46 protein-coding genes and 1 pseudogene (1 of these 47 only partly in view) are annotated in these 57,671 nt (G+C 60.7%); 20 read left to right on the top strand and 27 right to left on the bottom strand.

Annotated features, from left to right (window positions below; genetic code table 11):
* Positions 1 to 2,316: the 3' portion of a TonB-dependent siderophore receptor gene (locus tag ACU680_RS09385; protein WP_448179283.1), read on the top strand. The gene continues 114 nt to the left of window position 1, outside the view; 2,316 of the gene's 2,430 nt are visible here — the last part of the coding sequence; its start codon lies beyond the left edge, outside the window; the stop codon is at positions 2,314 to 2,316.
* A 143-nt stretch (positions 2,317 to 2,459) separates the two neighbouring features.
* Here ACU680_RS09385 and ACU680_RS09380 read toward each other — a convergent pair whose 3' ends face one another.
* The gene (locus tag ACU680_RS09380) at positions 2,460 to 3,335 is read right to left on the bottom strand and encodes a helix-turn-helix domain-containing protein (protein ID WP_448179282.1); all 876 of its coding nucleotides are present in this window, start codon (positions 3,333 to 3,335) and stop codon (positions 2,460 to 2,462) included.
* Positions 3,336 to 3,588: 253 nt separating this feature from the next.
* Here ACU680_RS09380 and ACU680_RS09375 point away from each other — a divergent pair, with 253 nt between their 5' ends.
* The gene (locus ACU680_RS09375) at positions 3,589 to 4,491 is read left to right on the top strand and encodes a DMT family transporter (RefSeq protein ID WP_448179281.1); all 903 of its coding nucleotides are present in this window, start codon (positions 3,589 to 3,591) and stop codon (positions 4,489 to 4,491) included.
* Between the two features lie 19 nt (positions 4,492 to 4,510).
* Here the strand turns inward: ACU680_RS09375 and ACU680_RS09370 are convergent, their stop codons facing one another.
* From ACU680_RS09370 to ACU680_RS09355, 4 genes are all read right to left on the bottom strand, one after another.
* On the bottom strand, positions 4,511 to 5,020 hold the full coding sequence (locus ACU680_RS09370) for a DUF2165 family protein (RefSeq protein WP_448179280.1): 510 nt from the start codon (positions 5,018 to 5,020) through the stop codon (positions 4,511 to 4,513).
* Between the two features lie 148 nt (positions 5,021 to 5,168).
* Entirely contained in the window at positions 5,169 to 6,143 is a 975-nt protein-coding gene (locus tag ACU680_RS09365) for a 2-hydroxyacid dehydrogenase (RefSeq protein WP_448179279.1), read from the bottom strand.
* Positions 6,144 to 6,824: 681 nt separating this feature from the next.
* Positions 6,825 to 7,199 (bottom strand): DUF6124 family protein, encoded by a 375-nt coding sequence (locus tag ACU680_RS09360; RefSeq protein WP_448179278.1) that lies wholly within the window; start codon positions 7,197 to 7,199, stop codon positions 6,825 to 6,827.
* 408 nt (positions 7,200 to 7,607) lie between these two features.
* On the bottom strand, positions 7,608 to 8,576 hold the full coding sequence (locus tag ACU680_RS09355) for a LysR family transcriptional regulator (RefSeq protein WP_258678510.1): 969 nt from the start codon (positions 8,574 to 8,576) through the stop codon (positions 7,608 to 7,610).
* 297 nt (positions 8,577 to 8,873) lie between these two features.
* Between ACU680_RS09355 and ACU680_RS09350 the strand changes: the two genes are divergently transcribed.
* The 4 genes from ACU680_RS09350 (at position 8,874) to ACU680_RS09335 (ending at position 13,801) form a co-directional block, all read left to right on the top strand.
* Positions 8,874 to 10,373 carry an efflux transporter outer membrane subunit gene (locus ACU680_RS09350; RefSeq protein WP_448179277.1) on the top strand — a complete coding sequence of 500 codons (1,500 nt, stop codon included), beginning with the start codon at positions 8,874 to 8,876 and terminating at the stop codon, positions 10,371 to 10,373.
* Between the two features lie 171 nt (positions 10,374 to 10,544).
* A complete protein-coding gene (locus ACU680_RS09345; RefSeq protein WP_448179276.1) occupies positions 10,545 to 12,737 on the top strand; it encodes an FUSC family protein in 2,193 nt (730 codons plus the stop codon).
* Positions 12,727 to 12,927 (top strand): DUF1656 domain-containing protein, encoded by a 201-nt coding sequence (locus ACU680_RS09340; protein WP_003221811.1) that lies wholly within the window; start codon positions 12,727 to 12,729, stop codon positions 12,925 to 12,927. The genes ACU680_RS09345 and ACU680_RS09340 overlap by 11 nt, the downstream gene beginning before the upstream one ends.
* A 10-nt stretch (positions 12,928 to 12,937) precedes the next feature.
* The gene (locus ACU680_RS09335; RefSeq protein ID WP_448179275.1) at positions 12,938 to 13,801 is read left to right on the top strand and encodes an efflux RND transporter periplasmic adaptor subunit; all 864 of its coding nucleotides are present in this window, start codon (positions 12,938 to 12,940) and stop codon (positions 13,799 to 13,801) included.
* A gap of 147 nt (positions 13,802 to 13,948) precedes the next feature.
* Here the strand turns inward: ACU680_RS09335 and ACU680_RS09330 are convergent, their stop codons facing one another.
* Both ACU680_RS09330 and ACU680_RS09325 read right to left on the bottom strand, forming a co-directional pair.
* Positions 13,949 to 14,347, bottom strand: coding sequence for a DUF4440 domain-containing protein (locus ACU680_RS09330; protein ID WP_448179274.1), 399 nt, complete (start codon positions 14,345 to 14,347; stop codon positions 13,949 to 13,951).
* Positions 14,344 to 15,714, bottom strand: a complete 1,371-nt coding sequence (locus ACU680_RS09325; protein WP_448179273.1) for an MFS transporter — start codon at positions 15,712 to 15,714, stop codon at positions 14,344 to 14,346. The genes ACU680_RS09330 and ACU680_RS09325 overlap by 4 nt, the downstream gene beginning before the upstream one ends.
* A 109-nt stretch (positions 15,715 to 15,823) precedes the next feature.
* Here ACU680_RS09325 and ACU680_RS09320 point away from each other — a divergent pair, with 109 nt between their 5' ends.
* Complete coding sequence (locus tag ACU680_RS09320; RefSeq protein WP_448179272.1) at positions 15,824 to 16,705, top strand: LysR family transcriptional regulator; 882 nt, start codon at positions 15,824 to 15,826, stop codon at positions 16,703 to 16,705.
* A gap of 133 nt (positions 16,706 to 16,838) precedes the next feature.
* Here ACU680_RS09320 and ACU680_RS09315 read toward each other — a convergent pair whose 3' ends face one another.
* Together ACU680_RS09315 and ACU680_RS09310 are read right to left on the bottom strand one after the other, a co-directional pair.
* A complete protein-coding gene (locus ACU680_RS09315; protein WP_367083198.1) occupies positions 16,839 to 17,663 on the bottom strand; it encodes an SDR family oxidoreductase in 825 nt (274 codons plus the stop codon).
* Positions 17,664 to 17,698: 35 nt separating this feature from the next.
* Positions 17,699 to 18,163 (bottom strand): hypothetical protein, encoded by a 465-nt coding sequence (locus tag ACU680_RS09310; RefSeq protein ID WP_007969553.1) that lies wholly within the window; start codon positions 18,161 to 18,163, stop codon positions 17,699 to 17,701.
* A gap of 178 nt (positions 18,164 to 18,341) precedes the next feature.
* Here ACU680_RS09310 and ACU680_RS09305 point away from each other — a divergent pair.
* Positions 18,342 to 21,145: pseudogene (locus ACU680_RS09305) on the top strand (RHS repeat domain-containing protein).
* A gap of 74 nt (positions 21,146 to 21,219) precedes the next feature.
* On the opposite strand, the gene ACU680_RS09300 reads toward ACU680_RS09305, so the two are convergent.
* The 13 genes from ACU680_RS09300 to yaaA all read right to left on the bottom strand — a co-directional run bounded on the left by ACU680_RS09300 (position 21,220) and on the right by yaaA (position 39,608).
* Positions 21,220 to 22,671 (bottom strand): mannose-1-phosphate guanylyltransferase/mannose-6-phosphate isomerase, encoded by a 1,452-nt coding sequence (locus ACU680_RS09300; RefSeq protein ID WP_007969551.1) that lies wholly within the window; start codon positions 22,669 to 22,671, stop codon positions 21,220 to 21,222.
* Positions 22,672 to 22,880: 209 nt separating this feature from the next.
* Positions 22,881 to 23,537: an alginate O-acetyltransferase AlgF gene (locus ACU680_RS09295; RefSeq protein ID WP_127651075.1), complete on the bottom strand. Its 657-nt coding sequence runs from the start codon at positions 23,535 to 23,537 to the stop codon at positions 22,881 to 22,883.
* A gap of 15 nt (positions 23,538 to 23,552) precedes the next feature.
* On the bottom strand, positions 23,553 to 24,725 hold the full coding sequence (locus tag ACU680_RS09290; protein WP_027610920.1) for an alginate O-acetyltransferase: 1,173 nt from the start codon (positions 24,723 to 24,725) through the stop codon (positions 23,553 to 23,555).
* A 10-nt stretch (positions 24,726 to 24,735) separates the two neighbouring features.
* Positions 24,736 to 26,301, bottom strand: a complete 1,566-nt coding sequence (locus tag ACU680_RS09285) for an MBOAT family O-acyltransferase (RefSeq protein WP_007969546.1) — start codon at positions 26,299 to 26,301, stop codon at positions 24,736 to 24,738.
* A 248-nt stretch (positions 26,302 to 26,549) separates the two neighbouring features.
* Complete coding sequence (locus ACU680_RS09280; protein ID WP_448179271.1) at positions 26,550 to 27,674, bottom strand: mannuronate-specific alginate lyase; 1,125 nt, start codon at positions 27,672 to 27,674, stop codon at positions 26,550 to 26,552.
* Between the two features lie 8 nt (positions 27,675 to 27,682).
* Complete coding sequence (locus ACU680_RS09275; protein WP_448179270.1) at positions 27,683 to 29,143, bottom strand: alginate O-acetyltransferase; 1,461 nt, start codon at positions 29,141 to 29,143, stop codon at positions 27,683 to 27,685.
* 10 nt (positions 29,144 to 29,153) lie between these two features.
* Entirely contained in the window at positions 29,154 to 30,740 is a 1,587-nt protein-coding gene (gene algG / locus ACU680_RS09270) for a mannuronan 5-epimerase AlgG (protein WP_448179269.1), read from the bottom strand.
* Between the two features lie 26 nt (positions 30,741 to 30,766).
* On the bottom strand, positions 30,767 to 32,248 hold the full coding sequence (locus tag ACU680_RS09265; protein WP_448179268.1) for an alginate export family protein: 1,482 nt from the start codon (positions 32,246 to 32,248) through the stop codon (positions 30,767 to 30,769).
* Positions 32,245 to 33,756 carry an alginate biosynthesis TPR repeat lipoprotein AlgK gene (algK, locus tag ACU680_RS09260; protein ID WP_448179267.1) on the bottom strand — a complete coding sequence of 504 codons (1,512 nt, stop codon included), beginning with the start codon at positions 33,754 to 33,756 and terminating at the stop codon, positions 32,245 to 32,247. Before algK ends, ACU680_RS09265 begins: the two co-directional genes overlap by 4 nt.
* 9 nt (positions 33,757 to 33,765) lie before the next feature.
* Positions 33,766 to 34,935, bottom strand: coding sequence for an alginate biosynthesis protein Alg44 (locus ACU680_RS09255; protein ID WP_098967301.1), 1,170 nt, complete (start codon positions 34,933 to 34,935; stop codon positions 33,766 to 33,768).
* A 35-nt stretch (positions 34,936 to 34,970) separates the two neighbouring features.
* Entirely contained in the window at positions 34,971 to 36,452 is a 1,482-nt protein-coding gene (alg8, locus tag ACU680_RS09250; protein WP_448179266.1) for a mannuronan synthase, read from the bottom strand.
* Between the two features lie 248 nt (positions 36,453 to 36,700).
* Entirely contained in the window at positions 36,701 to 38,017 is a 1,317-nt protein-coding gene (locus tag ACU680_RS09245) for a nucleotide sugar dehydrogenase (RefSeq protein WP_448179265.1), read from the bottom strand.
* A gap of 811 nt (positions 38,018 to 38,828) precedes the next feature.
* Positions 38,829 to 39,608, bottom strand: coding sequence for a peroxide stress protein YaaA (gene yaaA / locus ACU680_RS09240; protein WP_367083207.1), 780 nt, complete (start codon positions 39,606 to 39,608; stop codon positions 38,829 to 38,831).
* Between the two features lie 373 nt (positions 39,609 to 39,981).
* Between yaaA and ACU680_RS09235 the strand changes: the two genes are divergently transcribed.
* The 6 genes from ACU680_RS09235 to ACU680_RS09210 all read left to right on the top strand — a co-directional run bounded on the left by ACU680_RS09235 (position 39,982) and on the right by ACU680_RS09210 (position 45,255).
* Entirely contained in the window at positions 39,982 to 41,058 is a 1,077-nt protein-coding gene (locus ACU680_RS09235) for a polysaccharide deacetylase family protein (protein WP_448179417.1), read from the top strand.
* 337 nt (positions 41,059 to 41,395) lie between these two features.
* Complete coding sequence (locus tag ACU680_RS09230) at positions 41,396 to 42,790, top strand: PhoH family protein (protein ID WP_007965210.1); 1,395 nt, start codon at positions 41,396 to 41,398, stop codon at positions 42,788 to 42,790.
* 256 nt (positions 42,791 to 43,046) lie between these two features.
* Positions 43,047 to 43,520: a cyclic pyranopterin monophosphate synthase MoaC gene (moaC, locus tag ACU680_RS09225; protein ID WP_367083210.1), complete on the top strand. Its 474-nt coding sequence runs from the start codon at positions 43,047 to 43,049 to the stop codon at positions 43,518 to 43,520.
* Complete coding sequence (moaD, locus tag ACU680_RS09220; RefSeq protein ID WP_448179264.1) at positions 43,517 to 43,759, top strand: molybdopterin converting factor subunit 1; 243 nt, start codon at positions 43,517 to 43,519, stop codon at positions 43,757 to 43,759. The genes moaC and moaD overlap by 4 nt, the downstream gene beginning before the upstream one ends.
* Before the next feature lie 3 nt (positions 43,760 to 43,762).
* The gene (gene moaE, locus ACU680_RS09215; protein WP_007965204.1) at positions 43,763 to 44,215 is read left to right on the top strand and encodes a molybdopterin synthase catalytic subunit MoaE; all 453 of its coding nucleotides are present in this window, start codon (positions 43,763 to 43,765) and stop codon (positions 44,213 to 44,215) included.
* Between the two features lie 263 nt (positions 44,216 to 44,478).
* Entirely contained in the window at positions 44,479 to 45,255 is a 777-nt protein-coding gene (locus ACU680_RS09210; protein ID WP_448179263.1) for an ABC transporter substrate-binding protein, read from the top strand.
* A 124-nt stretch (positions 45,256 to 45,379) separates the two neighbouring features.
* Here ACU680_RS09210 and ACU680_RS09205 read toward each other — a convergent pair whose 3' ends face one another.
* The 5 genes from ACU680_RS09205 to ACU680_RS09185 all read right to left on the bottom strand — a co-directional run bounded on the left by ACU680_RS09205 (position 45,380) and on the right by ACU680_RS09185 (position 50,670).
* The gene (locus ACU680_RS09205; protein WP_007965200.1) at positions 45,380 to 46,006 is read right to left on the bottom strand and encodes a helix-turn-helix transcriptional regulator; all 627 of its coding nucleotides are present in this window, start codon (positions 46,004 to 46,006) and stop codon (positions 45,380 to 45,382) included.
* 92 nt (positions 46,007 to 46,098) lie between these two features.
* Positions 46,099 to 47,226, bottom strand: a complete 1,128-nt coding sequence (locus tag ACU680_RS09200; protein WP_367083214.1) for an NAD(P)/FAD-dependent oxidoreductase — start codon at positions 47,224 to 47,226, stop codon at positions 46,099 to 46,101.
* A gap of 137 nt (positions 47,227 to 47,363) precedes the next feature.
* Entirely contained in the window at positions 47,364 to 48,308 is a 945-nt protein-coding gene (locus ACU680_RS09195) for an ornithine cyclodeaminase family protein (RefSeq protein ID WP_367083216.1), read from the bottom strand.
* 136 nt (positions 48,309 to 48,444) lie between these two features.
* Positions 48,445 to 49,917 carry an ATP-dependent RNA helicase RhlB gene (rhlB, locus tag ACU680_RS09190; protein WP_448179262.1) on the bottom strand — a complete coding sequence of 491 codons (1,473 nt, stop codon included), beginning with the start codon at positions 49,915 to 49,917 and terminating at the stop codon, positions 48,445 to 48,447.
* A 96-nt stretch (positions 49,918 to 50,013) separates the two neighbouring features.
* Positions 50,014 to 50,670 (bottom strand): alpha/beta hydrolase, encoded by a 657-nt coding sequence (locus ACU680_RS09185; RefSeq protein ID WP_448179261.1) that lies wholly within the window; start codon positions 50,668 to 50,670, stop codon positions 50,014 to 50,016.
* Positions 50,671 to 51,138: 468 nt separating this feature from the next.
* Here ACU680_RS09185 and ACU680_RS09180 point away from each other — a divergent pair, with 468 nt between their 5' ends.
* The 6 genes from ACU680_RS09180 (at position 51,139) to ACU680_RS09155 (ending at position 57,473) form a co-directional block, all read left to right on the top strand.
* Positions 51,139 to 52,170: an amino acid ABC transporter substrate-binding protein gene (locus ACU680_RS09180; RefSeq protein ID WP_007965188.1), complete on the top strand. Its 1,032-nt coding sequence runs from the start codon at positions 51,139 to 51,141 to the stop codon at positions 52,168 to 52,170.
* Between the two features lie 65 nt (positions 52,171 to 52,235).
* On the top strand, positions 52,236 to 53,417 hold the full coding sequence (locus tag ACU680_RS09175) for an amino acid ABC transporter permease (RefSeq protein ID WP_007965186.1): 1,182 nt from the start codon (positions 52,236 to 52,238) through the stop codon (positions 53,415 to 53,417).
* 10 nt (positions 53,418 to 53,427) lie between these two features.
* Entirely contained in the window at positions 53,428 to 54,525 is a 1,098-nt protein-coding gene (locus ACU680_RS09170; protein WP_041064780.1) for an amino acid ABC transporter permease, read from the top strand.
* A gap of 13 nt (positions 54,526 to 54,538) precedes the next feature.
* A complete protein-coding gene (locus tag ACU680_RS09165) occupies positions 54,539 to 55,303 on the top strand; it encodes an amino acid ABC transporter ATP-binding protein (protein WP_003221897.1) in 765 nt (254 codons plus the stop codon).
* Positions 55,304 to 55,537: 234 nt separating this feature from the next.
* The gene (locus tag ACU680_RS09160) at positions 55,538 to 56,197 is read left to right on the top strand and encodes a FadR/GntR family transcriptional regulator (RefSeq protein WP_448179260.1); all 660 of its coding nucleotides are present in this window, start codon (positions 55,538 to 55,540) and stop codon (positions 56,195 to 56,197) included.
* Positions 56,187 to 57,473 (top strand): CynX/NimT family MFS transporter, encoded by a 1,287-nt coding sequence (locus tag ACU680_RS09155; protein WP_448179259.1) that lies wholly within the window; start codon positions 56,187 to 56,189, stop codon positions 57,471 to 57,473. The genes ACU680_RS09160 and ACU680_RS09155 overlap by 11 nt, the downstream gene beginning before the upstream one ends.
* The last annotated feature ends 198 nt before the right edge of the window (positions 57,474 to 57,671 follow it).

The raw sequence follows: 57,671 nt of genomic DNA, 5'->3' as shown, positions 1-57,671 counted from the left end.
AGCAGTCCGGCGCAGAAGCAGTTCAATTTCTCCCTGAGCGCCAAACCGCTGCCGCAAGCCCTGAGCGACTTCAGCCGCGTCACCGGGCAAAGCGTGGTCTACACCGACGAAGCGCCGTATGGCATTAATGCCCCGGCCGTCAGCGGCCAGATGAGTGCCGAACAAGCGCTGCAACGCTTGCTCAGCGGCTCCGGCATGACCTTCCGCCGTACCGACAGCCACACCCTGGCGTTGGAGCCGCAGCCCACCGAGGGCGCGCTGAATCTCGGCGCGACTACCATCACTTCGATGCGCGACGACTCGATGAGCTACCAGCCGCCGCAGACCAGTTCGGTGATGCGTTCTTCGGCGTCGCTGCAGGAAATCCCGCAGACCGTCAACGTGATCCCGGCCCAGGTGATCCGCGATCAGACCCCGCGCAATCTCGACGATGCGCTGGCCAACGTCAGCGGCATCACTCAGGGCAACACCTTGGGCAGCACCCAGGATTCGGTGATGACCCGCGGTTTCGGCGACAACCGCAACGGCTCGATCATGCGCGACGGCATGCCGATCGTGCAGGGCCGCGGGATGAACGAAACCGTTGATCGCGTCGAAGTGCTCAAAGGCCCGGCCTCGTTGCTTTACGGAATCCAGGACCCGGGCGGCGTGGTCAATCTGGTCAGCAAAAAGCCGGAACTGACCCAATACAACGCCCTGACCCTGCGTGGCTCCACCTACGGCGACGGCAAGAACGGCAGCGGCGGCAGCTTCGACAGCACCGGCGCGCTGGGCGATTCCGGCCTGGCGTATCGCATGGTGCTGGATCACGAAGACGAAGATTACTGGCGCAATTTCGGCACTCACCGCGAGACGCTGATCGCGCCATCGCTGGCCTGGTATGGCGAACGCACCAAGCTGCTGTTCGCCTACGAACACCGCGAATTTCTCACGCCGTTCGACCGTGGCACGCTGATCGATCCGCGCACCAACCACCCGCTGGACATCTCGCGCAACGAGCGTCTGGACGAGCCGTTCAACGACATGGAAGGCCGTTCCGATCTGTACCACTTCGAGGCCGACCACGAACTCAATGACGACTGGAAAGCTCACTTCGGCTACAGCTGGAACCGCGAGACCTACGACGCCAGCCAGGTGCGCGTGACCGCCATCGACACCAAGAAAGGCACGCTGACCCGCAGCATGGACGGCACGCAAGGCGCGATCAGCACTGACCGTTTCACCACCGCCAGTCTCGAAGGCAAGGTCAATGTGCTGGGCATGCAGCATGACCTGGTGTTCGGCGTCGACGACGAGTACCGCAAGATCTACCGCGCCGACCTGATCCGCCAGAAGAGCTTGAGCACCTTCAGCTACGTCAATCCGGTGTATGGCCGTGAAGTCGAGGGCACCACCGTCAGCGCGGCGGACAGCGCGCAGACCGATCTGCTGCGCAGCGATTCGGTGTTTCTGCAGGACTCGATTCACCTCAACGACCAGTGGATTCTGGTCGCCGGCGGGCGCTTCCAGGAGTACGACCAGTACGCCGGCAAAGGCGTGCCGTTCAAGGCCAACACCGACAGCAACGGGCAGAAGTTCGTACCGCGTGCGGGCCTGGTGTATCGCTACACCGACGAGTTGTCGTTCTACGGCAGCTACACCGAATCGTTCAAACCCAACTCGACCATCGCCCCGCTCAGCGGCAGCAGCACCGTGCTCGACGGCAGCATCGCGCCGGAAGAAGCCAAGTCGTGGGAGCTGGGGGCGCGGCTGGATATTCCAGGGCGCATCACCGGCAACATTGCGCTGTTCGACATCAAGAAACGCAACGTGCTGGTGGCCAACGCCGAAGGCCCGACCACGATCTACAGCGCCGCCGGCGAAGTGCGTTCCCGGGGTCTTGAACTGGACCTGACCGGTCAACTGACCGACCGCTGGAGCCTGATCGGCGCCTATGCCTACACCGATGCCGAGGTCACCGAAGACCCGGACTACAAAGGCAATCGCCTGCAAAACGTGGCGAAGAACAGCGGCTCATTGTCGGCGGTGTATGACTTCGGCAGCGTGATCGGTGGTGATCAACTGCGGGTCGGTGCCGGGGCGCGGTATGTCGGCGAGCGAGCAGGCAACGCAGTGAATGATTTCGACCTGCCGAGCTACACCGTGGCCGATGCGTTCGCCACTTACGACACCAAAGTCGAAGGGCAGAAGGTCAAGTTCCAGCTCAACGTGAAGAACCTGTTTGACCGCACCTACTACACCTCGGCGGCGAGCCGGTTCTTTGTATCGATGGGCGATTCGCGGCAGATTTCGCTCTCCAGTACGCTGGAGTTCTGATCGGGGACCGCGTCATCGTTCATCGCTGGCAAGCCAGCTCCCACAGGTTCACGGTCGAGCAAAAATGTTTTGAACGGCCGGAGACATTGTGGGAGCTGGCTTGCCAGCGATAAGGCCCTGACAGACAGCGAAAACATTCGCCTCTAGCGCAAAAACGCCTGCCGATATTCCCCCGGCGTCCCACCCAATACCTGCCGAAACCGGTTGGTGAAATGGCTGGCACTGGCAAACCCGCACGCCAGCGCGATCTCCCCCAGCGGCAATGCCGTTGCGCGCAACAACTCCCGCGCCCGGCTCAAGCGCCGTGCCAGTACGTACTGATGCGGCGGCAGACCGAAGCTCACGCGAAACATCCGCGCAAAGTGGTACTCCGACAATGCACACAATCCGGCCAGTTGTCCGAGGCTGATCGGCTCGGCCAACTGACTGTCGATGAACTCGACCAATTGCCGCCGCTGATGCGGTGCCAGTCCGCCCTTGAGGCGCAAACCCTGGCGCGCGCCGACCTGGCTGAGCAGGGTATGGCTGATCAATTCATGGGCGATGCTGCTGGTCAGCAAGCGTTCGGCAGGTTCGTCCCAATTCAGCGTCAGTAACTGGCGAAAGCGTCCGGCCTGCTGCGGATCTTCCAGAAAGGTCTGCTCACGCAGTTGCATCTCTCGCGGCTCGCGATCGAGCAAGGTGACGCACCCCAACGCAAACTGCTCGGCACTGAAATACAGATGAGCGAGGCGGATATCGCCGTTGATCACCCAACCGGATTCATGATCCGCCGGCAGGATGCACAGCTTGTCCGGCCCACCCTTGTGCGCCGGTTGACCGCGACGAAACGTCCCGGTGCCACCGGCGATGTAGCAGGACAGGGTGTGGTGGCTCGGCGCTGCGTATTCCTGGGCGTCGTGGTGGTTGGTCCACAGGGCCGCAGACAAGCCGTCACCGAGCTCTGCGCTGTGCACAAGGCGTGCGTTCGGCGAGCGGTTGAGGGCTTGAAAGACTTGCAGGGTATCGATAGCGGCCATGTGCGGTTCTCTCCAACGCCTTGCATCCTACTCCGTAGCCGGCGCGCTGCCAGCCTGTCGAGCGACAAAAGCGCAAGAATCTGCAAGCGCCCCGCTCCTGTCTGCCGCACCCTGAATTTCCATTCAACACAACCCTGTGGCGAGGAAGCTTGCTCCCGCCGGGCTGCGCAGCAGCCCATCAGTGAGTGCTGTGCACTCAAGCGCGAGCAAGCTCGCTCGCCACAGAGTGTCCGGTGTCCTCAGGAGTCTCGTCATGAACCTTTCGCTGTATCTGCTGACCGTGCTGATCTGGGGCACCACCTGGATTGCCCTGAAATGGCAATTGGGCGTGGTCGCGATACCGGTGTCGATCGTCTATCGCTTCGGTCTCGCCGCGCTGGTGCTGTTTGCGCTGTTGCTGCTCAGTCGGCGGCTGCAACCGATGAACCGGCGCGGGCATCTGATCTGCGTGGCGCAGGGCTTGTGTCTGTTCTGCGTCAACTTCATGTGCTTTCTGACCGCCAGCCAGTGGATTCCCAGCGGACTGGTGGCGGTGGTGTTTTCCACGGCAACGCTGTGGAACGCGCTCAATGCCCGGGTGTTCTTCGGTCAGCGCATCGCCCGTAACGTGCTGATGGGCGGGGCGCTTGGCTTGCTTGGTCTGGGAATGCTGTTCTGGCCGGAACTGGCCGGCCATCACGCCAGCCCCGAAACGTTGCTGGGTCTTGGCTTGGCGCTGTGCGGCACTCTGTGTTTCTCGGCGGGCAACATGCTCTCGAGCCTGCAGCAGAAGGCCGGTCTGAAACCCTTGACCACCAACGCCTGGGGCATGGCCTATGGCGCGGCGATGTTGTCGGTTTGGTGCCTGGTCAAAGGCATTCCATTCGACATGGACTGGTCGCCGCGTTATGTGGGGGCGCTGCTGTATCTGGTGATCCCGGGTTCGGTGATCGGGTTTACCGCGTACCTGACGCTGGTCGGGCGCATGGGGCCGGAGCGCGCCGCTTACTGCACGGTGCTGTTCCCGGTGGTGGCGCTGAACGTGTCAGCGTTTGCTGAAGGTTATCAGTGGACGGCACCGGCGTTGCTCGGGCTGGTGTTGGTGATGCTGGGTAATGTCTTGGTGTTTCGTAAGCCGAAAACGCTGGTGGCGCCGGTGCAGGGGAAATTGGTATGAAACAAACGATCACTGAACATCAGCGCTCGACTTTCAAGGTGATGTAAATCATCACCGGCAACATGAAGTCTACGATATGCCGGGCCCAGTCTTTGGCATTCCATGATTGTGAAGTGTCCATGTCAAACCATTCCACACCCACGGTTTGCAGGCACACGTAATAAATGAAAATTGCCGCCAATATGCCCATGATCGAGTACTTTTTTGCCTCGTGGAATACCTCTGCAGGCGCGTTGATGTGCCGATAGAGTTGATAGGTGCCTATCAGGCACAACGTCGTATACGTTACTTCCAGCGTGATGATGAACCAATAGATCCGGTGATGAATCATTGGCGAGTCAATGGCTCGGTATTTTATGGACTCACTGGCGGCGGTAGTGTCCATGCTCAGGATATGAGCCACGTACGTGTAGTTAGAATCATAGTCGGTAAAGTTATGAATCATAACCAATACACCAAAGAAGCTGATGTAAGTCATCAATATAACTTTGCTGTAGCGAATAATTTTGTCGGTTGTCAGATTGTTCACGGTATTAGCTCTCCATAGCAGTGATCGATCATTCGATTGCCAGGCAGAGCTTATAATGCTGTTGTTTAATTGGCTTTGTTGTTCAATTTCAAGTTATGTAGGGCGGCAACTAACGGGCAAGTGCGGTTCTGCACTTGCCCGTCATTTTTTATCCGCGCCAGACTTGCGGATTGACCAGGTCCTGCGGGCGTTCGCCGAGCAGCGCGCTGCGCAGATTGGCCAGTGCACGATTGGCCATGGCTTCACGGGTTTCGTTCGTGGCGGAGCCGATGTGCGGCAATGTCACTGCGTTTTTCAGCTGGAACAGCGGCGACTCGGCCAGTGGTTCTTTTTCGTAGACGTCCAGTCCGGCGCCACGGATGCGATTGTTTTGCAGGGCTTCGATCAGGGCCGGCTCGTCGACCACTGGGCCACGGGAGATGTTGACCAGAATCGCACCTGGCTTCATCAGCGCCAGTTCGCGGTGGCTGATGAGGTGTCGGGTCTTGTCGCTGAGCGGCACCACCAGGCAAACGAAGTCGGCTTCGGCCAGCAGTTGGTCGAGGCTGCGAAATTGCGCGCCGAGTTGCTGTTCCAGTTCCGGCTTGCGGCTGTTGCCGCTGTAGAGGATCGGCATGTTGAAACCGAAATGGCCCCGGCGGGCGACGGCGGCGCCGATGTTGCCCATGCCGACGATGCCCAGGGTCTTGCCGTGGACGTCACAGCCGAACAAGGGGGCGCTGACGCTGGCTTGCCATTGGCCGGCCTTGGTCCAGGCGTCGAGTTCGGCGACGCGGCGGGCGCTGCTCATGATCAGGGCGAAGGCGAGGTCGGCGGTGCTTTCAGTGAGCACGTCCGGGGTGTTGGTGAGCATGATCCCGCGTTCGTTGAAGTAGTCGAGGTCGTAGTTGTCGTAGCCGACGGAGACGCTGGAGACCACTTCAAGTTTTTCGGCGGTTTCGAGTTGGGCTTTGCCGAGTTTGCGGCCGACGCCGATCAGGCCGTGGGCGTGGGGGAGGGCTTCGTTGAATTGGGCGTTGATGTCGCCGTTCTTTGGGTTGGGGACGATGACATCGAACTCTTGCTGCAGGCGCTCGATCATGGGCGGGGTGATGCGGCTGAAGGCCAGGACTGTTTTTTTCATCGCTATGGGCTCGGCTTCGGGGCTTTATTGCCAAGCAAGCTAACATTTCTGTTTTGGGTTGTCTTGGCGGCCTCTGGGCCGACCATGTTTTGGGTTGATGGGGGGCATATCCGTTGCTTCGGGTGTTGCGGCTGACGGTTTCGCTCTTACAGCGAGTCACTTTTCCAGACGCCGAAAAGTAACCAAAAGGCTTGGCCCCGGCGTACGGCCCTCGCTTAGGCTCGGGTTCCTTCGCTGCGGGATTCATCCGGGGGCATCGCCTCCGGTTTGCTTCGCTGCACCTCCTCTCGATGTATGCGGCTTCGCCGCATGGCGCTGCGCGCCTACCCCCGGATAAACCCCTCCACTCAGCCTGCCGAAGGGGCCGGCACGGCAAGATCAAGAGCTTTCGGCGAGCTGACACTCGGCCATTTGAGTGGTGAAAAGCATGCGCTCGGCTTGGGCTGCTTTGCTTTTCTGTGGGAGCTGGCTTGCCAGCGATGGCGGCCTGACAGCCGACCAGACTTCAACTGAATGCATCCAGTCACTGTGGAAGCTGGCTTGCCAGCGATGGCGGCCTACGAGCCGACCATTCTCCAACAGACCAAACCCATTCCAACTGTAGGAGTGAGCCTGCTCGCGAAAGCGGTGTGTCAGGCACCAAAAATATTGAATGGGCTGACGCTTTCGCGAGCAGGGGGATTAGTTGTGTGTTGGAGACTGCGAGATTTCGTGGTTATCCAGCACCCGATTCACCGCCAGTTCAGCCAGCATGATGATCTGCTGAATCGCCAGTATCGTCTGCCGCTGCGGGCTTTCGACATAGGCCGCGATGTCGCTGGTCATGATGCTTGCCGAAGCCAGTGATTCGCAGGCGTGGACCAGCAGGCTTTCGTTGTCCATGTCGGGGGCGACCTGGAACATGCTGCTGGGTTTGTGGAATCTCACAGCGGCGGCGGAAGGTTTCAGGTAATGGTCGAGTGCACGTTCGGCGGCGTCGTGGAGTTTTTTTGAATCGAGGGATTCGTAGGGGGAGGTGCTTTCCGCTTGGGGCGGATTGGGTGAGGGCTTAATCATGGCAAAGATCCTTTTGACGAAATGGAACTGCCACTTTTCGTTTTCCAGGCGAAGTGGGTGGCAGCTGTACGCAGGCTGGAAAAACCGGCAAAGGATCAAACCCGGCAGACCCGAGGGTCTCCCACGTACAGCCGCCATAACTGAAACACCGGCGCTGAAAAAGCGCGGCATTATGTCATGTGCTTTGACCCTTCGGGTTTTCCAGACCCGGTCGCTGATGTGTCAGCGACCGAACCAGCCTATCCACCCAACTTCCGACCCACAACCGTCAAAACCTGTCGGAAAACTCCCTCCAAATCACCGCTTCTGTAGGAGCTGCCGTAGGCTGCGATCTTTTGATTTTTAAACATCAAGGTCAAAAGATCGCAGCCTGCGGCAGCTCCTACAGTGAGCACCGTGTGTTGAAAATCAGTTGGCGACACGGGCTCCGGCGAGGCTGCCGCTTAACTCGTAGGCGGCCAGTTCTGCCTGATGCGCGGCGAGGATTTCCGGCAGTGACCCGCGCAAGTACTCGACCCAGGTCTTGATCTTCGCGTCCAGGTATTGCCGCGACGGGTAGATCGCGTACAGGTTGAGTTCCTGCGAGCGGTAGTTGGGCATCATCCGTACCAGCGTGCCGTTGCGCAGGCCTTCGATGGCGGCGTACACCGGCAGCACGCCGACGCCCATGCCGCTGATGATCGCGGCTTTCATCGCGTCGGCGGAGTTCACCAGGAACGGCGAGCTGTTGATGGTGACCATTTCCTGGCCTTCGGGGCCGTTGAAGGCCCATTTTTCCAGGGGGATCACCGGGCTGACGAGGCGCAGGCAGGCGTGGTTCAGCAGGTCGCTGGGTTTTTGCGCGCAACCGTTGGCTTTCACGTAGGCCGGGGAGGCGCAGACGATGCTGTAGGTGATGCCCAGGCGTTGCGAGACGAAGCCCGAGTCGGGCAGTTCGCTGGCCAGCACGATGGACACGTCGTAGCCCTCGTCGAGCAGGTCCGGCACGCGGTTGGCCATGGTCAGGTCGAAGGTCACGTCCGGGTGGGTCTTGCGGTAGCGGGCGATGGCGTCGATCACGAAGTGCTGGCCGATACCGGTCATGGTGTGCACTTTCAGCTGGCCGGCGGGGCGCGCGTGGGCCTGGCTGGCCTCGGCTTCGGCTTCTTCGACGTAGGCCAGGATCTGCTCACAGCGCAACAGGTAGCGCTTGCCGGCCTCGGTCAGGGCGATGCGCCGGGTCGTGCGATTGAGCAGGCGGGTTTGCAGGTGGGCTTCCAGGTTGGAGACCGCGCGCGAGACGTTGGCCGTGGTGGTGTCGAGTTGCACGGCGGCGGCGGTGAAGCTGCCGGCTTCGGCCACACAACTGAAGGCGCGCATGTTTTGCAATGTGTCCATGGGGTGCTCTCAAGGGAGATGGCAAATTGTGACACGAAGTTTCAGGGGCTGAGACCCCCGACCAAGGGATTATCTCGTTAACGGTAACAAAGATTCACAGGAATCCCAGCTTATCGCCGTTCAGGCCGCCCCCTAGAATTGCGCCGTTCCCTGTAGGAGCTGCCGAAGGCTGCGATCTTTTGATTTTGTTTTAAGGGAATCAAGATCAGAAGATCGTCCGAACGCGGCCCGAGCCTTCGGCAGCTCCTGCAGAAGGGAACATGCCCCCGCCTTATCCTCTTTCAGGAATTCGCAGCTGTGCCGCGTCGCATCATCAGAGCGCTTTTGCCGCTCAGTGTTCTGGCTTTTACCCTGGGTCTCAGCGGCTGCATCTCAACGCAAGGAATTGCCCCGCATAGCAAGGCATTGGAAGCCGACGCACTGGCCACTGACGACGCCATCGCCCACGCCGCCCGTGACGCACACTGGCCCACCGCACAATGGTGGCAAGCCTACGGCGACCCGCAACTCAATCACTGGATCGACCTCGCCGTGCAGGGCAGTCCGAGCATGGCCATGGCAGCGGCGCGGGTGCGTCAGGCCAAGGCGCTGGCCGGTGTCGCCGAGGCCGCGGAGTCGCTGCAGATCAATGGCGAGTCGACGCTCAAGCGCCACAACTGGCCGACCGATCAGTTCTACGGCCCGGGCGAGCTGGCCAACACCACCACTTGGGACAACAACGCCGCGCTGGGTTTCAGCTACGCCCTCGACCTCTGGGGCCGGGAAAGCAACGCCAGCGAGCGCGCGGTGGATCTGGCGCACATGAGCGCCGCCGAAGCGCGGCTGGCGCAACTGGAATTGCAGAGCAACCTGGTGCGTGCCTACATCGAGCTGTCGCTGCATTACGCCCAGCGCGACATCGTCGCCGCGACGCTCAAGCAGCAACAGCAAATTCTCGATCTGGCGCAGAAGCGTCTGGACGGCGGCATCGGCACGCACTTCGAAGTCAGCCAGGCCGAAACGCCATTGCCGGAAACCCATCGGCAACTGGATGCGCTGGACGAAGAAATTGCCCTGAGCCGTAACCAGATCGCCGCGCTGGCGGGCAAAGGCCCGGGCGACGGGGCGAAGTTGCAGCGGCCGACTCTGGCGCTGGGTGCTGCGTTGAAACTGCCATCGGCCTTGCCTGCCGAGCTGCTCGGTCAGCGCCCGGACGTGGTTGCCAGTCGCTGGCAAGTAGCGGCGCAGGCACGCGGTATCGATGTGGCGCATGCCGGGTTTTATCCCAACGTCGATCTGGTCGGCAGCCTCGGCTACATGGCCACCGGTGGCGGGGCGCTGGAGTTTTTGACCGGCAAGAAGCTCAACTACAACGTCGGCCCGGCGATCTCGCTGCCGATCTTCGACGGTGGGCGTTTGCGCAGTGAGCTGGGCGAAGCGTCCGCCGGGTATGACATCGCCGTGGCGCATTACAACCAGACGCTGGTCAATGCGCTGAAGAACATCTCCGACCAGTTGATCCGCCGCGAGTCGATGGACAAGCAGCAAGCCTTCGCCGCCGAGTCGGTGGCCACTGCGCAGAAGACCTACGACATCGCAATGATCGCCTATCAGCGTGGCCTCACCGATTACCTCAACGTGCTCAATGCGCAGACCTTGCTGTTCAAGCAACAGCAAGTGCAGCAGCAGGTGCAGGCGGCGCGCTTGAGTGCGCATGCCGAGCTGGTGACGGCACTGGGTGGCGGCCTTGGGGCTGGCAATGACGTGCCGACCACCGAGCAAACGGCAGCCCCGAAAACCCCGGCCCTGCTGCGGTGAACACCACCTCAACGGCATGCGCAAACCTGTGGCGAGGGAGCTTGCTCCCGCTGGGCTGCGCAGCAGCCCCAAAAATCTTGTGAGCGCTGCGCACTCAAGCGGGAGCAAGCTCCCTCGCCACAGGAATTGCGTGATCCACAGACTTTTCCTTCATTTATCGAGCAAGTCCAAATGACTCCCTTGCCCGCACCTCTACGCTGGCTCTACTCCCTGGAATGGCGCCGGGGTTTGTTTGACTGGGCGCGCAGCGATGGCGTGACCTGGGTGTATATCTTCAAGGTATTGCTCGCCGCGTTCCTCACGCTGTGGCTGGCGATGCGCCTGGAGTTGCCGCAACCGCGTACGGCGATGATCACCGTATTCATCGTCATGCAGCCGCAAAGCGGCCAGGTGTTCGCCAAGAGTTTCTATCGCTTCCTCGGCACCCTGGCCGGGTCGGCGATGATGGTCACGCTGATCGCGCTGTTCGCGCAGAACACCGAGTTGTTCCTCGGTTCGCTGGCGATCTGGGTCGGTATCTGCTCGGCCGGTGCGGCGCGTTGCCGTAACTTTCGCGCCTACGGTTTTGTCCTTGCCGGCTACACCGCAGCGATGGTCGGCCTGCCGGCGCTGGCGCATCCGGACGGTGCGTTCATGGCCGCCGTCTGGCGGGTGCTGGAGATCTCGCTGGGGATCCTCTGCTCGACCGTGGTCAGCGCCGCGATCCTGCCGCAAACCGCCAGCGCGGCGATGCGCAACGCGCTGTATCAGCGCTTCGGCGTGTTCGCGTTGTTCGTCACCGATGGCCTGCGCGGGCGTAGCAAAGCCGAGTCGTTCGAAGCGAGCAACGTGCGCTTCATCGCCGAAGCGGTAGGCCTGGAAGGGCTGCGCAGCGTCACCGTGTTCGAAGACCCGCACATGCGTCGGCGCAACGGTCGTCTCAGTCGCTTGAACAGCGAGTTCATGGGCATCACCACGCGCTTCAACGCGCTGCATCAGTTGCTCGAACGCCTGCGCGTGAATGACGAAGAACACGTGGTGGCCGCGATCAGACCGGGCCTGCAGGATCTGGCCGAGGTGCTCGACGGCTTCAGTGGCCGCGCCTTGACCAGCCCGGACGCCGCACGTCTGGCAACGGCGTTGGCCACGTACAAGGAAGGCCTGCCGACGCGGGTGCGCAGCCTGCGTGCAGCCTTTCAGGAAACCGGTCCGAGTGAAGCCGAACAACTGGATTTTCACACCGCGTACGAACTGCTCTATCGCTTCGTCGACGACCTGCACAATTATGCACAGACCCACGCGTCGCTGGCCGATCACCGCCACGAGCGTGAGCGCTGGGACGAGCCGTTCACCCCGCAAACCAACTGGTGGGCTGCTGCCGCTTCGGGGATTCGCGCCTCGTTCATCCTGATTGTGCTCGGTAGTTACTGGGTCGCCACCGCGTGGCCGAGCGGCGCGACCATGACCCTGATCGCTGCTGCCACCGTGGGCCTGTCCGCCGCCACGCCGAACCCCAAACGCATGGCGTTCCAGATGGCCTGCGGGACGTTCCTCGGGGCGCTGATCGGCTTCGTCGAGATGTTTTTCATCTTCCCGTGGATCGACGGTTTTCCGCTGCTGTGTGTGATGCTCGCGCCGGTGATCGTGCTCGGCTCGTTCCTCGCTTCGCGACCGCAATACGCCGGGGTCGGTCTCGGTTTGTTGATCTTCTTCAGCACCGGTTCGGTGCCGGATAACCTGACCATTTACAACCCCTACACCTTCATCAACGACTACATCGCCATGGTCATGGGCATGCTGGTGTGCGCGGCGGCGGGGGCGATCATTCTGCCGCCGAACAGCCGCTGGTTGTGGAAGCGCCTGGAGCAGGATCTGCGTGAGCAAGTGGTCTATGCGATCAGCGGCAAACTTAAGGGCCTGGCGTCGAGTTTCGAGAGTCGCACCCGTGATCTGTTGCATCAGGCTTATGGTCTGGCGGCAGGTCAGCCAATCGTGCAGAAGAACCTGCTGCGCTGGATGTTCGTGGTGCTCGAAGTCGGTCACGCGATCATCGAGTTGCGCAAGGAACAGGCGATCCTCCCGGTGCACCCGGCGTACGCCGAATCGCAGCCGTGGCGTCAGGCGATCCGTGTGATGGGCCGGGCGCTGGTGCGCCTGTTTCTGCAACCGAACCCGAGCAATCTGGAGCGCGCACTGGTGGCGGTCGATCACGCGATCAGCCGGGTCGCCGCGACTGATGAGCCGTTTGCGCCGCACTTTGACACGTCCGCGTTACGCCGGGTGAAGAGCTATCTGCACTTCATCCGCACCTCGTTGCTCGACCCGCAATCACCACTCGCTGCCTACGCCGTCGCCAAGCCCGAAGGACTTGCCCATGCCTCGTGAAATCGCCTTCCACGGCGTGTACATGCCGACCATGACCCTGATGTTTTTTGTCGCTGCGGCGCTGGCCTGGGCGCTGGACCGGTTCCTGTCGGGGTTTGATCTGTACCGTTTTTTCTGGCACCCGGCGTTGCTGCGCCTGAGTCTGTTTACCTGTCTGTTCGGCGCCATGGCGCTGACTGTCTACCGTTGAGAACGCTCTGATGAAAAAGTTTTTCAGCCTGCTTGCGACCCTGCTGGTGCTGGCCCTGGCGCTGTGGATCGGCCGGACCCTGTGGGAGCACTACATGAATACGCCGTGGACCCGTGACGGCCGCGTTCGTGCCGACATCATCAACGTCGCCGCCGACGTCACCGGTGAAGTCATTGATGTGCCGGTGCGCGACAACCACTTGGTGAAGAAGGGCGACCTGCTGATGCAGATCGACCCGGAGCACTACCGCATCGCGGTCAAGCAGGCGCAGTCGCTGGTGGCTTCGCGCAAGTCGACCTGGGAGATGCGCAAGGTCAACGCCCATCGCCGCGCTGATCTGGACAACCTGGTGATCTCCAAGGAAAACCGCGACGACGCCAGCAACATCGCCGACGCCGCACTGGCCGATTACCAACACGCACAAGCGCAACTGGAAGCCGCCGAACTCAACCTCAAACGCACCGAAGTGCGCGCGGCGGTGGACGGCTACGTGACCAACCTCAACGTGCATCGCGGCGATTACGCGCGCATCGGCGAAGCGAAAATGGCCGTGGTCGACATGAACTCGTTCTGGGTGTACGGCTTCTTCGAAGAGACCAAACTGCCGCACGTGCGCGTGGGTGACAAGGCCGACATGCAACTGATGAGCGGCGAAGTATTGAAGGGCCACGTGGAGAGCATCTCTCGCGGCATCTACGACCGCGACAACCCGGAAAGCCGCGAGCTGATCGCCGACGTCAACCCGACGTTCAACTGGGTACGTCTGGCGCAGCGGGTGCCGGTGCGCATTCACATTGATGAAGTGCCGGAGGGGGTGTTGCTGGTGGCGGGGATTACTTGCACGGTGGTGGTGAAGCAGGACGCTGTCGAGTAGCCCTGTGGCGAGGGAGCTTGCTCCCGCTGGGCTGCGCAGCAGCCCCAAAACCTGCTAGCCAGTGAGGTCAGACACACCGCGTAGACAGGTTTGGCGGCTGCTACGCAGCCGAGCGGGAGCAAGCTCCCTCGCCACAATGGGATTCCATCAGCCTTGGCAAAACGTCTCCTGCAAATGCCGCCACAGCACCCGCCCGGCTTCGGTCTTTTCAAACACCACCGTCGACCGGCGATCGGTGTGCAACCCGCTCGCATCGCTCTGCTGCTCGCGATAACTCAGCGTCGCGCCATGCGCGTGCAGGGCAATCCCGCGCAGCTCACTGAGCTCGATCCTGAACCCGGGCTTCTTCCCGCCCGCCGCCTGAAACAGCCCGCGCAAGGCTTCGATATCCAGCACCCGGCCCAGCGGCGTGACCATGGAAAAATTCGCCGCGAACCGACTCAGCAAGCTCTCAAGTTCCGCCGGATCCTGTTCCACGGCAAACCATCGTTCGATGACCAGGTGGGCCTGGATCACTTCATCAAAATATTCGTTGTAGTCAATCATGTGGATTTTTCCTGAAGGGGAGGTGGACTCAGCAGGGCGAGTACTTTGGAGGCGTCGAATCGCAGCACGGCGACAATTGGCAGCAATGTGAGCAAGGCCGCCGCGACAAAGCAGTATTGGAAACCGTGGCCGCCCAGTGCACCCAACAGCGAACTGAGCAGCGCGGCGCCAAGACAGAAACCGAGCTGGCGATTGATGTTCCACAGGGCGCTGGAGTGGCCCATTTTTTCCGGCGCGATGCCGACAAATGCCAGGGTCTGCGCGGTCACGCTGCACAGGCTGCCGCCCAGTCCCATCAAGGCATAGGCAATGACCAGCGGCGCGGCGGCGGGTTGTTCGATGCGCATCAGCAGGACAATCCCCAGGCACTGCAAAAGCATCCCGGTGATCAGTAACGGTTTGGGGCCAATGCGGTTGAAACTGCGTTTGCCGAGCATGATCGCCACACTCGATGCGGCCGCCCAGGACAACATCAGCGCACCGGTCTGTGTTGCACCGAAACCGAGGTCGTGCAGGTACAGCACGGCAATCATGTTGGTGCCGGTAAACACCCCGGGCACGAACAGGTAGATCAACATCGCCAGGCGCAACGACGGACTCTTGAGCAGTTGCAGGTCGAGCACCGCGTCAGGTTTGTGCCAGCCATCACGCAGGTACAGCCATAAGGTCAGGACGCCGAGCAGCAAAACCCCGGCGGCGAGGTGACGGGTAGCGGCGGCGCTCGCCAGGCTCACGGCAATCAACAACAGAGTCAGGGCTGCCACCGCCAGCAGCAGGCCGCGCAGATCCAGTGTCGGGCGTTGCGTACCGGGTTGATCCGCTTTCAACCACAGCAGACCCAGACCGAACGCGAGCAGCGCCATTGGCATGTTCAGGTAGAAAATCCAGCGCCACGACAACGCCTCGACGATCAGGCCACCCGCCGCCGGTGACAGGGCCGGCACCATCAGCGCGACCATCAGCACCACGCCGGTCAAGTGCGCGCGTTGTGTCGCTGGATACTGCCGATAGGCCAAGGCCTGACCGATCGGCAGCAGCAACCCACCGCCGAGCCCTTGCAGCAGGCGCCAGCCGATCAGGCTTTCAATCGACCCGGCCTGGGCCACCAGACCGGAAGCGATGCCGAACAGCAGCAGCGAGCCGAGTATCAGCCGCCGCTCGCCCAACCGCGCTGCCAGCCACACGCTCAGCGGAATGACCAGCGTCAGCCCGAGCATGTAGGCGTTGGTGATCCACGCCAATTGCGTCACCGAGGCCTGTAATTCCCGGGCGATGTCCGGGTAGGCAATGCTCGCGGCGAACATGTTCAACAGGTCGAGGGCGAACCCGAACAGATACACCAGCGCGACTTTCGAGCGATAGGCCATGGCAGCTTCCCTGTGATGAGACGTGCAGGGTAGGGCGCTTGTGGCGTTAGGAAAACGCTGGTTTGCCTGCTAGTTTGTCAAAATTATTTTGACAGGGAGTGCGCTGGACATGGTCAGCCTTGACCGTTTTGACACCTTCAAAGCCGTGGTCGAGGCCGGGTCGCTGACGGCCGCCGCCGATACCCTGTGCCAGACCCGGGCGGTGGTGAGCTTCAATCTCAAACGCCTGGAAGAAGAACTGGGCGTCACCTTGCTCACGCGCAACACCCGGCAACTGGCCCTGACCGATGCCGGCGAGCGCTTCTATCGGCGTTGCCTGCGCACCCTCGACGAAGCGCGACTGGCGATCGAGGAGGCGCGTTCCGAGCATTCGCAACTCAAGGGCACGTTGCGCATCACCACCACCGTGGAGTTTGCCCTGGCCCAGGTGGTGCCGGCGCTGGAAGTGTTTCGCCAGCAACAGCCGCAATTGAACATTCACCTGTCGACGTCCTCGACCCACGCCGATCTGATCTCCGAACGTTTCGATATGGCGATCCGTCTGGGGCGCATGCACGATTCCAACCTGCGCGCGGTGCAGTTGTCGACGTTCGAAGTGTTTGCGGTGGCCGCGCCGCAGCTGGTCGAGCGCTTTGCGCCGGTTGCCACGCTGGCGACGCTGGAGTCGATGCCGACGCTGGGCCATGGCCGCGTCCCGGAAATGACCGTTACCGACCCGACCGGCAGCGAGCATGTCTACCAGCCAAAACCGGGAACCACCGCCATCGTCGCCGACAACTCGGCGACGCTCAGGGCGTTTGCGCTGACCGGGCAAGGCGTGGCGATTTTGCCGCAGTGGTTGATTCAGGAGGATCTGCAGGCGGGGCGATTGGTGCGATTGCTCGCCGATTACCGCTTTGCCCAACAGGGTGTTTACGCGTTGTACCCGGATACCCGGCATTTGCCGCTGAAGGTGCGGGCGTTTATTGATTTCATGAAGGGTTGGGGCTGAGGATCTCGAGTGATTGTTCCGGCCTCTTCGCGGGCAAGCCACGCTCCCACAGTTTTTGTGTCGCTCTGGATATCCGTGTACACCGCAAAACCCTGTGGGAGCGTGGCTTGCCCGCGATAGGAGCACCTCGGTCTCAGAGCTGGCCGCGCAACCCGAACCGTTTCATCAACGTCGACTCCAGCAACCCCTTGGGCAACAACGTCGCCAGCAACGGCAACGCGCGGCTGCCATTGCCAATGCGGATCAATCTTGGCGGCGTGCCCTGCTGCACAGCCTTGAGTAATTGCGCCGCAAACTCAGTGGCCGGCGTCGGTTTGTCCTGCGAGGCCTTGGCCCGCGCGCGAATCCCCTCACGCAATGGAAACCACGGCGACTGTTCGTTGATCAGTTGCTCGGCCTCATGCCCGGCATTCTTGGCGAAGCTCGACTGGATCGCCCCCGGCTGTACCTCCATCACGCGAATGCCGAACGGCGCCAGCTCCATGCGCAACGCATCGCTCAAGGCATGCACCGCCGCTTTCGAAGCGCAGTAGGCGCCGGCGAACGGCGTCACCAGAACCCCCGACACACTGCCGATATTCACCACCAGCCCCTTGGCCCGGCGCAGCACCGGGAACAGTGCACGAGTCACGCCGACAATCGAGAACACATTGGTTTCGAACTGACGCTGCATGGCCGGCACGCCGCCATCGAGCAGCGGCCCCATCGCGCCATAACCGGCATTATTGATCAGCACGTCGAGGCCGCCGTGTTGCTGGTTGATGCGCTCGGCGAGTTGTTCCAGCGCCACGCTGTCATTGACATCCAGCGCGATGGCGGTGAACCCGGCAGCGGCGAGGGTCGCAACATCATCAGGCTTGCGCGCACTGGCCCAGACTTCGTAACCGGCGGCTTTGAACGCATCGGCGAGGGCGCGGCCAATGCCGCTGGAGCAACCGGTAATCAACGCAACGGGCATGGCGCATTCCTTGTGCAAAAAAGTGGGGAAGGGGATCAGTCGGAGAAACTGCCCTGCAAGCGCTCGGCGCGAAACTCCAGGGTTTGCGGACGGTAACCGGGGCGCAGCGGTGGCATCGGCAAGCAGTCTTCCCAGTCGCCGCCGGCCTGCAATTCACCGGGGCCGCGATAGCGTGGCGCGGTGTATTGGTTGTCGGCCAGATTCACCGTGTCACCCGGCGCATAGGCTGCGATGCGCCAGCGCAGTTCGGTCAAAGGCACGTCGTTGCCGTTTTTCATTTTCAGTTGCAACGGGCGATCCGCCGGGCACTGTTCAGGGGCGTAGGCAATGCGCATCTCCAGACGCGCCAGTTGCTTGAGTTCGCGGTTGTCCAGCCACACCACCCACACGGCCACCAGGCCCAGACCGATAGCCGCGGCCACGGAGACCGGCACAGCCTTGGCGGGATAGCGCAGCAGCAGAATCAACCAGGTGATGATCAGCAGGATGCCGATGAACATGAGGGAACGCTCCTTGGTTCGTGAGTACCATCCTACCGGAGGGCCGGCACAATGGACATTCGCGCGTATTCCGAATGTACCGTCAGTCGATACTGTAATTTCTGACAGTTGAAAATCGCAAAGCGCGGATGCTCTGATGCCCAGAAGCATGGTTAACGGTAGTGCCGGGAGCAAGCTGATGAACAAGCATGGCAAAACACCGACACTTTCGGTAAGCGACCCGCGCGGATTGCAGATTCGGACGGTTGGTTATTGGCGTGCCGAAGACCTTTGCCCTGCTCAAGCCCGCATCAATCGCACGATGCGTGACGCTGCCGGAAGGGTTGTTGAACAGTGGGATCCGCGCCTGTGGGCACTGCAAACGACCGAGCCGCTGACGCCTGCGAATCTGCGCACCCTTTATTCGTTGATCGGGCAAACGCTGCGCTCCGACAGCGTCGATGCCGGTACGCAGCTGGCGTTGTACGGGCCAGGTGCCGAGACGCTGTACGACTGGGACAGTCGAGAAACCTGGCGCGAGGTGCAACACGACCCGCTGCTGCGTCCGATTGCCGTGTTCGAAGAAGGTGCATCCGAGCCTCGGCGGTGCGTCGAACGTCTCACTTACGGTCAGCCCGGCGCGGGTGATACCTCGCGGAATCAGCTGGGCCAGTTGATTCGGCACGATGATCCGGCGGGTAGTGTGTGCTCGCAAAGCTTTGCAATCAGTGGGCAATGCATTGAAAGCACACGGCACTTCACCCTCGACCACAGCGTCGCCGATTGGCCGCAAAACGTTGATGACCGCCAGCGCTTGCTGGAACCCGGCGACGGTGCAACGACCCGCTGGCGCTTCGGGCCGCTGGGGCAGGTACTCGAACAAGTCGATGCACGTGATAATCGACAGGACCGCGAGTTGACGCTGGATGGTCAGTTGCGCGCCTGCCATCTGCAATTGCGGCACCAGACCAAAGCGCTAACGCTGGTGAGCGACATTCGTTACAACGCTGATGGGCAAGTCACTCAGGAACTGGTGGGCAATGGTGTGCTGACGACGCTGACCTATCAGCCCGAGGACGGTCTTCTGCTAACCCGCCATGCGAGGAAAGCCGGGGCCGAGGTATTGCAACATCTGATCTACGACTACGACCCGATGGGCAACTTGCTGAGCATCGAGGACAAGGCACTGCCGATCCGGTATTTCGCCAACCAGCGTATCGATCCTGTCAGTCGTTTCGATTACGACAGTTTCTACCAGTTGTATGTGGCCACCGGTTGGAAAGCAGGTGCTGCTACTCAAGGTCCGGCGTCCATCGGACGTGACGATCCGGCAGCAGTGAGCAATTATCGACAGACCTTCAACTACGATGAGTCCGGCAATCTGTTACTGCTGACGCATGTTGGCGCGCGCAATGGCCGCGAGCTCAAAGCCCGGAAGAGGAGATTGCCGCGGCGTTCGATCCCCGTGGCAATTTGCGAGCGCTGTATGCGGGGAGTTCATTGACGTGGAATCTGCGTAATCAGTTGCAATCGGTCACGCCGGTCGAACGTGCCAGCGGACCCAATGACCGTGAACACTATTGCTACGACGGTGCCGGCCAACGTGTGCGCAAGATTCGCTCACTCCAGACGAATGCCCGCGGCGTCACGGCCCAGGTGCGCTATTTGCCTGGGCTGGAGCTACGTACCGACACGGCCACCGGTGAACAACTGCAAGTGATCTGCGTCGAGGGCCACGTCAGCCGTGTACACGTGCTGCACTGGGAAAGTGCTCCGCCCACCGGTTCCAATGACCATTATCGGTACACGCTGACGGATCATCTCGGATCGATCTGCCTGGAACTGGGCGAGGATGCCCGGCTCATCAGTCAAGAAACATTCTTCCCGTTCGGTGGAACGGCGTGGAGCAAGGACACCGAGGCCAGTTACAAAACCCTGCGTTATTCGGCCAAGGAGCGCGATGCCACAGGTCTCTATTATTATGGCTATCGCTATTACATGCCGTGGTTGCAGCGCTGGTTGAATCCTGACCCGAAAGGCTTTATCGACGGGCCGAACCTGTACCAGATGGTGGGTAACTCGCCCATGGGCCATGTCGACACCGATGGTGGCGGAAAGACCGCCACATCTGAATTGGCTGACAGTGTGCAAAAGCAGCAGGCATTAATGAGCACGATGACCTCGGCGGCAGCGGACGTCAGAAATTCATTGCTCAATCACACTCAGGCGCGACACCGGTTTCAGGCCCTTGTCAGGCGCGTCGGGACGCAACTGGCCAGCAGTATGTTCAGCGCAGGCGCTCAAGCCGCAGGGGGCACGATTGGCACTGCAATGGGCAACGTGTTCGGACCGGTAGCCGGTTCGCTTGGGGGCAAGATTGGCACGAAGGTCGGCGATAAGTTGGCGGGTGCAGCCATCGACAAGTTGGTGGACACCTATCAGTTGAACCGACCTATCCATTTCAAAGGCAGCGAATTGAATCCCAAGGCTTTGGTTGAAAGCGTCGAGCCGAAAAAGAAGCTGAGCCTTGCCACAGTGAAACTGGAATTGGCAGCGCATGATCCGCGCACAGCCGACGGTCGATCACGATTGACCAAAATGGCGCGCGCCAAGGTCGAGGACAAAGTGATCGAGGCAGTCTCTGAAAAACTGGGAGCGCAAACTCGGGGGCTGTTCCAGACGGGACGGGAATTCATCCATGCAGCGCAGGGGATGAATGCCGAGGCGTTAAGCAACACTTACGAACATCTTTCGGCAGACATCGACATGGTCGAGTTCAGGACGCAAGCCATCCTGACCGAGCTGGCAACCACCGGCAGCTCGGATCCGGAGCTTTTCGAAGCGGTCTCCGACTTGTCGATGCAAACGTCCAGTACGGTGCAGGGCCTGCAGCGGACCCAGGACTTTATCGGACTGCTCGCACCGGCTCCTTACGCGGGAAGGCAGCAATCGCTGGGGGGACATTCCCGGCCAAGGCTGACCCGACAACATTCGTTGAGTTGAAAAAAGCCCCCGCCCAACCCACTGCGGATAGGGGACGCAGCGGGCTGGACGGGGGCTTCTTGTTCTGCAGATCGTTACTGCGCGATGGTTTTCACCGACACGCCGCGTTCGATCGGGGTGGAGCGACCGTAGATATCTTCGAAGCGTTCGATATCGTCTTCACCCAGGTACGAACCCGACTGCACTTCGATGATTTCCAGCGGGATCTTGCCCGGGTTGCGCAGGCGGTGCACCGAGGCGATCGGGATGTAGGTCGATTGGTTTTCGCAGAGCAGGAACACATTTTCATCGCAGGTCACTTCAGCGGTGCCGCTGACCACGATCCAGTGCTCGGCGCGGTGGTGGTGCATCTGCAGCGACAGGCAAGCGCCCGGTTTGACCGAGATGTGCTTGACCTGGAAACGCCCGCCCATGTCCACCGAGTCATACGAGCCCCACGGACGGTAGACCTCGCAGTGGTTCTGGGTTTCGCTGCGGCCCTGCTCGTTGAGGGTGTTGACCATCTGCTTGACGCCCTGAACCTTGTCTTTGTGGGCGATCATCATCGCGTCCTTGGTTTCGACCACGACGATGTTTTCCAGACCGATCACCGACACCAGTTTGCCGTTGCCGTGGATCATGCAGTTCTTGCTGTCCTGGATCACCACGTCGCCTTTGCTGACGTTGCCGTTGGCGTCTTTCTCGTTGACTTCCCACAGCGACGACCAGCAGCCGACATCGCTCCAGCCAGCGGTCAGTGGCACCACGCAGGCGCGTTGGGTTTTTTCCATGACGGAGTAGTCGATGGAATTGTCCGGGCAGCAGGCGAAGGTGGCTTCGTCAAAGGTGATGGTGTCGGCGTCCTGCTGGCTGCGCTCGAGGGTCAGCAGGCAGGTGTCGTAGATGTCCGGATCGTGCTTTTTCAGCTCTTCGAGGAAGCGGCTGGCGCGGAACAGGAACATGCCGCTGTTCCAGTAGTAGCCGCCGGATTCGACGTATTCGGTGGCGCGTTTGACGTCAGGTTTCTCGACGAAGTGCGAAACGCGGCTGACGCCTTCAGGCAGCAACGAATCGCCGGTGGATTTGATGTAGCCGTAACCGGTTTCCGGTTTGGTCGCCGGCACGCCGAACAGCACCATCTCACCGTTTTCGGCGGCGACGGTGGCCAGGGCGAGGGCGCGTTGCAGGGCTTTCTGGTCTTCCAGCACGTGGTCGGCCGGCAGCACCAGCATCAGTTCGTCGCGACCTTCATTGACCAGCATCATCGCGGTCAGCGCCACCGCCGGCGCGGTGTTGCGGCCGAACGGCTCCATGAGGATGCGCTGGCATTCGAGGTTACGGTTGGCCAGCTGTTCGTTGACGATAAAACGGTGATCCTTGTTGCAGACCACGATCGGCGTGTCCATGCCTTCGAACACCAGACGTTCCAGGGTTTGCTGGAACAGCGTGTGTTCACCGGTCAGGGCGAGGAATTGTTTAGGGAATTGCTTACGCGAAAGCGGCCAAAGACGTGAACCGCTACCACCTGACAAGATCACCGGAATCATATTGTTTACTCCATAAAATCGATTGGTTAGAGGCACGAACGTTGTGTCGTTTCACTCTTGTTTTTGTCTCGTTCTGAACGTTCACCTCGGTCCCTGTGGGAGCCTGGCTTGCCAGCGATGGCATCACCTCGGTGTATCTGCAGAACCGAGGTGTCTGCATCGCTGGCAAGCCAGCTCCCACAGGGAGCCGGGTCAGTTCGGAAAATCTGTTAGCGAGTCGACACCGGGCGTTTCACCCAGACTGGCGACAGGCTGCTGCCGGAACCGGTGACGTACAGCACCGCTGCTTCACCGCGCTCCAGCGCGACCGGTTTCACGTCGCCGACTTTCTTGTCGCCTTCGTACAGCGCCAGGCTGACTTTCACCGGGTTGATTTCACGCTCGCCACGGCCCTTGGCGGCCACGTTCGGCACCACGTCGGTCTTGCCGTCGGCGGTCTTCAGGGTCAGCGGCTTGTCGCTGAGGTTCTGCACGCGCACCAGGGATTTCTGCTTGTTCTTGAACGGTGGTTCTTCGATCAGTTGCGGCGCGCCGGATGCGTTGTTGACCAGGGTGTAGTAGTGGTCGCCGGCGAGTTTGACCGGCAGGGTCTGGCTGCCGATCTTGGCGCTGTAGTCACCGCCCGGCATGAAGCTGAAGTCGCTGCTGGCCAGTGGTGCAACGTCGCTCAGGTTGGTGCTGCCGACGGTGGCGCTGACTTCCGCGTTGCTGGCGTTGTAGACCCGCACGAAGGTCGAGCCTTTCGGCGCGGTCGGGCCGTACAGCGCGGCGTCACCACCGGCGAAAGCCTGGACCGACAGCACGCTCAGACCAGCAACCAGTGCGAAGCGTTTTGCGAGACGACGAGGAGTAGTTGTGAAAGTCATGGTGTTACCTCTCTTTCAGTTTTGCGCCCGATCGGGCGTCTCGGATTTAGTGTTGATGGCTACGTTTTGTTGGCGAGCACCGGCTTGTTTGAGCTCTGCGACCCACTGTGGGTCGGCGTCGCCGATTTCGTTGTTCACAGGCAGATATCGTTCAGGAAACTCCCAGATCAGCACCTGTGGCGGGCTGTTCTTGAAGTCATCGCTTTTCAGGTAGCTGAGCATCGGCAGAATCGGGCCATGGCCGTCTTCGGCGTAATTCACGACGTCGCTGTGCAGCGCCTGTTTCAGCGCACCGACGAAGTTCCAGTTGGGGTTGGCGCTGTAGCTGGTGCCGATCAGTGCGACCGGTACTTCGCTGCTGGCGAACAGTGCGTCGTCACCGGCAGGTTGCTCGGCGGCCACGGTGTTGCGCTTTTGCAGCGGCTCTTGCGCCGGCATCAGGTTTTCGAACAGCGGATCCAGCGGCAGGAACAGACGCAGGTCGCCCTTGTGCGTGACCTTCTCCGCTGGCGTGGTGACGAAGCGTTGCGGCTCGCCGCTGAGCGGGAACTTGTCGGCGATGGTTTTCGCCAGGGTGTTGGCGGCGATTTCAGCGCCTTCCGGGGTCCAGTGGGTGTCGGTGCGCAGGAACACTTGCTGACCGTTCTGCTTGGCTTTTTGCAGCGGGCCGAGCAGATCCGGGGCGAGGATCTTGTCTGCCGCGACACGGGCGTGGAAGTCCTGATAGAGGTTGGCGTGGATGCTCGCCGGCTTCACTTCACCCAGGTGTTCCGGGTACAGACGCACCTTGGCCGGCACGATCGCCATCACCAGTTTCACGCCTTTCTCTTTCAGAGTCTGGCGCACGCCTTCGACCAGCGCGTAGTTGCCTTGCAGGTTCAGTTCTTCGTTGACGATCGGGTTGAACTCTTCGTCGCTGTACAGCCACTGATCGCGACCGAGCACCACGCCTGGACGCCCTTCGTTGAACAGTTTGAAATCCAGCGCCGCCCAGAGGTTGGTGCCCAGACGCTTGATCGGAAACTGATCGTCGTAGTGGGTTTCCACGGCTTTGGTCCAGCGACCGTTGAGCACCGTCGCGTCGGCATTGGTGCTGAAGCCGAAGAAGCTGCGCACCGACCACAGACCGAGCACCAGCAGGGTCACCAGAAACAGCGCGATGTAGAAGATGCGTAATGAGCGGGTCATGTCAGATCCCTCAGAACTGGAAGTAAAGGAACGGCGAGAAGCTTTGCGCCGAGAGTTTGAGAATCGAGGCGATGAACAGCAGCAGGATCAGCCCGCGCATCACGTAGCGCGACCAGTCCGCCGTCCAGTAAGCCGGTTGCACCTGGGCTTCGACGCCGACGGTGTAGCCAGGCTCGTGGATGCTCGCCGGGTTTTCGCCAGGCGCGGCTTTGATCATGCCCGGGGTCGCGGTGGCAGGGCCGTTGGCCTCGACGTTGACTTCAGGTTTGCTCTTCACCGGAGGCTGGTTGGTGTACAGATCACGCAGGCCGAAGAACGCCAGGGTTGCGTACGCCACCACCAGGGTTGCCACTTGCAGACCGGTGAGGCTGGCGCGGTTGAGTTCCGACAGCGACCAGTCGCTGAAGCTGAACATCGCGCCGTACATGCGCCCGGCGACGTGCAGGTTTTCGGCACGGAAGATCACCCAGCCCATCACCACCAGCAGGAAGGTCAGCGCCCAGCGAATCGGGTTGAGGCTGCGCGGCGAGGTGTTGATGCCGAGCATTTTTTCGATCGCCAGCCACATGCCGTGCCAGGCGCCCCAGACGATGTAAGTGATGTTCGCGCCGTGCCACAGACCACCCAGCAGCATGGTCAGGAACAGGTTGCGATAGGTCATCAGCGTGCCTTTGCGGTTACCGCCGAGGGTGATGTACAGGTAGTCACGCAGCCAGGTCGACAGGCTGATGTGCCAGCGCCGCCAGAACTCGGTGATCGACTGGCTGATGTACGGCTGCTTGAAGTTTTCCATGAAGCGGAAACCCATCATCAGGCCCAGACCGATGGCCATGTCGCTGTAGCCGGAGAAGTCGAAATACAGCTGTGCGGTGTACGCCAGCGCGCCGAGCCAGGCATCCCCGGTGGTCGGGTTTTGCAGGGCGAAGCAGTGGTCGGCGACCACCGCGAGGGTGTCGGCGATGAAGACCTTCTTGATAAAACCCTGCATGAACCGCGTGCAACCTTCGGAGAACTTGTCGAGGGTGTGGGTGCGGTTGTTGAACTGGTCGGCGAGGTCGCGAAAACGCAAAACCGGGCCGGCAATCAGGTGCGGGAAGATCGCCACGAACGCTGCGAAGTCGATCAGGTTGCGTGTGGCCGGGGTGTCGCCGCGATACACGTCGATGATGTAGCTGATCGACTCGAAGATGTAGAACGAGATACCGATCGGCAGCAGCACGTGGGTCAGGATGAACGGCTCCAGACCGAACGAGGTCATGATCGCGTTGATGCTGTCCACGCCGAAGTTGGCGTACTTGAAGTAGCCGAGGATGCACAGGTCGACCGCCACGCCGAGCAGCAACCAGCGCTGTGCCGGTTTGGTGCGCACGCCGGCGGCACCGACTTTCAGGCCGATCCAGTAGTTCCACAGGGTGACGCCGGCGAACAGCGCCAGGAAGTCCACCCGCCACCACGCGTAGAACACGTAGCTGGCGATCAGCAGCAACAGGTTGCGATAGCGTTGCCCGCTCAAGTAGTACAAGCCGAGAAAGATCGGCAAGAACAGAAACAGGAACACGTTGGATGAAAATACCATCCCGATCTCTCCATGTTTGAACCAACAGTCAAGGGCCAAAGCCCCCCCAAACCCCCCACGAAAAACGGGGTGGTTGTATTGCATGCTGCGCACTTGCCTGTGGCGAGGGAGCTTGCTCCCGCTGGGGTGCGAAGCGCCCCTGAAAACCTGATCACACGGTGTGTCAGTCAATCCGTGTTCACTGGGTTACGACTGCTTCGCAGCCGAGCGGGAGCAAGCTCCCTCGCCACAGGGGAATATCGTCAGCCTTACGAACCCTTGTTGCCCTTTTCGTGCGACGGGTCGTAGACCTTGGTCAGGTCGCCACCCAGGCGGAAGGTCTTGAACGGTTGCATGCCGTGCTTCTTCTCGATCACATCCGCCGGGCAGGTGTAGAGCGTGCAGAACGGTTCGAGCCAGGCGAATTTCATGTCCTCTTTCAGGTCGGTCATGTCCTGCTCTTTGCCGTTCTTCTTCTCGAACTGGTCCGGGTCTTTCACCCCGGCCAGCACCCGATCTCCCAGACGCTTGAGCGCGCTGTTGTTTTCCTGACGCAAATCGACACCGTTGACCTGCGCAAAACTGGCGATCATCGCCAGTGGCGGCAGGGCGTAGTTGTGATAGGCGAGGGCGCGTTGCTGGCGCTTGAGTTCGTTGGGCAGGAAGCCGTCGGCATCGACCTGATTGACCCCGACCTTGTATTCCTTCACCGCCCAGTCGAACAGGTCGCGACGGTTGGTGGCGACGGCGGTGGCCATCACCGACCACGCGGCCCAGTACGAGTGGTTGTTGGTTTTTTCCAGCGGCAAGTTGTCCCAGTCACTGACCACCTGATCGGCCATCTTGCTGAACCACGCCTCGATCTGCTGCGCTTCTTGCTGATGCGTGGCCAGCGGATGCGAGTCGGAGAACTTCAGGCGAATGTACGAAGAGGCCATGCTGCCCAGCGCCCATTTGCGCATCGATTTGCCGGTGTGGTTGAAGTCTTTCGACATCAACGCATCGGCCTTGGCCCATGCAGTCAACCAGTTGAGCGTGCAGTCGAGCTGCTCCGGACGACCGTCGCGCATGAACTGCATGACGCGTTTGGCGGTGCCGCGCTCCAGCGTGGTGATGTCCTTGGTGGTGTCGCGGAAGGCTTTTTCCGACTGCACGTTCAGGGTCGCGCGGGCCTTGTCCGAGCCTTCGTATTTGCTGCGAAATTGCAGCGGCCCGGTGTACGGCGCGGGCATCGCATCGCAGCCTTCGCTGTTGTCGCCGGTCTTGAATTTATCCACCGGCGCAAAGTAGCCCTGCGGCGGACGCAGGGGCGCGGCGGCCTGAGTGGCCCCGGCGAACATCGCCAGGGTCAGCAGGGATGGCGCAAGCAAGTGTTTGATCGTTCGATTTCGCATAGCAGACCTCATTGCCCGAGCTGAGCGGTTTGTGGCCCAGCGCCCGGGAATACGTTGCGTTTGCAGATTTTCGCTTCGACTTTTTGCGGCGCGGTACCCGCTTCCGGGCCTTGGACTTCGACTGCCAGCAGATTTTGCGAGGCCCAGTCTTCGTCCGTGCGCAACTCAAAGGCGAAACGACCGTCGGTGTCGGAGGTTTCCGGTTTCTCGATCTTGATGTCCTCGTGGCGACCGTTCATGTACCAGAGGGTGGCTTGCAGGGTTTTCACCGAGGTGTCGGCGAAGCGGATGTCTACCTGATGGCTGCTGTTCTGCAGGTTCAGGTTCTTGCTGTTAACCAGCAGTTCCTGTTTGCCGCCAGGCTTGAGCGTGGTGCTGGCGGACATTTGCGTGTCTTTGCCTTCGCAGCCGTTATCGAGCAGCGACATCATCTGGCGGTAGATGGTCTCCTGGTCGAGGCGGTACAGCGGCGAGAATTCCCAGATCAGAATCTTCGGCGGGGTCTTCTGGAATTCGTCGCTACCGAGGTACTGCAGCATCGAACCTTCGAGACCGCCGCCGGGGAAGGCGACGTTGAGAATGTCGGCGCCAATGGCCTCTTCGAGGAAGCCGGCGAAGTTGTAGTTCTTGCCGCTGTGCGAGGTGCCCACGAGGGTGATCTGCGGGTTGCCGGAATCACCGAACAGGTCGCCGTCACCGGCCTCGCCTTTCGGCTCGGTGGTGAACTGGTCCATGTACTGGATCGCGTAACTGGTGCCGCACAGTTGCCCGGCCATGTTGTGCAGGGTGCCGGTCTTGCCCATGCGCCCGGTGCGCTTGGTCTCGAATTCACGCTTGGGAATGTCGGCGAAGGCCGGGATCTGCTTGACCTTCTCGGCCACGATTTTCGCTGTGCGCTGAGCGCCGTACGGGGTCCAGTGCTGGTCGCCGCGGAAGTAGAAATCGTGGGCGGGCAGGGTGTCCGGCAGCGATTCGTTGGTCAGCGGCGACAGGTCCGGCACCACGTAACCCATCTGCGCGAAACGGCCGAGCATGGTCTTGTAGTTGCCCAGCGCTTTCTCGTAATCAAACGCGGCTTTTTCCTGCGGGTTAAGCTTGTTGCGGTTCACCAGGCCACGGGTCGGCTGATAGACGATCACCAGTTCGACACCTTTGGCCTTGAACGCATCGTGCAGCTGTTGCAGGCGTTTGTAGCCGGCCGGGGTGGTGTTGAACTCGGTGCGCAAATCTTCCTGGGTACGGAACAGCCAGTCGCCCTGCGCCTGCACCAGGGTGGTGAAGTTCTGCTGGTAGCGCGTGGTGTAGTTCTTCGCGTCATGGGCGGCCGGGCACAGGTTGCAGCACGGTTCGGCGCTGAATTTTGGCGGCGTGGCGCCCGCCGCTTCATCGGCGCGGGCGCCTTGACTGGCCGCCAGAATGCCCACGGTCAGGGCCGACAGGCTGAGTAATTTGATCAAGTGTGGGTGCATAAAATTATCCTCAGTCCCGCAGTTCGGTCTGGCGTTCGACAGGGTCGATCAGTACGGCTTTCTGCTGGCGCACCAGCAGGTCGAGAATTTCATCCTGGCGCTCTCCGAGGATGCCGTTGAAGCTGATGCCGCTGGATTTGGTCGGCGCCAGCATCGATACCCGATACAGCTCGACGCTCAACGGCGAGTCGATGGCCATCGGCCCGCTGCCGTTGGCCGCCAGTTCACCGCCGACCACGATCAGCGAGACTTGCGCGTCGAACGGGTCGAGCTTGATGTCACGGTCGGTGTCGGTCAGATCCTTGATGTGGCCGTAGACGCCGGTCAGGCCGTTGGCCATGGCGACGTTTTCGTAGAGGCGGATGTTCACGCTGTTACGAATGCGGATGCCGTGGCGCTTGTTGCTGATGACCTTGTTGCCCCACAGCAGGTTGTCGGCGGACTCGTAAAGCGTGATGCCGTCGGTGTGGTTCTTGTAGATCTCGTTGTAGGCGATGATGTTGTTGACGCTGTTACGGTCGATCACCAGGCCCGAGAGATGGTTGTCGTAGCTCTTGTTGTTGAAGATGAAGCTGTCGTTCACTTCGCGGGAAATGATGATGCCGTGCTTCTTCTTCGTACCGTGGACGGTGTTCTCGGCAATGATCAGACCGTGGGAACGGTCGTGCGGGTCGATGCCGTAGACGATGTTGTCCTTGTAGGTGTTGCCCTTGACCACGAAGTCGCGGGTCTCGTAGCAGTAGAAGCCGTACCACATGTCGGAGAATTCGGAGCCGACGATCCAGCCGGTCGGCTCGGGACGCTTGAGCACCTTGGCCATGTTCGGCGTGTACTGGGAAATACTCACCCCGTACGACTTACTGTTGGCGTAGCCGAAACTGGCCATCTTGCTGTTGACGATGTAGGTCTCGGTGCCGCCCCAGGCCAGCAGAAACGGACGGAATTCCTTCGGCGAACGGAAGGTTGCCGGGCCGTTGTCCTTCTCGCGCCAGCCGGTGACTTTGGTGTCACGCACGAACAGCTGACCGTCGTTGACCAGGAACGAGCCGGCCTCTTGCGACAGACGCAACTCCTGGGTCTGGCCGTCGATTTCGAGGATGCCTTTACGGCCGACCACGATCGGCAGCTTCGCCAGGTACACGCCCGGCGAGGTCTCGCTGAAGTACTGCTTGGGCAGCTTCTGCGCCAGATCCTTGAGGTTCAGGTAACCGTCGTCGACGAAGATCGCCTGCGGGATGCCGTGCTGACGCACCACCCATTCGGCCATCTTGTTGTCGCCGCCGATGAAGTCCTTCAGCGCGTCTTCCTGCATCATCCGGCGCACGCTGATCTTGCCCGGTTTGCTGCGATTGATCTTCGCGGCAGCGGCTTCGGCGGTGAAGCCGGAAAGGTCGGGCAGTTTCGGCTTGGCCAGTTCCAGCGCCTCGGTCGGCGCGCTGCTGACGGTGTAGGTCTTGGCTTGTTGCAGCTCTTTGGCGGTGGTCACCGGTTTGCCCTGTTGAGGCATGGCCGGTTCCACCGTGGCGAACGCGCCAGCAGAGGCCAGCAGCATGGCGCCGGCCAACAGGCTGAGCGAGCCTTTCCTTGCATGGTGCATGTCGGGCACTCCCTTGGCGGTTTGCATCAGAAGCGCCAGATCACGTCGATGAACGCGCGGTGCATGTACGAATCGACCTGGCTGCCATAGGCATCACCGGGCTTGAACACGCCGCCACGGAAACGCACCAGCGCCGACGGTTCGTCGATCGACTGGCTCAACGCCGCTGGCAACAGGCCTTGCTTGAAGTACTTGGTCACCACCAGGTCCATTTCCTGACCCAGATCCTTGTTGCCATCCTGCAGCGGCAGCGAGGTGCTGGAGAGGATCGCGCCGGTGACGTCGTCGGTGTTGTTTTCCACGGCATTGATGCCGTTGCTGCCGACCGGCTTGTTGCCGTCCACACGCCAGAACTTGTGGTAGATCAGGCTGGCGTCGTACTGGTCGTTGAGCATCCACGAACCGAACAGGGTGGCGGTCTGCATGTTGTTCATTTCGCCACGGAACGCTTCGCCGAAACGATGCACGCGCGAGCGGGTACCGGTGTAGTTGGAGCGGTTGCTCTCCAGCCCGTTCTGCTGGTAATCGGCGCTGGCGCGGGCGTAGGCCGCACCGACCTGCCACTGCGGATCGAGGCGCAGACGCACGCCCAGATCGGTGGCCCAGCCGTTGATGTCATCACTGCGCTTGGCTTGCGCCGGGCGGCTGCCATCGGCGTTCAGCGGGTTGACCGAATCGAGGTCGCCGCTCATGCCGGTGATGCTGCCCCAGTAGTTGACGGTGTTGGTGTTGCGCCAGTTGTAGGCGTCGCTGTCGGCAGTCAGGCCGAGCCAACTGATGTCGCCGTTCTGGGTTTTGTCGAGGGTGTCGCGGGGCACGCCCGGTTCGGCGTAATCGAGCTTGCCGTCATCGTGGGTGTGGTGGCCGCGAATGCCGACCCAGTTGCCCGGTGTCCACTGATAGGCGGCATCGGCGTAAGCGTGCAGGCGATCCTTGTCTTTCGGTGCCAGCTCTTTGAGGTCGGTGCGGTATTCGCTGAAGCGTTCGGCAACACCGACGTTGGCACGCAACAGGGTGGTGTCGAAGGTCCAGTTCAGCGCTTCGATGTTGGTGTCGCGCCATTGGCCGTCGTCATTGCGCAGGCGCTGGCGACCGAGCTTGAGCATCTCGCCGGGGTACGGCGTCAGGCCGCTGTAGCCGACCCAGAACTCGCGCATCGCCAGATAGTTTTTCTTGGTTTTGCGGTCGCTGTTGTCGGTGGTTTGCTCACCGTCGGACTGCTGCAGGGTGTCGGTCTCGATGATGTCGGTCGAGGTCACGGCCTGACCCATGGCGTAGGCACTCCACGCGCCGCTTTCGCCGTAGACCCACGGACGCAGATCCAGGCCCACACCGTTGACGTCGCCGCCGCTGGCGGTGCCGAGGTCGCGGTCGTCTTCGGACTGGCCGGTGATTTTCACTTCCAGGCCGAAGTTCTTGGTTTCAGTGATCGCGGCCAGTGTCGGGCAAGACCAGATCAGCGCGAACGTGAGGCCAATGCCGGCCTTCACAAAGGGATTCAACTTCATAGGGATTCCTCGCCGTCTTCTTCTTGCAGGGCGTGCAGTTGCAGCGTGTTCTGGTTCAGGGCGCCACGGCTGGCCTGTTCCTGTTGCAGCAGGCGCTGGGCTTCGGCCAGACGCTCGGGCGGCAATTGCGCGGCCAGGGTGGTCGCCAGTTCATCGGCTTGCGGGGTGTTCTGCGCCTTGGCCAATTGGCTGAATACGTAGGCGTTGAGCGGGTCGGGTTTGGTGCCCTTGCCTTGGGAAAACAGTTGGGCGATGGCGAAATCGGCGCTGTTCTGGCCGTTGCGCGCGGCGGTCAGCAGATGGTCGAGAGCCTTCTGCGGATAGACCTTGCCCAGGTAACCACGGCGATAGATCTGGCCGAGGTAGTAGTCGGCGGCGACTTCACGGCCGACGGCTTTCTGGAAGTGTTCTTCGGCGACTTTCGCGTCGGCCGGCACCAGTTTGCCTTCGTAGTAGAGCTTGCCCAGCAACAGTTCGGCGCGCGGCTGGTCGGCCGCGCGGCCGTTGTCCAGGTACTTCATCATCTGCTCGACGTCGCCCAGTTCCGGGAAGTCGTAAAGCAGTTGCGCGAGGGTCACCCACGACGCCGGGTAGCCCGGGGCGATCGGTTCGAGCAGCGACTGCGCGGTTTTCTCGTCGGTCTTGCCGAGGGTCGAATCGGCCAGCACGCGGGCCACCGAATCGACGCGCTGCGCACTGACCGTGCCACGGCTGTAACCGGCCTGCATCTGCTTGATCAGCTCGGCCTGTTGCTCAGGCTGGGCACGTTTCTGATAGACCGTGGCCAGTTCGACGTAGCAGATGTCGGTGGTGTTGAGCGCGGCTTTGCAGATCTTCTCCACGTCATCCAGATGCTGGTCGTAAGTGCCCTGAGTGCGATACAGCAGCACCTGCGCCAGACCGGCTTCCGGGTAGCCGGACTTGCGCCACTGATCGATCTGCTGCTGTGCGTTGATGTTCGGGAAGCTGTGCGGAAATTGCAGGTACAGCATCGCCAGCGGGATCAACGTGTTGCCTTCGCCATTGGCGGCGGCTTTTTTCAGCAGGCTTTCGGCTTCGTGGTGCTCGGCTTCGGTGGAACCCGGTTTGGCTACCAGCAGGCGACCGAGACGGGCCTGGGCCCGTGGCGAAACATCGGCGGCGGCGCGGTAGGTGGCCTCGGCCTGTTTGATCTGCTCGGGGTCGCGGCTGTCGACCTGGATATCGGCGAGACCGACTTGCGCCTCGCTGTAACCCAGATCCGCCAGCGCGCGGTAGTTCTGCGCGGCGGTGGCGGTGTCGCCACGCTTGAGCGCTTCGTTGGCCAGACGCTGGTCGGGCAGGCCGGCGCAACCGGCCAGACTGACGGCCAAAGCCAGCGAGCACACCATATGACCTTTGTGGGAGCTGGCTTGCCAGCGATTCAGGCGACTCGGTGTGTCAGACAGACCGCAGTGATCCAATCGCTGGCAAGCCAGCTCCCACAGGGATCGCGGTGTTCTCAGGAGACTGATGATGGTCACAGGCATGTCCTCGACTTAAAGACCGGCAGCCATGGCTTTGTCGATCAGCCAGTTCAGGTTCGGGCCACGGTCGCTGTTCACTTCCACCGGGCGCCCGGCGAAGCTGCTGTCCAGCGGTTCGTCCGGCTGGATCTGCACGCGGATGTCGGAGGACAGGTCGGCGCTTTTCAGGCTGGTGCTGCTGACGATCTTGCCGGTGCGGGTCTGGTCTTCGCCGGCGATCTGGAAGCTCACCGGGGTGCCCGGACGCACGTCGCCGAACTGGCGATAGGAGAAGCGTGCATCGACGGTGGCCTGGGTGTTGCGCGGCACCAGGGTGAAGATCACGTCGCCCTTGCTCGCGTACTGACCGTCAGCCACCAGTTGCTGGGCCACGGTGCAATCACACGGCGAAGTCAGGGTGCCGGTCATTTGTTTGCCGAACAGTTCTTCGACCTTGGCCGGTTGCAACTGGTCTTCGTCGAGATGGCCCTTGAGTACGTCGAGCATGCTGGTGCTGAAGGTCGCCAGCGGCGCGCCTTTGGCGGCGACGCCGTCGGACTTGACCAGGCTCTGCACGGTGCCGTCACGCGGCATGGTGATGTTCATCCCCGGCACGCTGACCAGACCTGCTTGCGCGTGGCTGACGAAGTACATGCCGTACACCGACTTGAAGACGAAACCGAACGCCACCAGGCCGATGGCGAAAATACCGGCGCTGAAGGTCACGGCTTTTAGCCGCCCGAACGGGGTCATGCCGCTGCCGCCGTCCTTGACCTTGCGCGCCTTGGTGAAGTTATCGCGCTGCAGGGTCGCCAACACTTCACCCATGCTGACGATGTCGCCGGCCAGGTGCGAAGTGATCAGGTGGCGCAGGGTGGAAATATCCTGCGGTTCCAGGTTCTGGAACTGGCAACCGGCGCGGCCGCTCTGGCGATCGTAGGAGCGCACTTGCAGTTCGACGTCCATGGCCAGGCCGAGGTTGTCGATGACGAATTGCAGGCGTGCCTTGTACACCTCGCCGAGGGTCAGCGGCAGTTGCCCGGCGTTGAACGCCAGACCCCCGGCGGACAGGTCCAGGACCCGCGCTTCGACCGGCGTCCGGTCCGGGCCGAAGAAGCGCAGTTTGGCCGGGATTTTCACTCGGGCGTGCTGACGCTGGGCTTCGGATTCATGCACTACGTTGGCGTTGACGGCGGTATTCATGGGGGCGATTTCCTTGTTAATTCAATAGGGGCAGGTCAGACCATCATCAGCAGCACGGCGACGAAAATGCTGCCGGCGGAGAAGGTCATGGTCCGAGACGACCAGGTGTTGAACCAACGTTGAAAGCTGGCGAGATCACGGGTCAGGGAAGTGGGTTGGCGTGTCCAGGATTGTTGGTCGAGGCGGAAGAACACGTAGATCTTCACCAGCGCACCGACGATCTGGTTGTAATACAGAATCACCGGGTAAGCCGGGCCGATCCGGTGACCGGAGCACGACAGCAACAGGGTCAGAATCAGGCGGGTGATGCCGATCCACAGCAGGTAGGCGAGGATGAACGCACCGCCGTACTTGAAGCTGGCGATGATCGCCACGGTCAGGCCCAGCAGCGAGGTCCACATCGACACGCGCTGGTCGAACAGCACCACCGAGGTGAAAGCGCCGAGGCGTTTCACACCCAGGCCCAGCGCTCGCGAGTTCTGGCGCATGTTGTTGCCGTACCAGCGGAACATCAGTTTGCGGCTGGCCTTGATGAAGCTCTTTTCCGGCGGATGCTCAACGGTGTTGATCGCGGCGTCCGGCACGTAGAAGGTGTCGTAACCCAGGCGCATCAGGCTGAACCAGCTCGACTTGTCGTCGCCGGTGAGAAACTTGAAACGGCCCAGGCGCCAGTGCTGCAGCGAGTCGCTTTCGACGTCGGCGATGAACTCCGGATCGGTCACCACGGTGGCGCGGAACACCGACATGCGCCCGGTCATGGTCAGCACGCGCTTGGACAGGGCCATCGAGCACATGTTGATGTGGCGCTGGGCGAAACGCAGCTTGTGCCATTCGCTCATGATGTAGCCGCCGCGCACTTCGCAGAACTCGTTGGTGGTCAGGCCGCCGACATTGCCGAACAGCTGGAACCACGGCACGGTCTTGCGCACGGTGCCTTCGCCGAGCACGGTGTCGCCGTCGATCACGGCCACTACGGCGCGGTCGTCCGGCAGGTGGCGAGAGATCGCGCGGAAACCGTAGGCCAGGCCATCACGCTTGCCGGTGCCGGGAATGCGCACGAAGTCGAGCTTCACGCGGTCCGGCGGATTCATCCGCGCCCACAGCGCTTTCACCAGCAGCTCATCGGACATTTCGACGATCGAGCAGACCACGGTGGTCGGCAGTTCGCAGTCGATGGCTTCGCGGATCACCGAGCTGTAGACCTGCGCGGTGGTGAGCGCGTCGATGCGGAAACTGGTGACCATCAGAAACACATGCGACGGATCCGCCGCTTTACCCAGCTTGCGCACTTTGCGGCGCAGGTGTGGGTAAACGATGTAGAGAAAAATCATGCCGCGCACAAAGTGCGTTGCACCCATTGAGTAGCGCCAGATACCCACGGCGCCAATCAGGAAAATAAAGTCCTTCGACTCGGAGTCGAACGTGGACGTGGGCAGCATCAAGGCCAGGCCCATCAACACACTGAGGTAAAACAGCCAACCGGCGGCCTGAAGTAGGCCGTGCTTTAGCCTGTGCATAATCTGCATCCGTCTCTATCTCGGGCCGGGCCCGATGGGGTTAAGGCAGGCTTACAAAGAACTGCAATGTCACGCGCAATTCGGACGAACCCTGTGTAGGAGCTGCCGAAGGCTGCGATCTTTTGATCTTCCCCGGTTCACTCAGAACTCAAGTGCGCCGGGTAAAGATCGCAGCCTGCGGCAGCTCCTGCATTTGGGTTCACAGAGGTCGCGCGGCGTCGCGGATGCGGCGCCGTGCAACGTCTGCTTTACCAGCAGATACCTTCAGTGCGAGTACCTGGGTTGGTGGCTTTGGCCATGAAGCCGACCAGGTCGATGACCTGTTTGCCATGCGGTGCTTGCTGGGCCAGCGAGCGGAATTTCTCGTCGCGGTTGCCGAGGATGATCACGTCGGAGTTGTCGATCACCGAATCGAAGTCCGAGTTGAGCAGGGACGATACGTGCGGGATTTTCGACTCGATGTAGTCCTTGTTCGCGCCGTGAACTCGGGCGTACTCGACGTTGCTGTCGTAGATACTGAGGTCGTAACCCTTGCCGATCAGCATTTCGGCCAGTTCCACCAGCGGACTTTCGCGCAGGTCGTCGGTACCGGCCTTGAAGCTCAGGCCGAGCAGGGCGACTTTACGTTTGTCGTGGCTTTCAACGATGTCGAAGGCGTTCTGCACTTGCGATTCGTTGCTGCGCATCAGCGAGTTGAGCAGCGGCGCTTCGACGTCCAGCGAACCGGCGCGGTAGGTCAGGGCGCGCACGTCTTTCGGCAGGCACGAACCACCGAAGGCGAAGCCTGGGCGCATGTAGTACTGGGACAGGTTGAGGGTCTTGTCCTGGCAGACCACGTCCATCACTTCACGACCATCGACGCCGACCGCTTTGGCGATGTTGCCGATCTCGTTGGCGAAGGTCACTTTGGTCGCGTGCCAGACGTTGCAGGTGTACTTGATCATCTCGGCGACCGCGATGTCCTTGCGGATGATCGGCGCGTCGAGTTCTTCGTACAGCGATTGCAGAACGTCACCCGAGGCCTTGTCGAACTCGCCGATGACGGTCATCGGTGGCAGGTCGTAGTCCTTGATCGCGGTGGATTCACGCAGGAATTCCGGGTTGACCGCGACGCCGAAGTCGACGCCGGCCTTCTTGCCCGAGCAGTCTTCGAGGATCGGGATCACCACGTTGGCGACGGTGCCCGGCAACACGGTGCTGCGCACGACGATGGTGTGGCGGGTGGTTTTCTCGCGCAGCACGAAACCGATCTCGCGGCACACGGCCTCGATGTAGTTCAGTTCCAGGTCGCCGTTCTTCTTGCTCGGCGTACCGACGCAGATCATCGACAGGTCGGTGTCACGGATCGCCTCGGCGAAGTTGGTTGTACCGCGCAGACGACCGGTCTCGATACCTTGAGCCAGAAGTTCGCCCAGACCCGGTTCAACGATCGGCGATTTACCGGCGTTGATCATGTCGATCTTGTCTTTGGCAACATCGACGCCAACCACGTCATGGCCCCGTGCAGACAGGCAACCGGCACACACTGCGCCAACGTAACCCAAACCAAATATGCTGATGCGCATCGCAATTACCTCTGTGTTTTATCAAGCCATTAGATGGCCGGAGTTAATGGTGTTCAGCGGTCATAGTGCACTCGAAAGTGCGGCATACAGGCGCCACAATGCCGTGTGCAGGCATACTAAGTTCCGAGTGTCTAAATAAGTGCACTCAAGATGTGCGCAACTAGGCCTTAGTTGTTATGACTTGCCCTGTTATGCAGCGGATCTTCTTTGTGGAAGACTCTGGTGCATGTGTCTTGTCCGCTTGATGTCGGACGTAACGCCCGTAGATCAAGGGATTGGTTGCTCAGGCGAGCACGTTTACAGGGGCGCAGCCTTGGCCTTGTAGAGGATGTTTATGGTGCGTATCACCTATCCATCGTTAATCGATCAGATGAGTGAACCATCTAGGCAAGTTGCTGTGACAACTTGGTTACATGGTTCTCCGCTCTGCGTAAGTTATCTCGTACAAACTCGGCGAGAATCGTTACCGGTGGTATGAGCTATGCATTTGGACATAGTTCCTACCCGCTCATCGCGAAATCTGAAATTTTTTGAAATATTGCCAAAGATGGCACTGGTCTCAATTTGATAGCACTTTCGATTTGGGCCTTTGTTAATCGGTGCGTAATCGAGCTAGATAGTTTTGTGCCACTACCGTAAAAAAATTTACGTGCCACTACTGAAAAAAAGTGCGGCTGTCGAGTGAAACTAAAATTAGAATCGGGGAGGACGATTTTATGGCGCCAATAAAGCGGCGAAATGTGGCGAGGGATTTTTGACGTCGTGCGAGCTGCACGACTCCTTCTATAAAGAGTCGTGCAATGGGCATGCTTTATTCCGGGGCGTGGTCGCGCAGAAACACCAGATTGTCCGGTTTCGATTGCTCGGCGCTGTAGCGATAACCCTGCACATCAAACTGCTTGAGCTGGGCGGGATCGTTGATTTTTTCCTGGATCACGAAGCGGCTCATCAGGCCACGGGCCTTTTTCGCGTAGAAACTGATGATCTTGTACTGACCGTTCTTCAGATCCTTGAAATCAGTGTTGATGATCCGCGCGTTCAGTGCGCTGCGCTTGACCGCCGAGAAGTACTCGTTGGAGGCCAGGTTTAGCAGCACGTCATCGCCTTGTTCGGCCAGCGCTTCGTTGAGCCATTCGCTGATGCGCGTGCCCCAGAACGCGTACAGATCCTTGCCACGGGCGTTGGCCAGTTTGGTGCCCATTTCCAGACGATACGGCTGCATCAGATCCAGCGGACGCAGCAAGCCATAAAGGCCGGAGAGCATGCGCAGGTGCTTTTGCGCGTAGTCGAACTGAGCTTCGCTGAACGATTGCGCATCGAGGCCGGTGTACACGTCACCCTTGAACGCGAGCAGGGCCTGCTTGGCGTTTTCCGGGGTGAAGGCGGGCGTCCAGCTACCGAAACGCGCTGCGTTGAGGCCGCCGATCTTGTCGGACACGTGCATCAGTTCGCTGATTTGCGCCGGGCTCAGTTCGCGCAGTTGCTGAATAAGCTCCTGGGAATGATCGAGGTATTGCGGCTGGGTAAAACGTTGTGTGGCCGGCGGTGTTTCATAATCGAGGGTCTTGGCGGGGGAAATCACCATCAGCATGAAGTCGTCTCCTTTAATCGTGGGGGCGATTCTAGGGGGTTGGCCGGGTTGACTCCAGCTATGAGGGTAATAGGTATCAGGAAGCTCGGGCATTTGCGACGGCTGGTGGATTTTTCCCTCACCCCAGCCCTCTCCCGGAGGGAGAGGGAGCTGACCGCGTTGTTCTCGAGTCATACATCGACCTGAAATATCCAGTCGAACTCAGGTTTGAAAACATGAAGATCGGCTCCCTCTCCCTCCGGGAGAGGGCTGGGGTGAGGGCAGCGTCCTTGAAGCTTACACATCAGCTATAGTGCCGCGCGGGTTTGGTAATGGAGACACCCCTTTGCGCATTGTTCTTTTATTCACCGCGTGGCTGTTGAGCTTCGGCGCCATGGCGGCGCCGGGTGATGTGGCGACACTGGATCGCAGCACTTGGCCTGAACAACTGAGCAGCCCGACGCTGTTCGACGTCGCCTCGCGCGCGGAAATCCTCATGTTCGCCCGTGGGCTGCTGGGCACCGAAGCGCTGGACGAGGCTGCGCTGGCCCAGCGTCTGGGGCTGCGCACGATCAACGTCGACGCGATCAGCCGCCTGCGGCAGCGGCTTTGGGAACGTCTGTTGGCCAACTACAACTTCGCCCAGCAGAGCTGCGATCAGGACGCCTCGTTCTGCTTCCTCGTCGAAGACCTGCCGACCCTGCGCGAGCAGGCTGCCAAGTTCGTGGTCAGCGACGACAGCTATTACACCAAGTGGGCCGAGCCGAGCCGGCTGTTTCATCTGCAGTACCTGGACGAGCTGATGCGCAAGGCCGCGCTGTCGCCGCAGACCAGCAGCGAAGTCGATCGTTTTGGCGACTACGAGCGCGGTGGCGACGAGATGCACGACCGGCTGTTTCTGCTGAGTTTCGACAGCGCCGCCAATCTGCAGCCGGACAACACCGACTGGATCGCCGATTACCTGCGCAAGTCCAACCTGAGCGGCACGTTCTTCCTGTTGGGCAAGGATGTGCAGGCGCGGCTCGCTGATCGCTCGGTGAGCAATCTGCAATCGGAGTTCTCGAAACAGTGTGTGGGCGTGCAGGGTTGGGAGTTCCGTTCCCACAGCTATTGGCAGGACTGGCAGGACTCGGTGCGCCGCAGCGCCGATCTGGTGAAGAACAAGTTGCCGGAGAACTATGTGCCACTGTTCCGTCCGCCGGAGGGTCAGCGCCGCCCTGATGCCGGCAGCTTCTTCCGCAGTCAGGGCCTGCAAGTGGCGCTGTGGGATATCGATGCACAGGACGGCGCCGGCAAGCTCAAGGGCGCACAGAGCGCGCAGCGGGTGCTGACCCTGATGCTGCTGTGGCGTCACGGAGTGATCAATTTCAACATGAAACAGGACGCGGTGAAGACCGCGTTGCCGTGGCTGATCACGCAAACTGCGCAAAGCGGCATCGGCTTTGAAGACTGTCAGGACGGGTTTCGCTGACAAACGGCAAAAGCCCGGAAACATTGGGCTTGGGGCGATTTTTCTAGAGAATTCGATGCAGGCGGACTTCCGACTTTAGCGGGGTCTGGACGGTCCGCCAAGGGCTTTTCGTCACTCTGCAAAATAAACTTAAAAAAACCGTCAAAGTGCTTTTTTATGTCATGGGTTTTGGAGTATTACGAAGACAGACCGCCGAAACCTGCAACACAGGTGGCGTCTTCCAAGACTCCTTTTGTGTGCAGTTCATCCAGGCCCTCGTGGATGAATTCGGCAGTCACTTCGAGGCGCAGCACCGCCCAGGTATTGCGTCGAATGGCTCCCACAAAGGTGACCGAGTATGGATGATCACGGACGTAGCCCTTCTTCCAACCAGCCAATCCTTTATGTACTCGATACCAACGTATTGATTCACGATCCAAATGCCCTGCTGAATTTCGAAGAACACCACGTCGCGATCCCGATGACCGTGCTCGAAGAGCTGGACAAGCTCAAGAGCGGCCATCACAGCGTTGCTGCCGAATGCCGCCAGGCGATCCGGCTGATCGACAAGACCCTGGGCGATGCCTCTCCCGAGGACGTCGAGCTGGGTGTGCCGATCCAGCGCGGCAAGGGCGGGCCGAAGGGCTTGCTGTCAATTCTGATGAGCAAACAGGCCGAGTCGAACCTGATTCTGCCCGAGCATCTGAACGACAACAAAATCATCAACCAGTTGATCGATCTGCACACCCGTGATCCGAAGAAGGCCGTGGTGCTGGTCACCAAAGACATCAACATGCGCCTGAAGGCGCGCGCCTGCGGCATCGATGCCGAGGACTACAGCACCGACCAGTTGGTCGATGACGTGTCCCTGCTGCCCAACGGCTACCACAACATGACCGGCTCCTTCTGGGACCGCGTGAGCAAAGTCGAAACCCGTCAGGATCACGGCCGCACCTGGCATCAGGTGCAGTTGATCGACAACCTGCCGGCGGTGCACATCAACGAGTTCATCATTGACGAACAAGGCTTTGTCGGCTGGATCAAGGAAATTCAGGAAGACAGGCTGCTGATCCTCGACTTGCATCAGGAACCGCTGTTGCATCAGGAAGCCTGGGGTCTCAAACCACGGGACATCTACCAGAGTCTGGCGCTGTACGCCTTGCTGGATCCGGACATTCACCTGGTCAACCTTTCGGGTGCAGCGGGTTCCGGTAAAACCATTCTGGCGCTGGCCGCAGCGATTGAGCAGACCATGGTCAGCAAACGCTATCGCCGGATCATCGCGACCCGCAGTGTGCAGGGCCTGGATCAGGAAATCGGCTTCCTGCCCGGCACCGAAGCGGAAAAAATGGAGCCTTGGCTGGGCGCCATCACCGACAACCTCGAAGCCTTGCACATGGATGACGAAAACACCCATGGCAGCGTCGACTACATCCTCAGCAAAGTGCCGTTGCAGTTCAAATCGCTCAACTACATTCGCGGTCGCAGCTTCCAGCAGAGCCTGATCCTGATCGACGAATGCCAGAACCTCACGCCGCACCAGATGAAAACCATCATCACCCGGGCCGGCGCCGGTTCCAAAGTGGTGTGCCTGGGCAACCTGGCGCAAATCGACACCCCTTACCTGTCCGCGACCAGCTCCGGGCTGACCTACCTGACCGAACGCTTCAAGGATTTCCCCAACGGTGTGCACATCACCCTGCAAGGGGTGCCACGCTCGATTCTGGCCGAATACGCCGAATCGCATCTGTAACCCTTCCCACAAAACCGGGCGGCCCAAAAGCCGCCCGGTTTTTTATGCCTGAACCACAAATCCCTTGATTGATGCCAGCCTGATGAACACCACCGATCCACTGTAGGAGCTGCCGCAGGCTGCGATCTTTTGACTTTGATTGTTAAAAACAAGATCAAAAGATCGCAGCCTGCGGCAGCTCCTACACGAAGAATTCGTGCGTGCGGAAATTTGACCCGAAGGTTTACAATCCACGCTCCTGATCAGGAGTAATCCCGTGCTGACTCATCTCGATTCCCAAGGTCGCGCCAACATGGTCGACGTCACTGAAAAAGCCGTGACGTTCCGTGAGGCGACGGCTCAAGCGCTGGTGCGCATGCTCCCCGAAACTCTGCAGATGATCGTCAGCGGCGGCCATCCCAAGGGTGACGTGTTTGCCGTGGCGCGCATTGCCGGCATTCAGGCGGCGAAGAAAACCAGTGATCTGATTCCGCTGTGCCATCCGCTGATGCTGACCGGGGTCAAGGTCGAACTCAGCGCTGAGGGCGCCGACAGCGTGCGCATCGTCGCCCGCTGCAAACTGTCCGGGCAGACCGGCGTGGAGATGGAAGCGCTGACCGCCGCCAGTGTTGCCGCCCTGACCCTCTACGACATGTGCAAAGCCGTCGATCGCGGCATGACCATCGAAAGCGTGAAACTGCTGGAGAAGGTCGGCGGCAAGAGCGGGCATTTCCAGGCGGAGCAGCCATGAAGCTGACGGTTAAATTCTTTGCCCGTTACCGTGAAGCGCTGGGCGTGGACGCGGTCGAGGTCGAAGGCGATTTCGCCACGGTCGACGCTGTACGTGCGCTGCTCGCGCAACGCGAGGGCGCCGAAGTGTTGAGCGAACAGAACCTGATGTGCGCACGCAACGAAGACCTGTGCCAGCTCGACGAGCCGCTGAGCGACGGCGACGAAGTGGCGTTTTTCCCCACCGTGACCGGAGGCTGAGGCATGGCGATTCGGGTGCAGTCCACGGCGTTCGATCCCGGCGCTGAAGTCAACGCGATGCACGCGGCGAATGTCGGTGTCGGCGCGGTGGTGAGTTTTGTCGGTTATGTGCGCGACTTCAACGACGGGCTGGATGTGGCGGGGATGTTCCTCGAGCACTATCCGGGCATGACCGAAAAAGCCTTGGGCAAGATCGCCGTCGAGGCCGAGCAGCGCTGGCCGCTGCTGAAGCTCGAAGTGCTGCACCGCATCGGCGCGCTGGAGCCGGGCGAGCCGATCGTGTTTGTCGGCGCTGCCAGCGCCCATCGCCAGGCAGCGTTCGACGCCTGCGCCTTTGTCATGGACTACCTGAAAACCCGCGCACCGTTCTGGAAGAAAGAGAACACCAGCGACGGCCCGCGTTGGGTCGAAGGGCGTGACAGTGATCATGCTGCTGCGGATCGCTGGAAGAAGTAATCTCTGCATCGCCCTTTAGTCAGCCATCGCTGGCAAGCCAGCTCCCACAGTGTTTTGTGTCGTGCACATGTTTTATGTACACCACTGAACCGTGTGGGAGCTGGCTTGCCAGCGATGAGGCCATCTGCAACACCACAACCTCTCTTTCCTCTAATTGACGATTTGTACACATCAGTCCAATATGGATTTATAAGTACAAAAAAACCATTTCAGCTCTTTTCTTCTGTCTTGCCAAACCAACAACAACCCGCGAGAGAACGAACATGAAGAAACTCCCCCTGATCACCGGTCTGGCCCTGAGCCTGTTGGCGTGCACCAGCTCGTTTGCCGCCGAGAAAACCCTGCGCATCGGCATCGAGGCCGCTTATCCACCGTTCGCTTCGAAAACCGACAAGGGCGAAATCGTCGGTTTCGACTACGACATCGGCAACGCCCTGTGCGCGCAGATGAAGGCCAAGTGCGTGTGGGTCGAGGGTGAGTTCGATGGCCTGATCCCTTCGCTGAAAGTGAAGAAAATCGACATGGCCCTGTCGTCGATGACCATCAACGAAGACCGCAAGAAATCCGTGGATTTCACCCACAAGTACTACTTCACCTCGTCGCGGCTGGTGATGAAGGAAGGCGCCACGGTCGATGACCAGTACGCCAGCCTCAAGGGCAAGACCGTCGGCGTGCAGCGCGCCACCACCACCGACCGTTATGCCACCGAGGTCTTTGAACCGAAGGGCATCAACGTCAAGCGCTACGGCAATAACGAAGAAATCTACATGGACCTGGCGGCCGGGCGGCTCGATGCGATTTTTGCCGACACCATTCCGCTGACCGACTTCCTGTCGATGCCGCGCGGCAAGGGCTATGCGTTTGTCGGGCCGGAGCTGAAGGATCCGAAGTACGTGGGCGAGGGCGCGGGGATTGCGGTGCGCAAGGGCAATACCGAGCTGGTCGGCGAGTTGAACACGGCCATCGACGGGATTCGTGCGAGTGGCGAATATCAGAAGATTTCCCAGAAGTACTTCAAGTCTGACATTTACGGCGACTGATAGTCTGCTATCGCTGGCAAGCCAGCTCCCACAGTGATCGAGTCGTGCACAGATTTTGTGTACACCAAAAAAACTGTGGGAGCTGGCTTGCCAGCGATGGGGCCGGAACCGCCAATGCAGATCTTCAGCCCTTCAATTCCTTCAAATGCTTGTACACCGTCGCCCGCCCCATGTTCAGCACATTGGCCACATAGTTCGAGGCGCTCTTGCCCTTGAACGCGCCTTCGGCGTGCAGCGCCAGCACCAGTTCGCGCTTGTGATCGCGGGTCAGCAGATTCAGGCTCAGCTGGCGCTCGCGCAGCCAGGCGTGGAGGAAGGTGTTGATGCGTTCCTGCCAGTCATCGCGAAACAGTGAGTCCGGTTGCGGGATCAGTTTGCTCGGCGACAGGAACAGGTCGAGCGCTGCCTTGGCATTCTCGAACAGCGAAATATTCAGGTTGATGCACAGCACCGCCAGCGGCCGGTCTTCACTGTCGCGCAGCACGGTGCTCAGGCTGCGAATCTTCTGGCCGTCCCAATTCAATTTTTCATAAGGCCCGATGTTCCGCTCGCTGACGTCCTCGCTGAGCATGTCTTCAAGCGATGAATCGTCGCCGATCTCGCGCTTGGACAGGTTGTTGGCGATGTAGTCGACCTTCTGTGTGCGCAGGTCGTGCAGCACCACTTCGGCGTGCGGAAAGAACAGCGTGGCGATGGCGTCGGCGATGGCACGGAAGTTATCCAGTGCCGGATCGAATTCGGGGGCGGTCATGATTGTGGAGCTCCAGGCGGCGTCAGCGCCCCCGTGCACGGGGGCGCTGCGAGTGTGCCGCAATCCGTTGGGCGCGTCATCCGCAGGGGGCATCAGCGCAGTCGTGAAAGAGAGAGCATGGCGCTGCTCAGACCGAACTGCTGCAACGACTCAGGCAACGGCTCACCGCGTACCAACGCCGCACTGGCCTGACCCATGGCCGGTGAGGTCTGAATGCCGTAACCACCCTGCGCTGCGACCCAGAACAGCCCCGGCACCTGCGGATCGAAACCGCTGAGCAGATCACCGTCGGCGACGAAGCTGCGAAGTCCGGCCCAGGTGCGGGTCGGGCGGCGGATGGTCAGGGTCGTGGCTTCTTCGATCTGGTAGATGCCCATGGCGATGTCCAGTTCCTCCGGCTGCACGTCGTGGGGTTCGACCGGGTCGGCGTTGGCCGGCGAGCCGAGGAACATGCCGGCGTCGGGCTTCATGTAGAACGATTCGTCGAGGCTGACCAGCATCGGCCAGTGATGAATGTCCACGCCCTCGGGGCCGGCGAAAATGAACGCCGCGCGGCGCTTGGGTTGCAGGCCCAACGCTGGTGCGCCGGCCAGTGCACCGATCTGGTCGGCCCAGGCACCGGCGGCGTTGATGATGACCGAAGCGCTGAAGGTCTGGCCGTTGGTTTGCACCTGCCAGAGGCCAGCGGCGTCGCGCGTCAGACCCAGCACCTCGCAGTCGGTGTGCACTTCGCCATTGTTGCGGCGGATACCGCGCAGGTAACCCTGGTGCAGGGCGTCGGTGTCAATGTCGCTGGCGGTCGGGTCGTAGATCGCGCCGTGGACTTTTTCCCGACGCAGAATCGGCAGACGGGCGCAGGCTTCATCGGCGCTGAGCAACTGCATCTCCGGCACCGTGGCCTTGGCGCTGAGGTACTGGTTGTTCAGTTCGGCGGCATCACCGGTGAAATCCACGGTCATTTCGCCGCGCGGTGTGAGCAGCGGATGCTCGCAGAAGCCACTCGGCGGGTTATCGAAAAACTCGCGGCTGGCCAGGGTCAGCGCGCGCACCTGCGGCGTGCCGTAGGCTGCGGTGTACAACGCCGCCGAGCGACCGGTGGAGTGATAGGCCGGGTGCGACTCACGCTCCAGCACAATCACTTTGGCGTGGGGCGACAGCCAGAAACCGGTGGAAGCACCGGCAATCCCGCCGCCGATGATGATGAAGTCTGCCTGGCTCATGAAAGTCTCCTGAGTCATTAAGGTTCCCGGTAGGAGCTGACGAGTGAAACGAGGCTGCGATCTTTTGATCTTGTCTTTTGAACATCAAAAGATCCCAGCCTCGTTTCACTCGTCAGCTCCTACAGGGGATCGAGGTGTCAGTGCGTGAGGTGATAAACCGCATTGGCCAACGCGATGTCTTCCAGGCCCAGGCCGATCGAGCGGAAAAACACGTGACGGTCGTAACCGGGGCGCGGCACTTTCTCGCTGAGCAGGTCGGCGAGGTCACCGACAATCGCAGACTTGTCCCAGCCATGCTGTTCGGTCGCGATCAACATCTCACCCGCCGAACCCGGCGTGGTCAGACGATAGTCACAGAACACCTGCATGTCGCCCAGGCTTTGCGGTGGCACCTCATGGGCGCGTGGCGCGTTGGTGCTGATCGAGGTGATCAGCGCCGGTTTGCTCAAGGTCGCCGGATCGATCACCGGGCTAGCGGACGAGGTGCAAAGCATGATCACGTCAGCATCGTGCACGGCGGTTTCGCGGCTGTCGGCGATCTGCACCCCCGGGAATATCTCCTGCAGTTGCGCACGGGTTTCAGCGTCTTCAGACAGGCTCGGCGAATACACGCTGATGCTCTGCCAGTCACGCAAACCTTTCACGTAATGCAGATGCGCCTGGGCAACCTTGCCGCTGCCGATGATCGCCAGTCGTGAGGCATTCAGCGGGGCGAGGGCATCGACCGCCACCGCAGTGGTCGCGGCGGTACGGGCGGTGGTCAGTTCGCCGGCATCGCACAGCAGCAACGGCTGGCCGGTTTTCATCGACATCAACAGCGTCCACGCCGTGACCAGTGGCCCTTGCTCGCGGACGATGTACGGCGAGGTTTTCACGCCGTACACGCCATCCTCGGCCAACACCCCCAGATAGTTGATGAAGTCGCCGGCGCCCTGCGGAAACTCAACCAATTGCTGCGCCGGTTGCACGGCGTGACCGGCGGCGAGGTCGCGGAACAGTTTGCGCAGGATCTGCGGCACGTCGATGCGCGCCAGCAGCTCGCGGGCCTGGGTTTGGTCGATCACGCAGGGTGTACTGGACATGTCAGGCTCCACCATCTGGAAATAAACTAATTTGTCTATTATGGACTTTTAGTTTTCTATCGCAAGCACCTGCTGAAACGCCGGGCAAAAAAAAGCGCAGTCCGTCGCCGGCTGCGCTTTTTTCGTTACAGATCGCTTATTGCGGCTGCGGACGCTTGCGTTCCACTGCACGCAACAAGTGAGTCGGCGGTGTTTCACAGCTGATCTTGCGACCGAGCTTCTCTTCGATCGACGGCAACTGGTAGGAGTCGTCTTCACCGGCGAAGCTGATGGATACGCCATCAGCGCCCGCGCGACCGGTACGGCCGATGCGGTGCACGTAGTCGTCCGGGACTTCCGGCAGGGTGAAGTTGATCACGTGGCTGATGCCGTCGATGTGGATGCCGCGACCGGCAACATCGGTGGCCACCAGTACGCGAATCTTGCCTTCGCGGAAGCCTTCGAGGGTCTTGATGCGCTTGTGCTGCGGCACGTCGCCGGACAGTTGCGCGGCGTTGATGCCATCGCGCACCAGGCGCTCCTCGATGCGACGCACTTCGTCCTTGCGGTTGGCGAAGACGATCACGCGTTCCCAGCCGTTGTCGTTGACCAGGTTGAACAGCAACTTGTACTTGTCCGCACCGGCCACCGCATAGATGTGCTGCTCGACGTTTTCGTTGGCCACGTTGGTGACTTCGATTTCGACGATTGCCGGATCGGTGGTCCATTGCTTGGCCAGGTTCATCACGTCTTCGGTGAAGGTCGCGGAGAACAGCAGGGTCTGACGCTCGGACTTCGGCGGGGTCTGGCGAATGATCTGCCGCACTTGCGGGATGAAGCCCATGTCGAGCATGCGGTCGGCTTCGTCCAGCACCATCACTTCGACCATGTCCAGGTGCACGTCGCCGCGCTGGTTGAAGTCGAGCAGACGGCCCGGGGTGGCGACGAGGATGTCGCAGTGGCGCGCTTCGAGGTGCTTGAGCTGCTTGTCGAAGTCCATGCCGCCGACGAACGTCATCACGTTGAGGCCGGTGTACTTGGTCAGGTCGGCCGCATCCTTGGCGATCTGCACCACCAGCTCACGGGTCGGCGCGATGATCAGCGCACGGGGTTCGCCCATGTAGCGCTCTTTCGGCGGCGGCGTCTGCAGCAACTGAGTGATGATCGAGATCAGGAACGCGGCGGTCTTGCCGGTACCGGTCTGCGCGCGGCCGATGGCGTCTTTGCCGGCGAGGGTGAAACCCAGCACCTGCGCCTGGATCGGCGTGCAGTACGGGAAGCCCAGATCCTGAATGGCGTGCATCAGTTCCGGAGCGAGTTTGAAATCGTGGAAGCGGGTTTTGCCTTCCTGTGGCTCGACGACGAAGTCTTCGAGTTTCCAGGGGATGACCGGTGCCTTGGGCTTCGGTTCGCGGCGCGGCCGGGGTGGTTTCGGCGCTTCGGCGCGGACCGGTTCGGTGGCGCTGGCGGGTTGCGGCTCGGGCTGGGGTGTCGCTACCGGAGCCGGACGTTCAGCCTTGGGCGCATCGCTGCGAGGGCCGGGGGCGTGCGACGGCGCACTGGGGACTGGCGCGAGCTGCTCAGCCTCGCTTTTACCGAACATTTTCTTGAGTGCTTCGAGCACGGTCATCTCATCAATTGGTTAAGGAATGTACGCCGGCCAGTGTAATGCAAGAAACGGGCGCGGCGTAGTGGGATGATCAAAGCGGTCCGCCAAGCGGCCGAATCAACGCAGGCGTTCGCTCAGCCAGACGCCAATGTCGCGAATTTCTTCGGGTAACACTTCGTGCTCCATTGGGTATTCCTGCCATGTCACGGTGACACCATGCTTCACCAAATGCTCATAGGCACTGCGCCCCATCGAGTTCTGCACCACGCCGTCGAACTGGCCGTGCAGGCACAGCGCAGGAATACGCTGCTGACTGGCTGAAAGCTCCAACTCGTCAGTGAAGGTCGGTGCGTAGGTGGACAGTGCAAGGACGCCACCCAACGGACCTTGCCACTTTATATAAGCGGTGTGCAGAACGACGGCGCCGCCCTGGGAAAACCCGGCGAGAAAAATCCGCGAAGCGTCTATTCCGCTGGCGCGCTGCACATCGATCAATTTGACGATGCGCCCTGACGATTCTTCCAGTTGCTCACGGTCGATCGCCCGCGCCGGACTCATGGCCTTGATGTCGTACCAGCTCGGCATCGCATAACCGCCATTGATGGTGACGGGCAGGGTCGGCGCCTGCGGCAATATAAAGCGTGTCGTCAGCAGGCTTTCCTGTAGCGCTTCGGCCACCGGCAAAAAGTCATAGCGGTCAGCGCCGAGGCCGTGCAGCCAGATAACGCAGGCGTCTGCAGGCTTTACGGGTTCAAGAATCAGGGGCTCGGTCATGGCTGCTCCAAAAATGTGCGGGCGCTCTCAATAAGTGCGTGATTTGCGTGCGCGCCCGGTCGATCCGTTAACAAGATGTCGCAAGGCTACAAGTTTTGCTATTGACCTGTCGCGCAATCGCTTCAGCAAGCGGTGTGGTACGGGCTTTGCTATGGCTCTCAGCGTGCAACCGATCTCGCGTGTGGCGGTAACACTATCAGTGTACGTCGTGCGAAGGGATTGCAAAGAATCCGGTGATGGATGTTCGCCAATGGCCGCTACGGGCAAAGCGAACGTGAAAGGGCTACAGCCCGTTCGGCCGATTGGTGAGAAGTGAGTTGTCCATGATGTGGATTTTCTCCTACTAGACTCATAGCGAAGGTCTTACGTCGGTTGACCCCAAAAAAAGCCAACACGGGTCAACAACGCCTCAAAAGGGTGCGACTGGACTCAAGCTCCGACACAACAAGAGCAAAACTGGAGGTTTGAATGAAGATGTTGAAATCCACTCTGGCGGTCGTGACTGCAGCAGCAGTACTCGGCGTCAGCGGGTTCGCTCAGGCGGGTGCAACCCTGGATGCCGTGCAGAAGAAAGGTTTCGTGCAATGTGGCGTGAGCGACGGTCTGCCGGGTTTCTCGGTGCCGGACGCTTCGGGCAAGATCCTCGGGATCGACGCTGACGTCTGCCGCGCTGTGGCCGCTGCCGTATTCGGCGACGCCAACAAGGTCAAGTTCAGCCAGTTGAACGCCAAGGAGCGCTTCACCGCGCTGCAGTCCGGCGAAATCGACCTGCTCTCGCGCAACACCACCATGACCAGCTCGCGTGACGCCGGCATGGGCCTGAAATTCCCGGGCTTCATCACTTATTACGACGGCGTGGGCTTCCTGGCCAACAACAAGCTGGGCGTGAAAAGTGCCAAGGAACTGGACGGTGCAACCATCTGCATCCAGGCCGGTACCACCACCGAACTGAACGTCTCCGACTACTTCCGTGCCAACGGCCTGAAGTACACCCCGATCACTTTCGACACCTCCGATGAAAGCGCCAAGTCGCTGGAATCCGGTCGTTGCGACGTGCTGACCTCCGACAAATCGCAGCTGTACGCACAGCGCAGCAAACTGGCCTCGCCAAAAGACTACGTGGTGCTGCCGGAAACCATCTCCAAAGAACCGCTGGGCCCGGTCGTGCGTAATGGCGACGACGAGTGGCTGGCGATCGTTCGCTGGGTGGGTTACGCGCTGCTGAACACTGAAGAAGCCGGCGTGACCTCGAAAAACGTGCTGGAAGAAGCCAAGTCCACCAAGAACCCGGACGTCGCTCGTCTGCTGGGTGCTGACGGTGAATACGGCAAGGACCTGAAACTGCCGAAGGACTGGGTTGTGAAGATCGTTTCGCAGGTCGGTAACTACGGTGAAATCTTCGAGAAAAACCTCGGCAAGAGCACTCCGCTGGAAATCGACCGTGGCCTGAACGCGCTGTGGACCAACGGCGGCATTCAGTACGCACCACCAGTGCGCTAATGGTTCTGTCACCCGGCGGGCCAACCGCCGGGTGATGTTCTGTTCCATTTTTTCCGGGGCACTTCATGCAAAATTCAATCGGCGCACCAAAGCAGAGGTTCAGCCTCAGCGATCCGCGAGTGCGTGCGTGGCTGTTTCAGATCATCACCGTCGTGGCGGTCGTCGCCATGGGCTGGTATCTGTTCGACAACACCCAGACCAACCTGCAACATCGGGGCATCACTTCTGGTTTCGGCTTTCTGGAGCGCAGTGCCGGGTTCGGCATCGCTCAACACCTGATTTCCTACACCGAAGCGGACAGCTACGCCCGGGTGTTCGTGATCGGCCTGCTCAACACCCTGTTGGTGACCGTTATCGGCGTGATCCTGGCGACCCTGCTGGGCTTCATCATCGGCGTGGCGCGACTGTCGCCGAACTGGATCATCAGCAAACTGGCGACCGTGTATGTGGAAGTGTTCCGCAACATTCCGCCGCTGCTGCAGATCCTGTTCTGGTACTTCGCGGTGTTCCTGACCATGCCGGGACCGCGCAACAGCCACAACTTCGGCGACACCTTCTTCGTCAGCAGCCGGGGCCTGAACATGCCGGCCGCGCAAATGGCTGACGGTTTCTGGGCGTTCGTCATCAGTGTGGTGCTGGCCATCGTTGCCATCGTGCTGATGTGCCGCTGGGCCAACAAGCGTTTCGAAGACACCGGCGTACCGTTTCACAAGTTCTGGACTGGCCTGGCGATCCTGTTGGTGATCCCGACCCTGTGCGCGCTGATCTTCGGCGCTCCGCTGCATTGGGAACTGCCGCAGCTCAAGGGCTTCAACTTTGTCGGCGGCTGGGTGTTGATCCCGGAACTGCTGGCGCTGACCCTGGCGCTGACTGTGTACACCGCCGCGTTCATTGCGGAAATCGTTCGCTCCGGGATCAAGTCGGTCAGCCATGGCCAGACCGAGGCGGCGCGTTCGCTCGGCCTGCGCAACGGCCCGACCCTGCGCAAGGTGATCATTCCGCAAGCCCTGCGGGTGATCATTCCGCCGCTGACCAGCCAATACCTGAACCTGGCGAAGAACTCGTCGCTGGCCGCCGGTATCGGTTATCCGGAAATGGTTTCGCTGTTCGCCGGCACCGTGCTCAACCAGACCGGTCAGGCCATTGAAGTCATTGCCATCACCATGAGCGTGTACCTGGCGATCAGTATCAGCATTTCCCTGCTGATGAACTGGTACAACAAGCGCATTGCGCTGATCGAGCGGTGAGGAAACGCGCATGACAACCCATACTTTCAAACCCGACATGCCACCGCCGGCCAAGGTCTTCGGCCCGATGGCGTGGATACGCGCGAACATGTTCTCCAGCTGGCTCAACACCCTGCTGACCCTGTTTGCGTTCTACCTGATTTATCTCGTCGTGCCGCCGATCCTCAGCTGGGCGATCCTCGATGCCAACTGGGTCGGCACCACCCGCGCCGACTGCACCAAGGATGGCGCCTGCTGGGTGTTCATTCAGCAGCGCTTCGGCCAGTTCATGTACGGCTACTACCCGGTGGAACTGCGCTGGCGCGTTGACCTCACGGTGTGGCTGGCAGTGCTCGGCGTGGCGCCGCTGTTCATCTCGCGCTTCCCGCGTAAAGCGGTGTACGGCCTGAGCTTTCTGGTGATCTACCCGATTGTCGCCTGGTGCCTGCTGCACGGTGGCGTGTTCGGCCTCGACGCCGTGGCGACCAGCCAGTGGGGCGGACTGATGCTGACCCTGGTCATCGCCACCGTGGGTATCGCCGGCGCCTTGCCGCTGGGGATCATTCTGGCGCTGGGCCGGCGCTCGAACATGCCGGCGATTCGCGTGGTGTGCGTGACGTTCATCGAGTTCTGGCGTGGCGTGCCGCTGATCACCGTGCTGTTCATGTCCTCGGTGATGCTGCCGCTGTTCCTGCCCGAAGGCATGAACTTCGACAAGCTGCTGCGGGCGTTGATCGGGGTGATCCTGTTCCAGTCGGCCTACGTCGCCGAAGTGGTGCGCGGCGGTCTGCAAGCGATCCCCAAAGGTCAGTACGAAGCGGCTGCGGCGATGGGCCTCGGTTACTGGCGCGCGATGGGCCTGGTGATTCTGCCGCAGGCCTTGAAGCTGGTAATCCCCGGCATCGTCAACACCTTCATTGCGCTGTTCAAGGACACCAGCCTGGTGATCATCATCGGCCTGTTCGACCTGCTCAACAGCGTCAAGCAAGCCGCTGCCGACCCGAAATGGCTGGGCATGGCCACCGAAGGCTACGTATTCGCCGCCCTGGTGTTCTGGATTTTCTGTTTTGGTATGTCGCGCTATTCCATGCATCTGGAACGCAAGCTCGACACTGGCCACAAGCGTTAGGAGTTCTCTGTAAATGAGCGAAGCAATCAAAAAGCCTGTCGGCCCTGAAGGCATTATCCAGATGCAGGGCGTGAACAAGTGGTACGGCCAGTTCCACGTGCTGAAAGACATCAACCTCAACGTCAAGCAGGGCGAGCGCATCGTCCTGTGCGGTCCGTCGGGTTCCGGCAAGTCGACCACCATCCGCTGCCTCAATCGTCTGGAAGAACACCAGCAGGGTCGCATCGTTGTCGACGGCGTGGAGCTGACCAACGACCTCAAGCAGATCGAAGCGATTCGCCGCGAAGTCGGCATGGTGTTCCAGCACTTCAACCTGTTCCCGCACCTGACCATCCTGCAGAACTGCACGCTGGCGCCGATGTGGGTGCGCAAGATGCCCAAGCGCAAGGCCGAGGAAATCGCCATGCATTACCTGGAGCGCGTACGCATTCCGGAGCAGGCGCATAAATTCCCCGGGCAACTGTCCGGCGGTCAGCAACAGCGCGTGGCGATTGCTCGCGCGCTGTGCATGAAACCGAAAATCATGCTGTTCGACGAACCGACCTCGGCCCTCGACCCGGAGATGGTCAAAGAGGTACTGGACACCATGATCGGCCTCGCCGAAGACGGCATGACCATGCTCTGCGTGACCCACGAAATGGGCTTCGCCCGCACCGTGGCCAATCGGGTGATCTTCATGGACAAGGGCGAGATCGTCGAGCAGGCGGCACCGAATGACTTCTTCGACAATCCGCAGAATGACCGTACCAAGCTGTTCCTGAGCCAGATCCTGCATTGATTTCAGGTTGATGCACCAGACAAACCCGGCCCAGTGCCGGGTTTTCTTTTGCCCACGATTTTCATTTTTCCCCTGTAGGAGCTGCCGCAGGCTGCGATCTTTTGACGTTGATCGTTAAACACAAGATCAAAAGATCGCAGCCTGCGGCAGCTCCTACACGGGGTTGTATGAACCCGGCCAGCTGACTAAGATGTCAGAAAATTCATCCTATGATTGGATGAAAGGGCGAATTTCATGACAGACATCTCACCTTTGATCAAGCGATCCCTGGTCGATCAGGCCCTGGATCAGTTGCGCCAACGCATCACCGATGGCGTGTGGCAGGTCGGCGAACGGCTGCCGACGGAGCCTGAGCTGTGCGCCGATTTGGGCATCAGTCGCAACACCGTGCGCGAAGCCATGCGCGTGCTGGCGTTTTCCGGGTTGATCGAAATCCGTCAGGGCGATGGCAGTTACCTGCGGGCGGTGGTCGATCCGATGGACACGCTCAAGGCGTTGTCCCGTTGCTCGCTGGAGCAGGCGCGCGAGACCCGGCACATTCTCGAAGTGGAAGCGATCGGCCTGGCCGCGCTGCGTCGCACCGATGAAGACCTGCTCGCGCTGCGCGAAGCGCTCGGCACCAGCGGCAGCCATTACCACGGCGATCTCGACACTTACATTTCCTGCGATCTGGTGTTCCACCGCCGTCTGGTGGACGCCGCGCACAACCCGACCCTCAGCGAGTTGTATCGCTATTTCTCCAGCATCGTCGGCGCGCAATTGCGCCAGACGCTGAACATCGTCCCGCGCCGTCAGGAAGTGTTCGACCTGCACATCGAGTTGCTCGATGCCGTCGAACAACGCGACCCGGAACGGGCCAAAGCCATATCGAGGCAGTTGATCAATGAACCTTGAAAGCGAGAAAAACCTCCCAATCCCCAAGCGCACGGCGGAGCTCGAAGAGCTGCTGATCGACGCCGAGGCCGATGACGAGCAAGTGCAGCAAAGCCATCCGCTGGTGCGCCGGCCGTGGCTGTTGTTGCTGGGGCTGATTCTGGTGGCGCTGAACCTGCGCCCGGCGCTGTCGAGCATGGCGCCGCTGCTCAGCGAAGTGTCGAAAAGCCTTGGTCTGTCTGCGGCGCAGGCCGGTTTGCTGACCACGCTGCCGGTGCTGTGCCTGGGCTTGTTCGCGCCGCTGGCGCCGATTCTGGCACGGCGTTTCGGCGCTGAACGGGTGGTGCTGGGGATTCTGCTGACCCTGGCCGGCGGGATCATCATGCGCAGCAATTTCGGTGAGATCGGGCTGTTTGCTGGCAGCGTGCTGGGGGGGGCGAGCATCGGCATCATCGGCGTGCTGCTGCCGGGTATCGTCAAACGCGACTTCGCCAAACACGCCGGGACCATGACTGGCGTGTACACCATGGCGCTGTGCCTGGGCGCGGCGATGGCGGCGGGTTCCACCGTGCCGTTGAGCGAGCACTTCGACCACAGCTGGGCGCTGGGCCTGGGCTTCTGGGTAATCCCTGCGTTGGTGGCGGCGGTCTTCTGGTTGCCGCAAGTCGGGCAGAAACACGGCGCGCACAACGTCGCCTATCGGGTGCGTGGGCTGCTGCGCGATCCTCTGGCGTGGCAAGTGACCTTGTACATGGGCCTGCAATCGTCGTTGGCGTACATCGTGTTCGGCTGGTTGCCGTCGATCCTGATCGGCCGCGGCCTGACTCCGACCCAGGCCGGTCTGGTACTGTCCGGCTCGGTGATCATCCAGCTCGCCAGTTCGCTGGCTGCACCGTGGCTGGCGACCCGGGGCAAGGATCAGCGTCTGGCGATCGTGGTGGTGATGGCGCTGACCCTCGGTGGTCTGTTCGGTTGCCTGTATGCGCCGATTGAAGGGCTGTGGGGCTGGGCGATTCTGCTGGGTCTGGGGCAGGGCGGTACGTTCAGCCTGGCGCTGACCCTGATCGTGCTGCGCTCGCGGGATTCACACGTCGCGGCGAACCTGTCGAGCATGTCCCAGGGCTTCGGCTACACCTTGGCGTCGATGGGGCCATTCGCGGTCGGTGTGGTGCATGACTGGACCGGCGGCTGGAATGCGGTGGGCTGGATTTTCGGCATCATTGGCACCGGTGCGATCATTGCCGGGCTGGGTGCCGGCCGGGCACTGTACGTGCAAGTGCAAAGCGAAAAAATCTGACACCTGTAGGAGCTGCGGCACGCTGCGATCTTTTGATCTTTTGATCTTTTGATCTTTTGATCTTTTGATCTTTAAGATTTTCAAGATCAACATCAAAAGATCGCAGCGTGCCGCAGCTCCTACAGGATTTGTGTGCTGCGGGTATTCGCTCTGCGAATGCCGATAGTGTTTCTGCGATTTGCAGCTTATCGTGCTGGC

This window comes from Pseudomonas sp. LF020 (assembly GCF_053456425.1).
The sequence above is the reverse complement of the archived record's forward strand: the minus strand, read 5'-3'. Positions and strand labels throughout refer to the sequence as shown.

Bases quoted from the DNA above. Each gene is read 5' to 3' on its own strand.
- ACU680_RS09285 (WP_007969546.1), bottom strand. From the start codon at position 26,301: ATGGTATTTTCATCCAACGTGTTCCTGTTTCTGTTCTTGCCGATCTTT.
- ACU680_RS09360 (WP_448179278.1), bottom strand. From the start codon at position 7,199: ATGATTAAGCCCTCACCCAATCCGCCCCAAGCGGAAAGCACCTCCCCC.
- ACU680_RS09230 (WP_007965210.1), top strand. From the start codon at position 41,396: ATGGATGATCACGGACGTAGCCCTTCTTCCAACCAGCCAATCCTTTAT.
- ACU680_RS09290 (WP_027610920.1), bottom strand. From the start codon at position 24,725: ATGACCCGCTCATTACGCATCTTCTACATCGCGCTGTTTCTGGTGACC.
- moaE (WP_007965204.1), top strand. From the start codon at position 43,763: ATGGCGATTCGGGTGCAGTCCACGGCGTTCGATCCCGGCGCTGAAGTC.
- ACU680_RS09275 (WP_448179270.1), bottom strand. From the start codon at position 29,143: ATGCACCCACACTTGATCAAATTACTCAGCCTGTCGGCCCTGACCGTG.
- rhlB (WP_448179262.1), bottom strand. From the start codon at position 49,917: ATGACCGTGCTCGAAGCACTCAAGAAAATGTTCGGTAAAAGCGAGGCT.
- ACU680_RS09300 (WP_007969551.1), bottom strand. From the start codon at position 22,671: ATGATTCCGGTGATCTTGTCAGGTGGTAGCGGTTCACGTCTTTGGCCG.
- ACU680_RS09185 (WP_448179261.1), bottom strand. From the start codon at position 50,670: ATGACCGAGCCCCTGATTCTTGAACCCGTAAAGCCTGCAGACGCCTGC.
- yaaA (WP_367083207.1), bottom strand. From the start codon at position 39,608: ATGCTGATGGTGATTTCCCCCGCCAAGACCCTCGATTATGAAACACCG.
- ACU680_RS09340 (WP_003221811.1), top strand. From the start codon at position 12,727: ATGCCTCGTGAAATCGCCTTCCACGGCGTGTACATGCCGACCATGACC.
- ACU680_RS09315 (WP_367083198.1), bottom strand. From the start codon at position 17,663: ATGCCCGTTGCGTTGATTACCGGTTGCTCCAGCGGCATTGGCCGCGCC.
- ACU680_RS09235 (WP_448179417.1), top strand. From the start codon at position 39,982: ATGGCGGCGCCGGGTGATGTGGCGACACTGGATCGCAGCACTTGGCCT.
- ACU680_RS09345 (WP_448179276.1), top strand. From the start codon at position 10,545: ATGACTCCCTTGCCCGCACCTCTACGCTGGCTCTACTCCCTGGAATGG.
- alg8 (WP_448179266.1), bottom strand. From the start codon at position 36,452: ATGCACAGGCTAAAGCACGGCCTACTTCAGGCCGCCGGTTGGCTGTTT.
- algG (WP_448179269.1), bottom strand. From the start codon at position 30,740: ATGCACCATGCAAGGAAAGGCTCGCTCAGCCTGTTGGCCGGCGCCATG.
- ACU680_RS09365 (WP_448179279.1), bottom strand. From the start codon at position 6,143: ATGAAAAAAACAGTCCTGGCCTTCAGCCGCATCACCCCGCCCATGATC.
- ACU680_RS09160 (WP_448179260.1), top strand. From the start codon at position 55,538: ATGACAGACATCTCACCTTTGATCAAGCGATCCCTGGTCGATCAGGCC.
- ACU680_RS09180 (WP_007965188.1), top strand. From the start codon at position 51,139: ATGAAGATGTTGAAATCCACTCTGGCGGTCGTGACTGCAGCAGCAGTA.
- ACU680_RS09255 (WP_098967301.1), bottom strand. From the start codon at position 34,935: ATGAATACCGCCGTCAACGCCAACGTAGTGCATGAATCCGAAGCCCAG.
- ACU680_RS09170 (WP_041064780.1), top strand. From the start codon at position 53,428: ATGACAACCCATACTTTCAAACCCGACATGCCACCGCCGGCCAAGGTC.
- ACU680_RS09375 (WP_448179281.1), top strand. From the start codon at position 3,589: ATGAACCTTTCGCTGTATCTGCTGACCGTGCTGATCTGGGGCACCACC.
- ACU680_RS09210 (WP_448179263.1), top strand. From the start codon at position 44,479: ATGAAGAAACTCCCCCTGATCACCGGTCTGGCCCTGAGCCTGTTGGCG.
- ACU680_RS09310 (WP_007969553.1), bottom strand. From the start codon at position 18,163: ATGTTCATCGGCATCCTGCTGATCATCACCTGGTTGATTCTGCTGCTG.
- ACU680_RS09245 (WP_448179265.1), bottom strand. From the start codon at position 38,017: ATGCGCATCAGCATATTTGGTTTGGGTTACGTTGGCGCAGTGTGTGCC.
- ACU680_RS09165 (WP_003221897.1), top strand. From the start codon at position 54,539: ATGAGCGAAGCAATCAAAAAGCCTGTCGGCCCTGAAGGCATTATCCAG.
- ACU680_RS09325 (WP_448179273.1), bottom strand. From the start codon at position 15,714: ATGGCCTATCGCTCGAAAGTCGCGCTGGTGTATCTGTTCGGGTTCGCC.
- moaD (WP_448179264.1), top strand. From the start codon at position 43,517: ATGAAGCTGACGGTTAAATTCTTTGCCCGTTACCGTGAAGCGCTGGGC.
- ACU680_RS09335 (WP_448179275.1), top strand. From the start codon at position 12,938: ATGAAAAAGTTTTTCAGCCTGCTTGCGACCCTGCTGGTGCTGGCCCTG.
- ACU680_RS09195 (WP_367083216.1), bottom strand. From the start codon at position 48,308: ATGTCCAGTACACCCTGCGTGATCGACCAAACCCAGGCCCGCGAGCTG.
- ACU680_RS09280 (WP_448179271.1), bottom strand. From the start codon at position 27,674: ATGCGAAATCGAACGATCAAACACTTGCTTGCGCCATCCCTGCTGACC.
- ACU680_RS09320 (WP_448179272.1), top strand. From the start codon at position 15,824: ATGGTCAGCCTTGACCGTTTTGACACCTTCAAAGCCGTGGTCGAGGCC.
- ACU680_RS09355 (WP_258678510.1), bottom strand. From the start codon at position 8,576: ATGGACACATTGCAAAACATGCGCGCCTTCAGTTGTGTGGCCGAAGCC.
- ACU680_RS09175 (WP_007965186.1), top strand. From the start codon at position 52,236: ATGCAAAATTCAATCGGCGCACCAAAGCAGAGGTTCAGCCTCAGCGAT.
- ACU680_RS09295 (WP_127651075.1), bottom strand. From the start codon at position 23,537: ATGACTTTCACAACTACTCCTCGTCGTCTCGCAAAACGCTTCGCACTG.
- algK (WP_448179267.1), bottom strand. From the start codon at position 33,756: ATGCCTGTGACCATCATCAGTCTCCTGAGAACACCGCGATCCCTGTGG.
- ACU680_RS09200 (WP_367083214.1), bottom strand. From the start codon at position 47,226: ATGAGCCAGGCAGACTTCATCATCATCGGCGGCGGGATTGCCGGTGCT.
- ACU680_RS09380 (WP_448179282.1), bottom strand. From the start codon at position 3,335: ATGGCCGCTATCGATACCCTGCAAGTCTTTCAAGCCCTCAACCGCTCG.
- ACU680_RS09205 (WP_007965200.1), bottom strand. From the start codon at position 46,006: ATGACCGCCCCCGAATTCGATCCGGCACTGGATAACTTCCGTGCCATC.
- ACU680_RS09155 (WP_448179259.1), top strand. From the start codon at position 56,187: ATGAACCTTGAAAGCGAGAAAAACCTCCCAATCCCCAAGCGCACGGCG.
- ACU680_RS09330 (WP_448179274.1), bottom strand. From the start codon at position 14,347: ATGATTGACTACAACGAATATTTTGATGAAGTGATCCAGGCCCACCTG.
- ACU680_RS09265 (WP_448179268.1), bottom strand. From the start codon at position 32,248: ATGAAGTTGAATCCCTTTGTGAAGGCCGGCATTGGCCTCACGTTCGCG.